This is a genomic window from Mycolicibacterium tokaiense (assembly GCF_010725885.1).
GTDB classification, from domain to species: Bacteria; Actinomycetota; Actinomycetes; order Mycobacteriales; family Mycobacteriaceae; genus Mycobacterium; species Mycobacterium tokaiense.
The window spans coordinates 856,248-913,154 of the sequence record NZ_AP022600.1; the positions used below are offsets into that span (position 1 = coordinate 856,248).

Annotated in this window: 57 protein-coding genes (2 of these 57 running past the window's edge); 22 read left to right on the plus strand and 35 right to left on the minus strand. The window is 67.5% G+C overall.

Features of this window, described 5'->3' with window-relative positions; genetic code table 11:
• The 4 genes in view from G6N58_RS04080 to ttfA are tightly spaced (at most 22 nt apart) and all read right to left on the minus strand, a layout consistent with a single transcriptional unit that may run on beyond the window.
• Window positions 1–764, minus strand: partial view of a hypothetical protein gene (locus tag G6N58_RS04080; protein WP_115279622.1) — the 5' portion only. 70 nt of this gene lie to the left of the window's left edge; only the first 764 of its 834 coding nucleotides appear in the window; it begins with the start codon at window positions 762–764; the stop codon falls past the left edge of the window.
• Window positions 761–1,300 (minus strand): orotate phosphoribosyltransferase, encoded by a 540-nt coding sequence (gene pyrE, locus G6N58_RS04085; protein ID WP_068918689.1) that lies wholly within the window; start codon window positions 1,298–1,300, stop codon window positions 761–763. The genes G6N58_RS04080 and pyrE overlap by 4 nt, the downstream gene beginning before the upstream one ends.
• A 22-nt stretch (window positions 1,301–1,322) precedes the next feature.
• Window positions 1,323–2,117, minus strand: coding sequence for an SDR family NAD(P)-dependent oxidoreductase (locus tag G6N58_RS04090; RefSeq protein WP_115279621.1), 795 nt, complete (start codon window positions 2,115–2,117; stop codon window positions 1,323–1,325).
• A 13-nt stretch (window positions 2,118–2,130) separates the two neighbouring features.
• The gene (ttfA, locus tag G6N58_RS04095) at window positions 2,131–2,958 is read right to left on the minus strand and encodes a trehalose monomycolate transport factor TtfA (RefSeq protein WP_115279620.1); all 828 of its coding nucleotides are present in this window, start codon (window positions 2,956–2,958) and stop codon (window positions 2,131–2,133) included.
• Window positions 2,959–3,082: 124 nt separating this feature from the next.
• Here ttfA and G6N58_RS04100 point away from each other — a divergent pair, with 124 nt between their 5' ends.
• Complete coding sequence (locus G6N58_RS04100) at window positions 3,083–3,436, plus strand: VOC family protein (RefSeq protein WP_115279619.1); 354 nt, start codon at window positions 3,083–3,085, stop codon at window positions 3,434–3,436.
• Between the two features lie 47 nt (window positions 3,437–3,483).
• Here the strand turns inward: G6N58_RS04100 and clpB are convergent, their stop codons facing one another.
• Window positions 3,484–6,030, minus strand: coding sequence for an ATP-dependent chaperone ClpB (clpB, locus tag G6N58_RS04105; RefSeq protein ID WP_115279618.1), 2,547 nt, complete (start codon window positions 6,028–6,030; stop codon window positions 3,484–3,486).
• 184 nt (window positions 6,031–6,214) lie between these two features.
• On the opposite strand from clpB, the gene G6N58_RS04110 reads away from it, so the two are divergent.
• Window positions 6,215–6,838, plus strand: a complete 624-nt coding sequence (locus G6N58_RS04110) for a CYTH domain-containing protein (RefSeq protein WP_115279617.1) — start codon at window positions 6,215–6,217, stop codon at window positions 6,836–6,838.
• Between the two features lie 84 nt (window positions 6,839–6,922).
• Here G6N58_RS04110 and G6N58_RS04115 read toward each other — a convergent pair whose 3' ends face one another.
• Window positions 6,923–7,849, minus strand: a complete 927-nt coding sequence (locus tag G6N58_RS04115) for a phosphatase PAP2 family protein (RefSeq protein WP_232067726.1) — start codon at window positions 7,847–7,849, stop codon at window positions 6,923–6,925.
• 124 nt (window positions 7,850–7,973) lie between these two features.
• Between G6N58_RS04115 and G6N58_RS04120 the strand changes: the two genes are divergently transcribed.
• Entirely contained in the window at window positions 7,974–8,288 is a 315-nt protein-coding gene (locus G6N58_RS04120) for a hypothetical protein (RefSeq protein WP_068918696.1), read from the plus strand.
• Here G6N58_RS04120 and G6N58_RS04125 read toward each other — a convergent pair.
• A complete protein-coding gene (locus tag G6N58_RS04125; protein ID WP_115279615.1) occupies window positions 8,263–9,423 on the minus strand; it encodes an MFS transporter in 1,161 nt (386 codons plus the stop codon). The two genes, G6N58_RS04120 and G6N58_RS04125, sit on opposite strands and share 26 nt — an antisense overlap.
• Before the next feature lie 98 nt (window positions 9,424–9,521).
• The gene (locus tag G6N58_RS04130) at window positions 9,522–12,335 is read right to left on the minus strand and encodes an FAD-binding and (Fe-S)-binding domain-containing protein (RefSeq protein ID WP_115279614.1); all 2,814 of its coding nucleotides are present in this window, start codon (window positions 12,333–12,335) and stop codon (window positions 9,522–9,524) included.
• 53 nt (window positions 12,336–12,388) lie between these two features.
• Between G6N58_RS04130 and G6N58_RS04135 the strand changes: the two genes are divergently transcribed.
• Window positions 12,389–13,129, plus strand: a complete 741-nt coding sequence (locus tag G6N58_RS04135; RefSeq protein WP_068918699.1) for a GntR family transcriptional regulator — start codon at window positions 12,389–12,391, stop codon at window positions 13,127–13,129.
• 9 nt (window positions 13,130–13,138) lie between these two features.
• On the opposite strand, the gene G6N58_RS04140 is transcribed toward G6N58_RS04135, so the two are convergent.
• A complete protein-coding gene (locus G6N58_RS04140; protein WP_115279613.1) occupies window positions 13,139–14,062 on the minus strand; it encodes a serine hydrolase in 924 nt (307 codons plus the stop codon).
• A 116-nt stretch (window positions 14,063–14,178) separates the two neighbouring features.
• A complete protein-coding gene (locus G6N58_RS04145; protein ID WP_163907893.1) occupies window positions 14,179–15,450 on the minus strand; it encodes an oxidoreductase in 1,272 nt (423 codons plus the stop codon).
• Between the two features lie 211 nt (window positions 15,451–15,661).
• Between G6N58_RS04145 and G6N58_RS04150 the strand changes: the two genes are divergently transcribed.
• Together G6N58_RS04150 and G6N58_RS04155 are read left to right on the plus strand one after the other, a co-directional pair.
• Window positions 15,662–17,056 carry a uracil-xanthine permease family protein gene (locus G6N58_RS04150; RefSeq protein WP_115279611.1) on the plus strand — a complete coding sequence of 465 codons (1,395 nt, stop codon included), beginning with the start codon at window positions 15,662–15,664 and terminating at the stop codon, window positions 17,054–17,056.
• 16 nt (window positions 17,057–17,072) lie between these two features.
• Window positions 17,073–17,780: a cysteine hydrolase family protein gene (locus tag G6N58_RS04155; protein WP_197746394.1), complete on the plus strand. Its 708-nt coding sequence runs from the start codon at window positions 17,073–17,075 to the stop codon at window positions 17,778–17,780.
• Window positions 17,781–17,792: 12 nt separating this feature from the next.
• Here the strand turns inward: G6N58_RS04155 and G6N58_RS04160 are convergent, their stop codons facing one another.
• From G6N58_RS04160 to G6N58_RS04215, 12 genes are all read right to left on the minus strand, one after another.
• Window positions 17,793–18,749: a zinc-binding dehydrogenase gene (locus G6N58_RS04160; protein WP_068918704.1), complete on the minus strand. Its 957-nt coding sequence runs from the start codon at window positions 18,747–18,749 to the stop codon at window positions 17,793–17,795.
• A 40-nt stretch (window positions 18,750–18,789) separates the two neighbouring features.
• On the minus strand, window positions 18,790–19,362 hold the full coding sequence (locus tag G6N58_RS04165) for a carboxymuconolactone decarboxylase family protein (protein ID WP_115279609.1): 573 nt from the start codon (window positions 19,360–19,362) through the stop codon (window positions 18,790–18,792).
• On the minus strand, window positions 19,347–20,075 hold the full coding sequence (locus tag G6N58_RS04170; RefSeq protein WP_115279608.1) for an SRPBCC family protein: 729 nt from the start codon (window positions 20,073–20,075) through the stop codon (window positions 19,347–19,349). The genes G6N58_RS04165 and G6N58_RS04170 overlap by 16 nt, the downstream gene beginning before the upstream one ends.
• A gap of 30 nt (window positions 20,076–20,105) precedes the next feature.
• Window positions 20,106–20,933 (minus strand): cyclase family protein, encoded by an 828-nt coding sequence (locus G6N58_RS04175; RefSeq protein ID WP_068918707.1) that lies wholly within the window; start codon window positions 20,931–20,933, stop codon window positions 20,106–20,108.
• Between the two features lie 36 nt (window positions 20,934–20,969).
• Entirely contained in the window at window positions 20,970–23,333 is a 2,364-nt protein-coding gene (locus G6N58_RS04180) for a xanthine dehydrogenase family protein molybdopterin-binding subunit (RefSeq protein WP_115279607.1), read from the minus strand.
• A complete protein-coding gene (locus G6N58_RS04185) occupies window positions 23,330–23,830 on the minus strand; it encodes a (2Fe-2S)-binding protein (RefSeq protein ID WP_068918709.1) in 501 nt (166 codons plus the stop codon). Before G6N58_RS04185 ends, G6N58_RS04180 begins: the two co-directional genes overlap by 4 nt.
• Window positions 23,827–26,280, minus strand: coding sequence for a xanthine dehydrogenase family protein molybdopterin-binding subunit (locus tag G6N58_RS04190; protein WP_115279606.1), 2,454 nt, complete (start codon window positions 26,278–26,280; stop codon window positions 23,827–23,829). Before G6N58_RS04190 ends, G6N58_RS04185 begins: the two co-directional genes overlap by 4 nt.
• Window positions 26,280–27,146, minus strand: a complete 867-nt coding sequence (locus tag G6N58_RS04195; protein WP_115279605.1) for an FAD binding domain-containing protein — start codon at window positions 27,144–27,146, stop codon at window positions 26,280–26,282. The genes G6N58_RS04190 and G6N58_RS04195 overlap by 1 nt, the downstream gene beginning before the upstream one ends.
• Window positions 27,143–28,000, minus strand: a complete 858-nt coding sequence (locus G6N58_RS04200; RefSeq protein WP_115279604.1) for a nitrilase-related carbon-nitrogen hydrolase — start codon at window positions 27,998–28,000, stop codon at window positions 27,143–27,145. The genes G6N58_RS04195 and G6N58_RS04200 overlap by 4 nt, the downstream gene beginning before the upstream one ends.
• Window positions 28,001–28,232: 232 nt before the next feature.
• Window positions 28,233–28,796, minus strand: coding sequence for a type II toxin-antitoxin system RelB family anti-toxin (locus tag G6N58_RS04205; RefSeq protein ID WP_068918713.1), 564 nt, complete (start codon window positions 28,794–28,796; stop codon window positions 28,233–28,235).
• Window positions 28,797–29,038: 242 nt separating this feature from the next.
• Complete coding sequence (locus G6N58_RS04210) at window positions 29,039–30,004, minus strand: PDR/VanB family oxidoreductase (protein WP_232067727.1); 966 nt, start codon at window positions 30,002–30,004, stop codon at window positions 29,039–29,041.
• 8 nt (window positions 30,005–30,012) lie between these two features.
• Complete coding sequence (locus G6N58_RS04215) at window positions 30,013–31,005, minus strand: aromatic ring-hydroxylating dioxygenase subunit alpha (protein WP_115279601.1); 993 nt, start codon at window positions 31,003–31,005, stop codon at window positions 30,013–30,015.
• Window positions 31,006–31,415: 410 nt separating this feature from the next.
• Between G6N58_RS04215 and G6N58_RS04220 the strand changes: the two genes are divergently transcribed.
• The 7 genes from G6N58_RS04220 to G6N58_RS04250 all read left to right on the plus strand — a co-directional run bounded on the left by G6N58_RS04220 (window position 31,416) and on the right by G6N58_RS04250 (window position 38,277).
• Window positions 31,416–32,270: a cupin domain-containing protein gene (locus G6N58_RS04220; RefSeq protein WP_147289365.1), complete on the plus strand. Its 855-nt coding sequence runs from the start codon at window positions 31,416–31,418 to the stop codon at window positions 32,268–32,270.
• Window positions 32,271–32,867: 597 nt separating this feature from the next.
• Window positions 32,868–34,133 carry an ABC transporter substrate-binding protein gene (locus G6N58_RS04225; protein ID WP_083230921.1) on the plus strand — a complete coding sequence of 422 codons (1,266 nt, stop codon included), beginning with the start codon at window positions 32,868–32,870 and terminating at the stop codon, window positions 34,131–34,133.
• A 73-nt stretch (window positions 34,134–34,206) separates the two neighbouring features.
• On the plus strand, window positions 34,207–35,067 hold the full coding sequence (locus G6N58_RS04230) for a branched-chain amino acid ABC transporter permease (RefSeq protein WP_068918717.1): 861 nt from the start codon (window positions 34,207–34,209) through the stop codon (window positions 35,065–35,067).
• The gene (locus tag G6N58_RS04235; RefSeq protein ID WP_115279599.1) at window positions 35,064–36,083 is read left to right on the plus strand and encodes a branched-chain amino acid ABC transporter permease; all 1,020 of its coding nucleotides are present in this window, start codon (window positions 35,064–35,066) and stop codon (window positions 36,081–36,083) included. The genes G6N58_RS04230 and G6N58_RS04235 overlap by 4 nt, the downstream gene beginning before the upstream one ends.
• A complete protein-coding gene (locus tag G6N58_RS04240) occupies window positions 36,080–36,868 on the plus strand; it encodes an ABC transporter ATP-binding protein (RefSeq protein ID WP_068918719.1) in 789 nt (262 codons plus the stop codon). The genes G6N58_RS04235 and G6N58_RS04240 overlap by 4 nt, the downstream gene beginning before the upstream one ends.
• Entirely contained in the window at window positions 36,858–37,568 is a 711-nt protein-coding gene (locus G6N58_RS04245) for an ABC transporter ATP-binding protein (protein ID WP_115279598.1), read from the plus strand. Before G6N58_RS04240 ends, G6N58_RS04245 begins: the two co-directional genes overlap by 11 nt.
• A 94-nt stretch (window positions 37,569–37,662) precedes the next feature.
• On the plus strand, window positions 37,663–38,277 hold the full coding sequence (locus G6N58_RS04250) for a helix-turn-helix domain-containing protein (protein ID WP_068918721.1): 615 nt from the start codon (window positions 37,663–37,665) through the stop codon (window positions 38,275–38,277).
• 15 nt (window positions 38,278–38,292) lie between these two features.
• On the opposite strand, the gene G6N58_RS04255 is transcribed toward G6N58_RS04250, so the two are convergent.
• Together G6N58_RS04255 and G6N58_RS04260 are read right to left on the minus strand one after the other, a co-directional pair.
• Entirely contained in the window at window positions 38,293–39,246 is a 954-nt protein-coding gene (locus G6N58_RS04255) for an antibiotic biosynthesis monooxygenase (RefSeq protein WP_232067728.1), read from the minus strand.
• 8 nt (window positions 39,247–39,254) lie between these two features.
• A complete protein-coding gene (locus tag G6N58_RS04260) occupies window positions 39,255–40,658 on the minus strand; it encodes an amidohydrolase family protein (protein ID WP_115281823.1) in 1,404 nt (467 codons plus the stop codon).
• 101 nt (window positions 40,659–40,759) lie between these two features.
• Here G6N58_RS04260 and G6N58_RS04265 point away from each other — a divergent pair, with 101 nt between their 5' ends.
• Complete coding sequence (locus G6N58_RS04265; RefSeq protein WP_115279597.1) at window positions 40,760–41,428, plus strand: GAP family protein; 669 nt, start codon at window positions 40,760–40,762, stop codon at window positions 41,426–41,428.
• Window positions 41,429–41,496: 68 nt separating this feature from the next.
• Window positions 41,497–42,603, plus strand: coding sequence for a GGDEF domain-containing protein (locus G6N58_RS04270; RefSeq protein WP_115281822.1), 1,107 nt, complete (start codon window positions 41,497–41,499; stop codon window positions 42,601–42,603).
• Between the two features lie 42 nt (window positions 42,604–42,645).
• On the opposite strand, the gene G6N58_RS04275 is transcribed toward G6N58_RS04270, so the two are convergent.
• Window positions 42,646–42,909 carry a hypothetical protein gene (locus G6N58_RS04275; protein WP_115279596.1) on the minus strand — a complete coding sequence of 88 codons (264 nt, stop codon included), beginning with the start codon at window positions 42,907–42,909 and terminating at the stop codon, window positions 42,646–42,648.
• A gap of 57 nt (window positions 42,910–42,966) precedes the next feature.
• Here G6N58_RS04275 and G6N58_RS04280 point away from each other — a divergent pair, with 57 nt between their 5' ends.
• A complete protein-coding gene (locus G6N58_RS04280) occupies window positions 42,967–44,133 on the plus strand; it encodes an FAD-binding oxidoreductase (protein WP_115279595.1) in 1,167 nt (388 codons plus the stop codon).
• Between the two features lie 10 nt (window positions 44,134–44,143).
• Window positions 44,144–45,001, plus strand: coding sequence for an aldose 1-epimerase (locus G6N58_RS04285; protein ID WP_115279594.1), 858 nt, complete (start codon window positions 44,144–44,146; stop codon window positions 44,999–45,001).
• On the opposite strand, the gene G6N58_RS04290 is transcribed toward G6N58_RS04285, so the two are convergent.
• From G6N58_RS04290 to nthB, 6 genes are all read right to left on the minus strand, one after another.
• Complete coding sequence (locus G6N58_RS04290; protein ID WP_115279593.1) at window positions 45,002–46,060, minus strand: substrate-binding domain-containing protein; 1,059 nt, start codon at window positions 46,058–46,060, stop codon at window positions 45,002–45,004.
• 123 nt (window positions 46,061–46,183) lie between these two features.
• Window positions 46,184–46,624: a MarR family winged helix-turn-helix transcriptional regulator gene (locus G6N58_RS04295; protein ID WP_232067729.1), complete on the minus strand. Its 441-nt coding sequence runs from the start codon at window positions 46,622–46,624 to the stop codon at window positions 46,184–46,186.
• A 78-nt stretch (window positions 46,625–46,702) separates the two neighbouring features.
• On the minus strand, window positions 46,703–47,221 hold the full coding sequence (locus G6N58_RS04300) for a DUF1097 domain-containing protein (protein WP_115281821.1): 519 nt from the start codon (window positions 47,219–47,221) through the stop codon (window positions 46,703–46,705).
• Between the two features lie 12 nt (window positions 47,222–47,233).
• The gene (locus G6N58_RS04305) at window positions 47,234–47,620 is read right to left on the minus strand and encodes a nitrile hydratase accessory protein (RefSeq protein ID WP_068918728.1); all 387 of its coding nucleotides are present in this window, start codon (window positions 47,618–47,620) and stop codon (window positions 47,234–47,236) included.
• The gene (gene nthA, locus G6N58_RS04310; protein ID WP_068918729.1) at window positions 47,621–48,217 is read right to left on the minus strand and encodes a nitrile hydratase subunit alpha; all 597 of its coding nucleotides are present in this window, start codon (window positions 48,215–48,217) and stop codon (window positions 47,621–47,623) included.
• A gap of 24 nt (window positions 48,218–48,241) precedes the next feature.
• Complete coding sequence (gene nthB / locus G6N58_RS04315; RefSeq protein ID WP_115279592.1) at window positions 48,242–48,940, minus strand: nitrile hydratase subunit beta; 699 nt, start codon at window positions 48,938–48,940, stop codon at window positions 48,242–48,244.
• Between the two features lie 269 nt (window positions 48,941–49,209).
• On the opposite strand from nthB, the gene G6N58_RS04320 reads away from it, so the two are divergent.
• From G6N58_RS04320 to G6N58_RS04330, 3 genes are read left to right on the plus strand one after another with little or no spacing between them, the layout of a single operon-like run.
• Window positions 49,210–49,440: a CbtB domain-containing protein gene (locus G6N58_RS04320; RefSeq protein WP_068918731.1), complete on the plus strand. Its 231-nt coding sequence runs from the start codon at window positions 49,210–49,212 to the stop codon at window positions 49,438–49,440.
• Between the two features lie 14 nt (window positions 49,441–49,454).
• On the plus strand, window positions 49,455–50,267 hold the full coding sequence (locus tag G6N58_RS04325) for a CbtA family protein (RefSeq protein WP_115279591.1): 813 nt from the start codon (window positions 49,455–49,457) through the stop codon (window positions 50,265–50,267).
• Window positions 50,254–51,255 (plus strand): acetamidase/formamidase family protein, encoded by a 1,002-nt coding sequence (locus tag G6N58_RS04330; RefSeq protein ID WP_068918732.1) that lies wholly within the window; start codon window positions 50,254–50,256, stop codon window positions 51,253–51,255. The genes G6N58_RS04325 and G6N58_RS04330 overlap by 14 nt, the downstream gene beginning before the upstream one ends.
• Window positions 51,256–51,369: 114 nt before the next feature.
• Here the strand turns inward: G6N58_RS04330 and G6N58_RS04335 are convergent, their stop codons facing one another.
• The 4 genes from G6N58_RS04335 to dnaK are packed head-to-tail and all read right to left on the minus strand — an operon-like array spanning window position 51,370 to window position 55,458.
• A complete protein-coding gene (locus tag G6N58_RS04335; RefSeq protein ID WP_115279590.1) occupies window positions 51,370–51,747 on the minus strand; it encodes a heat shock protein transcriptional repressor HspR in 378 nt (125 codons plus the stop codon).
• Window positions 51,744–52,934: a molecular chaperone DnaJ gene (gene dnaJ, locus G6N58_RS04340; RefSeq protein WP_068918734.1), complete on the minus strand. Its 1,191-nt coding sequence runs from the start codon at window positions 52,932–52,934 to the stop codon at window positions 51,744–51,746. The genes G6N58_RS04335 and dnaJ overlap by 4 nt, the downstream gene beginning before the upstream one ends.
• Window positions 52,935–52,978: 44 nt before the next feature.
• Window positions 52,979–53,602 carry a nucleotide exchange factor GrpE gene (gene grpE / locus G6N58_RS04345; protein ID WP_115279589.1) on the minus strand — a complete coding sequence of 208 codons (624 nt, stop codon included), beginning with the start codon at window positions 53,600–53,602 and terminating at the stop codon, window positions 52,979–52,981.
• Entirely contained in the window at window positions 53,599–55,458 is a 1,860-nt protein-coding gene (dnaK, locus tag G6N58_RS04350) for a molecular chaperone DnaK (RefSeq protein WP_068918736.1), read from the minus strand. The genes grpE and dnaK overlap by 4 nt, the downstream gene beginning before the upstream one ends.
• A gap of 335 nt (window positions 55,459–55,793) precedes the next feature.
• On the opposite strand from dnaK, the gene G6N58_RS04355 reads away from it, so the two are divergent.
• Together G6N58_RS04355 and G6N58_RS04360 are read left to right on the plus strand one after the other, a co-directional pair.
• Entirely contained in the window at window positions 55,794–56,117 is a 324-nt protein-coding gene (locus G6N58_RS04355) for a hypothetical protein (RefSeq protein ID WP_174904649.1), read from the plus strand.
• Window positions 56,118–56,276: 159 nt separating this feature from the next.
• On the plus strand, window positions 56,277–56,907 hold the start of the coding sequence (locus tag G6N58_RS04360; RefSeq protein ID WP_147289364.1) for a hypothetical protein. It continues 1,058 nt past the right edge of the window; 631 of the gene's 1,689 nt are visible here — the first part of the coding sequence; it begins with the start codon at window positions 56,277–56,279; the stop codon falls past the right edge of the window.

Sequence of the window (56,907 nt, forward strand, 5' to 3'; positions counted from 1 at the left end):
GTCGTATCGGACTCCAGATCCTCTGCGCTGCTGTCGGTTTCAGCGGCCAGCGGGGAGAGCATCACGCCGTGCCGCGTCCGCACCAGGCGCACACCGTCTTCGGTCGAGAGGGCCGCACCGACCACCGCACCGCTGTCGAAGACCAGATGCTGCAGAGTGCCGTGGGACTCCCCTTCCTCGTCGACGAGGCCGGCCAACCAGTTCGCCACACTGGCGCCGGGCCGGTCGGAGTCCAGCTCGATGGTCGCCAGCACGGTGACCTCCACCGTGCCGTCGGGACCGGTGTAGGTCGCCGACAGCCGGGGGTCGTACACCCGCGTGTAGAGCAGGCCATACCGGGCGGCCACACACGACGATCCCCAATCACGCAGCGCGGCACCGTGAAAAGTAGGTAGGCGGGTGCGTCTGGACTCAGCGGGCGACGGGCCGTCGACCACCCGGACGGGCACATCGGGTGCCGTCACGTCCACCGGATCGAACTCCTCGGTGAGAGCGCTCAGGTAGTGCTCGGAGTCGGCGTGGGCGCTGCCGAGTAGTCCGGCCAAGCCGGACCCGGTTGTCGGCGACCCGCCGGCTTCGACCAGCAAGACGTCGAGTCCGGCCGCACGCGCGGCCCCCGCCATGGCGACACCGAGGCCCCCGCCGACACAGATGACGTCCGCGACGTCATCCCAGTCGATGTCGTCGGCGTGCCGGCCGCCGAAGGCATCCGGGGTCCGATCGTCGTCGTGGGGCTCGCCCGGGATGGACGCAGGTGGGGTCACCCCAGCCCCAGGTCCTCGAGGCCCAGCGCGCTGCGGTAGGGCACACCTTCGGCCTCGATGATCTCTGCGGCTCCGGTGGCCCGGTCCACCACAGTCGCGACCCCCACCACGTGGCCCCCGGCGTCGCGCACCGCGCGGACAGCGGTCAGCGGAGAGGCACCCGTGGTGCTGGTGTCCTCGACCACCAGGACCCGCTGGCCGGCGACGTCGAAGCCCTCGATGAGTTTCTGCATACCGTGTGTCTTGGCGGATTTGCGCACCACGAACGCGTCGACCGGTCGGCCGTCGGCGTGCATGATCGCGGTGGCGACCGGGTCGGCCCCGAGCGTCAGGCCACCCACGCCGGCGTAGTCCCAGTCGCTGGTGAGCTCGCGCATCAGCGAGCCGATCAACCGGGAGGCCCTGTGGTGCAGGGTGGCTCGGCGCAGGTCGACGTAGTAGTCCGATTCCTTGCCCGAGGACAGGATGACGCGGCCGCGCACCACGGCCAGCTCGCGCACCAGGGCGGCCAGCTCAGCACGGTCGGTGTGGGTCATCTCGGGTGCGCTCACGGGTTCCTCACGTTCTGTTGCGGCCTTTTCCGAAAGTGGTGGCGAGTGCGCGGACCAGCGTGCGCGGCGTCAGCCGGCTCGCCGTGGTCAGGACCTTGTACTGCCAGCCGGGGACAATGACGACACGCCCTCTGGCCACCGCCGCCATGCTGTCGCGCACCACGTCCTCGACGGTCAGCCAGAGTGCCTCTCGCGTGCCCGCCATCTCGATGCCGGCCCGCCGGTGGAACTCGGTGCGGACGAATCCCGGGCACACCGCGTGCACGCTGACGCCGGTGCCCGCCAGTGCGCCGGACAGGCCCTCGGTGAACGACACCACCCAGGCCTTGGACGCCGAGTACGTCGAACCCCGGCCGGGCACCAGGCCTGCGACGCTGGCGATGTTGATGACGGTCCCGGAACCCGCGGCCAGCATGCCGGGCAGCGCGGCGCGAGTCAGGTGCAACACGGCCGTCACGTTCACGTCCAGCTGAGCCTGCAGCAGCGCAGGCTCCGCGCTCCAGAATTCACCTGCAGTGCCGAACCCGGCGTTGTTGACCAGAATGTCCACTCCGGCGGCCACCCGTTCGACCACCGCGGCGCGGTCCTCGGCCACCGACAGGTCGGCGGGGAGAATTTCGACCCGGCGGCCGTGCCGCGCTCGCAGGTCGTCGGCCAGTCCGGTCAGGCGGTCCACATCACGGGCCACCAGCACCAGGTCGTAGCCATCGAAGGCGAGTCGGCGTGCGTAACCCTCCCCCAGCCCGGACGTGGGCCCGGTGATCAGTGCCGTGGGCGGATACGAGTGTGTTCCGGTGACCACCCCGCAAGCCTAGCTAGCGCTGCAGATGCGGTGCCTGGCGCCCGATCGGCGGTGTGCGCCGGACCGGTTCCCGCTGGTCGGGCTCACGCCGCGCCATGTCGGGGGACACACCGGGAACCGGGGGCAGTTCGCCCGCCCGGGCCGGCGGCAACTCGCCGGCACGCCCGGCGGGGGCCAGCGGGCGGCCCGGCGACGCGTTGCGACGCGGGGACCCCGCCAGTGCGGCCTGCTGTGGGATGGGCGGCAGCACACGTAGCAGATCGTTGAACTGCCGGACGGTGCGCAGTCCCTCGTCCCACTGGGCGCGGGTGCTGCTGATCGGCATCGAGACGAGCGTCCAGTTCTGCTCGTTCCACATGACTTCGGCGCAGTCCGGTGCGGTGTGCGCGAACGTCACCATGCGGCGGTCGCAAGCGCGGCGTGCGGCGTCCAGATTGGTGGAGTACACCATCCGGGGCCCGATGGCGCCCAGCAGCCACATGTCGTTCTCGCGCGGTTCCTTGATGCCCTTGAGTCGCAGATCCATCACCACGTTGGTGCCGACCTTGCGGTGCAACGCGATGACGGTGGCCACGTCCTCGAGATCGAAGATGAAGACCGCTTCCCCACGGATCTGTCCCAGCACGACGTTGCGCGCGGAGACGTCGCCGACCGTGGACATCACGCCGCGCTTCCAGCGCTCGAGGATGTCCGCGGACTCCGGCTCGAAGTCGAAACCGTGGGAACGTGCCCACGACTTGCGGCGACGGCCGAGCCCACGACGTCGATCGTGATCGACGTACAGCAAAACACCCGCACCCACGAAACAGAGTGCGGACAGTGTGAACCAGAGCGGGACCATTGCCACCAGAGTATCCGGTGGGCGTCGCGGGGGAAGAATCCGAGGGATTACAAGCTGGTATCGATGACTTTCCGCCCGGAGCCCGGTCTACCCCCATACGCATGGGAAACAGGGAAGGAGTCACGTGGAGATCCAGCATGTCCTGGCTGTGGCCCCGGTCACCGATCTGGCGGCCGCGCGCTCCTGGTACGAGCGGTTGTTCGGCGCCGAGGCCACCAACACCCCGATGCCGACGTTGGTCGAGTGGCGGGTCACCGACTCCGGCTGGGTGCAGGTGTTTACCGACGCCGAGCGCGCCGGCACCGCGGCGGTGAATCTGGCCGTTGCCGACCTGGACGCCGCGGTGGCAGAACTCGGCGGACGCGGGCTGGCGCCCGGCGAGATCGTCACCGCCTCCAAGGGCGTCCGGTTGTGCTCGCTCACCGATCCCGACGGCAACACTGTGACGCTGATCGGCGGGTTCCGGGTCGCCTACTGACCAGTGAGCAGTCCCCCGCGCGCGAGGGACTGCTCACTGGTGCGATGTCAGCCGAGGATGAGGTGTTCGCCGTCGGCGCTGAGGTTCACCGGCACGACGTCGCCGTCGTGCACCTCACCGGCCAGCAGCATCTTGGCCAGCTGGTCACCGATGGCCTGCTGCACCAGCCGGCGCAGCGGCCGGGCACCGTAGAGCGGGTCGAAGCCGCGCTCCCCCAGCCACTTCTTGGCCGGCAGCGACACCTCGAGCGTGAGGCGGCGCTGCGCCAGCCGCTTCTGCAGCTGCGCCAGCTGGATGTCGACGATGGAGACCAACTCCTCGGGGTTGAGCCCGTCGAAGATGATCACGTCGTCCAGCCGGTTGATGAACTCCGGCTTGAACGCCGAGCGCACCGCGGCCATCACCATCTCCTCGGTGCCGCCGGCACCCAGGTTCGACGTCAGGATCAAGATGGTGTTGCGGAAGTCGACCGTGCGGCCTTGGCCGTCGGTCAGCCTGCCCTCGTCGAGCACCTGCAACAGGACGTCGAACACATCGGGGTGTGCCTTCTCGATCTCGTCGAACAGGATCACCGTGTACGGACGCCGCCGCACCGCCTCGGTCAATTGACCGCCCTGGTCGTAGCCGATGTAGCCCGGAGGCGCTCCGACCAGCCGTGCGACCGAGTGCTTCTCGCCGTATTCGCTCATGTCGATGCGCACCATGGCGCGCTCGTCGTCGAACAGGAATTCCGCCAGTGCCTTGGCCAGCTCGGTTTTACCGACGCCGGTGGGGCCCAGGAACATGAACGACCCGGTCGGCCGGTTGGGGTCGGCGACGCCGGCCCGTGAGCGGCGCACCGCGTCGGACACGGCCGTCACTGCCTTGCGCTGGCCGATCACCCGTTTGCCGAGTTCGGACTCCATGCGCAGCAGCTTGGCGGTCTCGCCCTCGAGCATGCGCCCGGCCGGGATGCCGGTCCAGGCCGACACCACGTCGGCGATGTCGTCGGGACCCACCTCCTCCTTGAGCATGACGTTCTCGCGGGCCTCGGCCGCCGGCAGCAGCGCGTCCAGCTTCTTCTCCACCTCGGGGATGCGGCCGTAGCGCAGCTCGGCAGCCTTGGCCAGGTCGCCGTCGCGTTCGGCGCGTTCGGATTCCCCGCGCAGGCTGTCCAGCTGTTCCTTGAGCTCACGCACCACGTCGATGGCGCCCTTTTCGTTCTGCCACCTGGTGGTCAGTTCCGAGAGCTTCTCTTTGTGGTCGGCCAGTTCGGCGCGCAGCTTCTCCAGCCGGTCGACCGATGCTGCGTCGGTTTCCTTGGCCAGGGCCATCTCTTCGATCTCGAGACGACGGACCAGACGTTCCACCTCGTCGATTTCGACTGGGCGGGAATCGATTTCCATCCGTAGCCGCGACGCCGCCTCATCCACCAGGTCGATGGCCTTGTCGGGCAGGAAGCGGCTGGTGATGTACCGGTCACTCAGCGTGGCGGCAGCCACCAGCGCGGAATCGGTGATCCGCACACCGTGGTGCACCTCGTAGCGGTCCTTGAGGCCACGCAGGATGCCCACGGTGTCCTCCACCGACGGCTCCCCCACCAGCACCTGCTGGAAGCGCCGCTCCAGTGCGGCGTCTTTCTCGATGTACTTGCGGTACTCGTCGAGGGTGGTGGCACCGACCAGGCGCAGCTCGCCACGGGCCAGCATGGGCTTGATCATGTTGCCCGCGTCCATCGCGGACTCCCCGGTGGCTCCGGCGCCCACGATGGTGTGCAGCTCGTCGATGAAGGTGATGACCTGACCAGCCGAGTTCTTGATGTCGTCGAGGACGGCCTTGAGCCGCTCCTCGAATTCACCGCGGTACTTGGCGCCGGCCACCATGGACCCCAGGTCGAGTGAGACAACGGTCTTGTCGCGCAGGGATTCCGGCACGTCGCCGGCGATGATGCGCTGGGCCAGACCCTCGACGATCGCGGTCTTGCCGACGCCGGGCTCGCCGATCAGCACCGGGTTGTTCTTGGTGCGGCGGCTCAACACCTGGACGACACGGCGAATCTCGTTGTCGCGTCCGATGACCGGGTCCAGCTTGCCTTCCCGGGCCGCGGCCGTGAGGTCGGTGGAGTACTTCTCCAGCGCCTGGTAGGTGCCCTCGGGGTCGGGACTGGTGACGCGGGCGCTGCCGCGGACCTTCACGAAGGCGTCCCGCAGCGCCTGCGGTGAGGCGCCGTGCCCGGTGAGCAGCTTGGCCACTTCGGAGTCGCCGGTGGCGAGCCCGAACAGCAGGTGTTCGGTGGAGACGTACTCGTCGTCCATTTCGGTGGCGAGTTGCTGGGCGGCGGTGATGGCGGCCAGCGACTCCCGGGACAGCTGCGGCGTCGAGTTGGCACCGCTGGCACTGGGCATCCGCGCGATCTGGCGCTCCGCCTCGGTCCGAATGGTCGCTGGGTCAACTCCGACCGCCTCGAGCAGCGGCGCGGCGATGCCGTCGTTCTGCGTCAGCAATGCCATCAACAGATGGGCGGGCCTGATCTCGGGGTTGCCGGCAGCGGTGGCCGCCTGCAGTGCCGACGTCAGCGCCGCCTGGGTTTTCGTGGTCGGGTTGAACGAGTCCACGGCACCTCCATTTCCATGTACGTGAGGACCGCACGATGGGCCCTTCGAATGCTTGTCGCCTTGAACAACGCAGTCAAGGTTGAGTCTGTTCCGCTCAACTCTACAAAGTTTCCGCAGAATTTCCACCCCCGGACACGACCGGCCGAACCCGCCACCCCGGCTGCGGGCGGGCTACCGTCGGCTGATGTCCGACAGCGACCCCGGCGACTTCGAGTTCGAGCGGAAGTTCTTCGTCCGTGAGATGCCCGCCGTGGCGGCCTCCGATCCCCGCCCCATGGTCATCGCGCAGGCCTACCTGTTCGTCTCGGACGGATATGCAGTGCGGGTGCGGGTGCAAGCACCGGCCCCGGCCGACCTGCCCGCCGATCCCGCCGCGTTGATCAACGCGCTGGGCCCTGATGCCATCGGCACCATGACCGCCAAGGGCCCCGCTGCCGGCGGCACCCGCTACGAGGCCGAGCGGGAACTCGATCCGCTGGTCGCCGGGCAGATCGTCGCGCGAGCCACCCACCTGGTGGTGAAGGTCAGGTCGTCGGTGTGGCTCGGCGAGGACGGCTGGGTCATCGACCGTTTCCTGGGTGACAACGCGCCGTTGCTGGTCGCCGAGGTGGAACGCAACTCACCCGTCGTCGACCTCACCATCCCCTCGTTCTGCACCACCGAGGTGTCCGAGGACGACCGGTTCCGCAACGAGTATCTAGCGCATCAGCCTTACGGGTCCTGGGCCGCGGACTACGGTCGCGAACTGGACCTGCTCGGCCCGAAGTTCCTCGACAGCCTGGGACACAACCACTTCGAAGGCACCTGACCAACTCCTGCCGAGCGCCCGTGTTTGTACCCAGACACGCCGCGGTACGCGTACACAACACGCACGCTCGGCGGGCGCCGACCGCTAGCGAACCGTCACCGGGTCGCGGCGCTGTTTGGTCTCCAACCGGCGCCAGGTCCACCAGAACAGCAGGGCCGCGGTGATGGACCCCGCGGCGGCCAGCCACTGTGAGCCCAGGAAGAGGTCCCATTCGACGGGGCGGTCATCGAGGTGGGCCGCCGCGGCCTGCAGCACCTGCACCGAGCCCCACAGCAGACTGAAGGTGCCGACCACGGCGACGGCCACCACGAACACCGTCCGCAGGGTGAAGCGCGCCGCACTCGGCGAGGCGACCGCCCGGATGCGGCCGGTACGGGCCAGGAAATACGATGCCGCACAGGCGACCACGAGTGCCACCGCGTCGGCGGCGAGGGTGTCGGAGAGCCGGTGTGCACGGATGATGACGGTGTAGGCGCCGATACCCACCGCCCAGGTGAGGGTGAAGAACATCGCGATGCCGCGAAAGCGGTAGGGCATCACGATCAGCGTCGCGAACAACAGCGACATCGCCGCCGTGGTGTGCCCACTCGGCAGGGTGTTGTCGACCCAGCCACTGTGCACCACGCCGAGGTCCGGCCGCGGCAGCGCGTAGTACTTCAGGACCTGGGTGACGGCCTGCCCCGCAAGGATCACCGACACTCCGGCCACCGCCAGCCACAGCTGCCGCCGCAGCAGCCCGATGATGCCGACGATCAGCGCCGCGGCCAGCTGCGAGGTCACCGAGATGGTGTGGAACTGGTGCAGCGCCGCCCGCCGCAGCTCCGGGTCCACCTGGCTGGCGCCGCGCAGTGCTGCGTTCTCCAGCGCCTGCCCGGTGCGGGTCTGGACCGCCAGCAGATAGACCGCCACACCGAACAGCAGAGCTGCGACCAGGACGACCGCCCACCGGCGCCGCGCGGTGACCAGCATGCGGTCCCCATTGAGCGCACCCCGCGCCTCCAAGACAGCCACTGAGCACGCCTTTCGACTTCCGGTCCTATCCACCCGGGAGGAACACCAGCGGCCGCCCCGAGCCGACAGGATATCAACGCGGGGTGCTCTGGCCGCCTCCGTCATTCGAACATATGATCGAACAGTGGGTAAGCTGCCGTCGATCGGTTACAACGGTCAGCCGCTACGCGAGCCGTTCCGGCTGGTGCGTCCGCCCATCACGGTGCTCGTCGACCTGACCGTGCTGTTTCCCCGCCAGCCGCACCGGGACGGGCGCTACCACCCGCACGGCCTGCAGATGCACAAGGTGGTCGAAGGGCAGCTCAGCTGCTGGGGTTTGTGCGAGCAGGGCGACTGGTGGGGCCTGGTGACCTATCAGGTGGCGTACGGAGGCCGCCACAAACCCGTCACCCACTGGGTGCCGGCGTGGACCCTCAAGCCGAAGGGCGGGAGCGCCTAGACGCGGGGATCGCGACCGCCACCTGCAACGTCGCGGCCGTGGCGAACAGGATCAGGGCCGGGGTCCACGATCCGGTCCATTCGTGGGTCAGGCCCGCGGTGAAGGGGCCGGTGGCGGCCAGCAGGTAGCCGCCGCAGTTGGCCATGGCCGACAGGCCGGCCGCCTCGCGGGAATCGGCGGCGTGGTAGGCCATCAGCAACAGCGCGATCGACAGCGCACCGGCACTGCCGGGCGCGGCGATCACCAGCCACGGCAGCGCGCTGCCGTCGGTGCTCAGCACTCCGACCGCACCGATCAGCACCGGCAGGCTGGTCAGCACCGTGATCAGCACGTAGCGGCCGGTGCGCTGCAGGAACCAACTGACCACCAGGCCGAACGGGGCACCGAACAGCTGGTAGATCAGCAGATGCAGGGCTGCGTCGTCAGCGCTGACGCCCCGGCTCATCTCGATGCTGGGCATCCAGTTGATCACCAGGTAGAAGCTCAGGGACTGCAATCCCATGAAGGCGGTGACGGCCCAGGCGACGGGTCGCCGAAGCTGGCTGGCGCGCTGGGTGGCGGCCCCGATGAACTGCTGCTCGGGCCGGTCGTGGCGGCGCAGCCACCAGATGGCGGCCACCGCCACCGCCGGGATCGCCCACAGCGCCAGCGCCGAACGCCAGTCCCCCGTCCACTCCGTGAACACGATCGCGAGTCCCGAACCCACCGCGGCGAAGGCGCTCATGATCAACGCGCTGCCGCCGGAGGCAATGGCCGCGCGCTCCGGGTAGTCGCGGCGCACCAGCACCGGAACCAGCACGTTGCCGATCGCGATGGCGCCGGCCAGCAGCATCGTGCCCAGCCAGAGCCCCGGCACCCCGGCGAGCGAACGCACCAGGATGCCGAGGACCAGGATCAGGGCCACCCAGCGGGCCACCACGGCGGGCGTCCCGTAGCGCAGCGCCACCGCCCCGAACGGTGCGACGGCGGCGAACAGCAACAGGGGCAGCGAACCGAGGAAGCCGAGAGTGCCGTAGCTGAGTCCGGTGCTGGCGCTGATGTCGGGCAGCAGCGGGCCCACGGCGGTGAGCGCGGGACGCAGGCATGCGGCCAGACCGAAGATCGACATCGCGACCAGCACCCGCCCGCCGAACATCCGGCGCACCTGACCTCCTACCACGCGGTCCGCAGAAGACCCGCGATGCGCGGCGCCGGCGACCTCGAGACCGCTGAGACGTTAGCAGCCAGGTGAATTCATCTGGTGGTGAGGCGTTCGGCGAGCAGCTGAGCCAGATGCACGCCTTGGCGGTCAGCCAGGTCATCGAGCTGGGTGCGGCAGGAGAACCCGTCAGCCAGGACCACCGCATCCGGTGCCGCCGTCCGCACGGCGGGCAGCAGCTGTTGCTCGGCAACTGCCACCGACACCTCGTAATGACCTTTTTCCACCCCGAAGTTGCCAGCCAGCCCGCAGCAACCGCCGAGTCGAGTCACGTCGGCCCCTGCAGTGCGCAGCAGTTCGGCATCGGGGCTCCAACTCATCACCGAGTGGTGGTGGCAATGCGGCTGCGCGATCACGGTGGTGCCCGTCATCGCGGGCGGCTCCCATCCGCGGGCGGTGAGCAACTCGGCCAGCGTATGAGTGGCCGCGCTGACAGCTTCCGCGCGTGCGCCGCCCACCAGTTCCACCGCCTCCGAACGCAGCGTCGCCGTGCAGGACGGTTCCAGGCCCACCACGGGCACGCCCCGCTCGACGCTTCCGGCCATGGAGTCCAGGGTGCGGCCCAGCTTGCGTCGAGCGGCGTCGAGCTGGCCGGTGGAGATCCAGGTCAACCCGCAGCACTGCTGCCGGTCGGTGAGTCGCGGCCTGTATCCCGCGTTCTGCAATACCGCCACGGCCGCCCGGCCCGCTTCCGGGGAGAAGTAGTTGGTGAAGGTGTCGACGAACAACAGCACTTCGTCACCGTCGGCGTCGAAGTGCTGCCGCTGGAACCAGGCCCGGAAGGTCTCCGGGGCAAAGGCCGGGATGGTTCGGCGCCCATCCACCCCCGCGGCAGCCAGGGCAGCCCGGCCCACGCCAGGAAGCCGCAGCGCCGCGTTGGCCAATCTGGGTGCCACCGATGCCATGGTGGCCCAGCGCGGCAGCCAGCCCAGCGAGTAGTGCGAGGCGGGCCGGATGCGGCCTCGATAACTCTGGTGCAGCACCTCGGCTTTGTACGCCGCCATGTCCACGCCGGTGGGGCAATCAGACGCACATCCCTTGCAGGACAGGCACAGATCGAGTGCCTCGTGCACTTCCGGGGAACGCCAGCCGCCGCGCACGTCGGTGCCGTTGATCATCTCCTGCAGCACCCGGGCCCGGCCGCGCGTGCTGTCCTTCTCCTCGCGCGTGGCCTGGTACGACGGACACATCACCTCACCGATGCCGGTGTTGTCGGCGCGGCATTTGCCGACGCCGGTGCAGCGGTGCACCGCCTGGGTGAAGTCGCCGCCGTCATGCCGGTAGGCCAGCGCGAGGTCGCGGCGCAGCACCGGTGCGGCGGGGATGCGCAGGTCGGCATCCAGCGGCGCCGGGTCCACCACCACGCCGGGGTTCAGCAGGTTGTCCGGATCGAAGGTGTGCTTGACGGCTTTCAGTAGAGCCAGCGCATCAGGTGAGTACATCAGCGGCAACAGCTCGCCCCGGGCGCGCCCGTCGCCGTGTTCGCCGGACAGTGATCCGCCGTAGCCCGCCACCAATTGCGCTGCGGCGAACATGAAGTCGCGGAACACCTGGGTGCCGCCGGGCCGGTCCAGCGGGAGGTCGATGCGCACGTGCATGCACCCCTCGCCGAAGTGGCCGTAGGGCATGCCGGTGACACCGAAATCGGCCATCAGCGCATCGAAGTCACGCAGGTAGGCACCGAGTCGCTCCGGCGGCACCGCGGCGTCTTCCCAGCCCGCGTGCGCAGGACGGCCCCGGGGGCTGCGGGCGGCCAGGCCGGCGCCGTCGGCGCGGATCCGCCACAGCGCGGCTGCGCGTGCGGTGTCCTCCACCACCAGTGAATCGATTGCGCCGCAACTGTTCGCGACGTCGTGTGCGCGCTGCAGGGCGTGCTCTGCGGTCTCACCGACCACCTCGATGAACACCCAGGCGGCGCCGTCGGGCAGCGGCGGCACTGCGTGCTCACCCTTGCGTTCGCGGACGACGTCGACGATGCGCGAGTCGATGCCCTCGCACGCGGTCGGCCGATGCGCCAGCACGGCCGGGGTGGCGTCACCGGCCGCGGCGATGTCGGGGAATCCGAGGACCACCAGGATTCGGTGCGCCGGCTCGTGCACCAGATTGACCGTGGCCTCGGTGCACACCGCGAGGCTGCCCTCGCTGCCCACCAACAGCTTGGTGACATCGAATCCGTGCTCTGGCAACAGGTGTTCCAGCGAGTAGCCGGACACCTGCCTGCCGAACCGGCCGAACTCGGTCCGGATGGTGGCCAGCCCCGCCCGGGTGGCCGCGGCCAGCGCGTCCAGGGTGGGCGAGGCCGCCCCCGGCAGCCGCAACTCTTCCCCACGGGCGGTCAGCACCCGCATGGCCGTCACATTGTCGGAGGTGCGGCCATAGCCCAAAGCTCTTGAGCCACAGGCATTGTTACCGATCATGCCGCCGATGGTGCAGCGCGACAGCGATGACGGGTCCGGTCCGAACCGCAGCCCGAACGGCGCTGACGCCTTCTGCAGCACGGCCTGCACCAGTCCCGGTTGCACCACGGCGGTGCGGGCGTCGGGATCGATGGACAGCACACGGTTCATGTGGCGACTGAAATCCAGCACCACCCCGGCGCCCACCGCATTCCCGGCGATCGACGTTCCCCCGCCGCGGGCGGTGACCGGCACGCCCTCGCGCCGGCAGACCTCGAGCACTGCGGCCACCTCGTCGTGGTCGGCCGGACAGACCACCGCCGCCGGAGTGACGCGATACAGCGAGGCATCGGATGAGTACGCGGCGCGACTGGTGGCGTCCACCCGCACGTCCGAGATCCCGGCGGCACGCAGGGCATCGGCGAAGGAATCCGTCTGGATCATTCCTAGCATGCTACAACAGCCGTAGCATGCTAGGAACCCACAGTTTTTGATACTGTGCGCCCATGGCCGACGCCGACCTCGAACTGGCACCCCTGCCGGCTGCGGGCGGCAGACGGGCCGAACAGGTGATGGAGGCGGTGCGCGCCGCATTGGACGGCGGTGTCATGCGTCCCGGGGTCAAGTATTCGGTGTACCAACTGGCCGACGCCCTGGGCGTCTCCCGAACCCCCGTGCGCGACGCCCTCCTACGGCTCGAAGAGGTGGGGTTGATCCGATTCGAGGCCCGACAGGGCTTTCGGGTGCTGCTGCCGGACCCGCGCGAGATCGCCGACATCTTCGCCATCCGCCTGGCGCTCGAAGTCCCCGCCGTCGGGCGCGCCGCCGCGGTGTGCGATGCCGGGCTGGCCGCCCGGCTGCGAGACCGCATGCAGTTGCTGCAGGCCGCCGCGGCCGACGGTGACGAGCGCACCTTCGCCCACCACGACCAGTTGCTGCACGATCACATCATGGAGGCCGCGGGAAACACCCGGGCTGCGGCGATCGTGCGGTCGTTGCGGGAATCGATCCGGCTGCTCGGGGCCATCACCACCGACCGCGCCCGCACCGTGTTCGACATCGATGCCGAGCACCAACCTTTCATCGCCGCCGTCATCGCCAACGACCCGGACACGGCCATGGCGGCCATGCGCGATCACCTCACGTCGACAGCCAGGATCCTGGTGTCGCAGGCCATTCGCGATCAGGACTCGCCACTGGACGCAGAGACCGTGTGGGCCGAGGCAGCACAGGGTCACAGCCACTGACGCACCCCGTCACAGCTCGATGCGCCCCTCCGGGAACAACACCGCGACGGCCTCGGTCATCGTGTCGCGGGCATGGTCGGCACCGCCCGCACCACGCCCGTAGCGGGCTGTGCTCTCCCGCGCGCCGATAGCCACCACGTAGCGGTGATCGGCGCCGACCAGTCCCGTCGACAGGTGAACCCAGCTGCCCTCGACGCAACACATCCACCCCTGCTTCACCGCGATGTCCGGTTCCTCCGGAAGTCCATCCGGCAGCCCGAATCTCTGGTAGTAGCCGTCGGTTCCGGTAACCGTGAACTCGGAGATATCACCCAGGATGGTCGTCGACGGGCCGCGCGGCAGTCCGCCGCGACCATCGAGCAGCGCAGCGTAGTACGTGGCCACATCGCGCATCGTGGTCTGGGTGCGCCACCAGGGCACACCGTCGGCGATCGTGGTCTGCGACAGCGCGTAGCGCGCGCGAACCCGGTGCACCATGTCGGATCGCCCGAAGCGGCTCCACAGCGACTGCGCCGCGGTGTCATCGGAGGACCGCAGCATCACGTCGATGAGCGCGCGGTCGTCTCGGCCAAGGCTGAGCTCGCCCGCATCGGCGCGGAACAGCACATCGTCGGCGATGAACAATTTTGCCACCGAGGCGGTTTCGATTCGCAGGTCGCTGCCGTTGGAGAACTCGGCCCCGGTGGCCCGGTCCAGGACCGCCACCGTCAGATCGGCGTCCCGATCGCGAGCAAGGCGGGTGGCCAGCGCCAGCCGCTCCCGGATGGGGGCTTGCGAGACAACCGCGAAGACCTCGGCAGGTCCCGGACGGCTGCCCGACCGTGTGTGCTCGGCCGACCCGTCGCTCACCACCCCCGGCGTCGACGCCAGAAGAGCCAGCGCCACCACGGCAGTCTGAACGGCCCGGCGTAATGGCCGCCCGGAAAGTGTCATGCGCGCACCTTTCCCGCGGGGCTCAGCTGACGACGTCCACGACCCAGGCTGGCACTGCGACAACGGGACATGCGCGCGTTCACACCGAACTCATACATTCACCGGGACACCGAGGGTCAATCGGCGGCGCCCCCGGCCGACGGCTTACGGCCCGACCCTTTCCCGGCGAAACCGCCGGCGAGGCGGTACCTTGCGTGCTCCAACAGATTGGCCCGCGGCGTGCGCCAACACTTGAGCGGATGGTGCTCGTCGTGCATTAGGCAGATGTTGCACGAGACGCAGGCCGCGCCCACCTGCCCGCCATCGGCCAACCGCAACGCCAGGTCCGGCTCGCGGATGAACGGCCGCGCCATCGACACGAAATCCGCGCGCCGCGCCGAGATCACCGCGTCGATGGTCTCCGCAGTACGCAGGCCGCCCACCACGATGACATTGGTGTCGACGGCACCCCCCACGGCGTCGGCGAACGGCAGGAAATACCCCTCCGGTTCGGGCGGTTTGTGCAGCCGGTGCAGCAGCAGGTCCTCCAGTGCGCGCTTGCGCGTCACCGCGATGTACCCGCGGATCGACGCCGACACGTAATCGCTCATCAGATTCGAGGAGACCTCGACACCGTCCAGGCCGGCGGCAACAAAACCCGCAACGCCGAGCACCGACTCTCCGACCGCCAGGCCGCCGTCCTGGTCGACGAGATCGGCGAGACCCACCTTCATCGTCAATCCCTTGTCGGTCGGAATCTGTTCTCGCACAGCACGGATGACCTCCAGCGGGAACCTGTCGCGCCGCTGTTGATCTCCACCCCAGTCATCCTGGCGCCGGTTGGTCAACGGCGACCGGAATTGACTGATCAGATACCCGTTGGCGCCGTGCAGGTGCACACCGTCGAAGCCGGCCTCCATCGCCCGTCGGGCAGCCTGCCCGAACGCCGTTATCACTTCCTGGATCTCGTCGTCGTGAGCAGCCCGAACATGCCGGCCGGTCATCACGTTGTCCACCTGCGACGGCGCCAACGCTTCGGAGTCGAACATCATCGACTGGCTCCCGGCGTGGGCGATCTGCGCGAAGATCCGACCACCCCGGTGGTGCACGGCATCGGTCACCCGACGCAATCCTGCGATGGCGTCGTCGGAGTCGATTCCGGCTTGCAGCTCGCCGTACCGGCCGCGCGGGTGGACGAACATGTGCCCGGTGAAGGACAGACCGACCCCGCCGGCGGCCAGCGCCGCGTGCAGTGCAACGTAGTCGTCGCCGATGCGTCCTGCCGCATCAGCCATCGACTCACCGGTGCCGGCGCGGATCAGCCGGTTGCGGACAGCGACGGGTCCCAGGTGGGCGGGCGCGAACGCGGATCCCGACGGCCTGGCCGGCAGTGCATGGAGTCGCCCCATCGTGGGCTCCGTTCGACAAGGCAGCGGACAGACGGCCCGCTGTTCAATATGAGTAAAACATGGCTCAGTGCCGCCCACAGCGAATCGGATCGCCATGAGCGTGCGATTTGGCATGTTTCGCAGCCAATCTTCAACTGCTGCGGCATCAACGGACAAAGAGTCACCCAACTTTGTCTTGACGTAGCTCAACAACGGGGTGATGCTTTTCTGTATGGCTGAAATCGAATCGGACGAGCCGAGTGTCCTCGATGTCGGCATCCAGGACCGCGTGCCCTTGCCGAAGATGGGCCTCTTCGGGCTGCAGCACCTCCTCGCGCTGACGGGCATCTGGATCTTCCCGGTGCTGCTGGGCTCCGCGCTGGAACTGAGCAACCTCGAGGTCAGCCACATCGTGCAGGCGTGCTTCCTGCTCACCGGCATCGTGACGATCCTGCAGTCCAGCCGGATCGTCCGGCTGCCGATCGTGCAGGGGCCCACTGCCGCCTTCTTCGCCGCACTGCTGGTCGCCGGGGCCACCTACGGACTGGGTACCGCCTTCGGTTCCATGCTGGTGGCCGGCGTCGTCTTCATGCTGCTGAGCATCCCGATCGGCCGGCTGGGGCTGCTCGGCCACGTCCGTAAATTCGCCGCGGACCCCATCGTGTTCGGGACCCTGTTCATCATCATCGGCGCACAGCTGGCGAGCATCGGGCTGCCGGGCTGGTTCGGCGTGCAGGGCACTCCAGGCTACGGCTGGTCCAGCTTCTGGGTGGGCGCGGTCGTGGTCCTGGTCATCCTGGCCTGCATGGTGTTCGGGGGCAACACCCTGTTCAAACGGGGCGCCATCGTCTGGGGCATCATCGCCGGCTCGGTCCTGGCGCTGGCTTTCGGCCTCTGGTCGCCGCCCGACCTGAGCGACGCAGCCTTCGTGGGCGTACCGACACTGTTTCCGTTCGGATTCGGGATCGCTTGGCCCGTAGTGGTTCTCATGTTGCTGGCGTTCCTGCAGGCCGGCGCCGAGGCGATGGGCATGTACACCTTGGTGGCCGGGTGGGGCGGCGAGAAGCTCAGTCTGAACCGGATCAACCGCGGCCTGTTCACCGAGTTCCTCGGCACCTCCATCGGTTCCCTGTTCGGCGGTATCGGCACCACGTCCTACCCGGAGAATGTCGGCATCATCCGGGTGACGCGAATCGGCAGTCGGTTCGTCACCATGGCTGCCGGCGTGTTCGCGCTGGCTCTGGCGTTCCTGCCGCAGCTGAGCCTCTTCATCGCCGGGCTGTCCGGCGCGGTACTCGCCGCCGCCAGCACCGTGCTGTTCGGCATCATCGCGTTCAGCGGGGTGCAGATGTTGCGCCGGGTCGTCTGGGACGACCTCAACATCACCGTGGCCGCCACGTCGTTCATCGTCGCTCTGGGCGGTCAGTGGATTCCCGAAGACATCGTGGCCACCATGTCGCCGGCGGTCCAGAGTGTGCTGACGACGCCGATGATGCTCGGCGTCGTGATGCTGATCGGGCTGAACATCATCGTCAACTTCGGCATCCGGCCCATGCTGGCGAGGCGTCGTACCGACGACCCGCAGCCTGCGGTTGCCCCCACGCCACCGGAAGCCGTCGCTGAATGAGAGGACACCCTCGCACGTGAAGTCACCACACCACTACGTCAACAGCGAGCGCCGCGATCTCGACACCGGTGGGGCATTCGCCGCGTTCCTCGATCCCGCGCACACCGCCGTCGTCTCGATCGACATGCACGCCGGTCACCTGTCCGAGCGCGCGGACTGCCCGTGTCCGGCACCGCGCGGGCGGGAGATCATCGCCGCTGTCAACGCCTTTCACACACAGGCCCGGCGCGCGGGCGTCCCGGTGATCCACGTCCGTTCCGAGCTGCGGGGCTCCGGCCGCGACGACGTCGGCGGATCCAGTCCCAGCGCGTGGCGGATCACCTTTCCCCAGCTGGTGGGCGACATCCCCGGGGCGTCGCAGCACGCGCTGGCGGGATCAGAGTGGACGGAGTTCGTCACCGAGGTCCTCCCCGGTGACGAGGTGGTCACCGGGAAGAAACGGTTGTCGGCCTTCTACCCGACCGATCTGGATTTCTTGCTGCGGCAGATGGGAACGCGGGCAGTGGTCCTCGACGGCATCATGGCCGACTGCTGTGTTCTCAACAGCGCGTTCGAGGCGTCGAATCTCGGCTACCGCGTGGCAGTGCCGGCTGATCTGGTGCGCGGCACCAACAAAGAGCTCGAAGAGGCTGCCCTGGCGATGATTTCCCTGCACATCGGTCTGGTCACCGATGCCGACGTCATCGCCGCGGCGTGGGCCGCGGCCGATCGAACCTCTGGCTGACCGGGATCCCGCTCAGGGCACCAGCAGCAGTTTGCCCACCGTGGCCCGCGACTCCAGGGCGTCCAGCGCTGCGCCGGCCTCGGCCAGCGGGTACTCCGCTCCCAGTTCCGGGCGCAACACCCCCCTGGCTGCCAGGTCGAGGAGCAGGGCCGCACGCTCGGCGGCAGCGTGGGCGTCACCGGCGTAGTGCCGACCGGCAGCACGGGTCAGGAACAGGGATCCACCACCGAGGTCCTTGGCGCAGATGTCAGCATCCTGGCCCGAGGCCGAGCCGTAGAGCACCATTGCCCCGCGCGGGCGCAGCACGCCCAGAAGCGGTTCGGCCACACCGGCACCCACCGCGTCGTAGACCACCGCCACGCCCTGCGGCGCGACGCCGCGGATCGCGTCGACCAGATCCTCGCCATAGGTGAAGACCTGGGCGGCACCGGCACGCTGCGCCACCTCGGCTTTGGCCGGGCTCGAGACCACCCCGACCACCTGCACGCCGGCGGAGGTGAGCAGCTGGGTCAGCAACACCCCCACACCGCCCGCGGCGGCCGTCACCACGGCAACATCGCCGACGGTCAGGTGCCAGGCGTCGTGGGCCAGATAGTAGGCGGTGGCACCCTGAAAGAGCACCGCGGCGGCCACCTCGTCGGCCACGCCGTCAGGTACCCGGGCGAAGGCATCTGCCGGGCCCACCACCGTCTGGGCATAGCTGCCTGGGACCTTCGACCACGCAACCCGTTGGCCCACAGAGAGTCTGGCGACATCCTCGCCCACCGCGTCGATGACGCCGACGCCTTCAGAGCCCGGGATGCGATGCTCAGGCAAGGGCACCCGGCCACGACGTTGCATGACCTCCCAGAAGTTGATACCGGCGCGGATGACGCGGACTCGGACCTGACCGGGGCCCGGCTGCGCAACCTCCGCGGCGTCTCGCAGGAGCGGCGACAGGCTGTCGTCCAGCACGATCTGCAATGTCATGACATCAACCTCTGTTCGGGACGGGCGGAACGGGACACGCTCAGGCGTCGGTCGGGATGCCGATGTCGAACACCGCCATCAGCTGGGCCAGAGTCCGGTAATAGCCCACCAGGCTGGTGAGTTCGACGACGGCCTGCACTCCGAGGACGTCGCGGTACCGGGCGAACTGTTCGTCGGTCACCGCGGTGTTGTCCAGCAGGGCCACACTCAGATCGGCCGCGGCCTGCTCGGCGGGGTCGGTCGAGCTGAAGGCCCCCTGCTTCAGCTGGGCGAGTTCGACGTCATCGAGTCCGACGGCGCGGGCCACCCGCTCGTGGGCCCACCATTCGAATTCCGAGGCCAATTTTGTTGCCACCAGCAGGATGCCGATCTCGCGCACCCGGGCGGTGAGGCTGGTCCGGTACCGGATCGCAGCGCCCAGTTCTTGCAGCGCACCGCCGACGCCGGGGACGTGGGCCATGATGGCGAACGGCCCGTTCAGGGAGCCGTCCGGCGCCACCACCGGGAAGTGTTGGGTGCCTTTGAGTCGGTCGCCGCCGGTGATGCCGTCGTAGACCGCTCGCTGGTCCGTCGAGAGCTGATCCGGTGGCAGCGGGGTCAGTCGCTGGGCCACCGCGGCGCCTCCGGGAAGGGGAAGTAACGGTATTGCGGCTGTTGCTGTTTGCCGACGCGGCGGCCGAACACCACCCAGCTGAGCAGGAACCCGAGCAGCCCACCTATGAGAGCCTGCCCGTAGCGTTCCTTGATCATGGGCAGGACGAACGACACCACGTCCAGCCCGGCATCAGCAGGTGCCGCCGGTGCACCGGTGGCGGCCGGCGACGTGGTGTTCGATTCTGCTGCAACGCCATTGGTGCTGGGTGCTGCGCCGGCGGGTGCGGTCAGCAGACCGGACAGGTTGGTCACGAACTGCCCGATCAGCCGATTGCTCACATCGGCGATGGCGCCGCGGCCGAACTGCGCCATCCGTCCGCTGATCTCCAGGTCGGTGTCGATGAGCACTCGGGTGCGGTTGGCCGTGACGGGTTCGAGGCGGGCGTGGATCTTCGCGTTGGCCGCTGCCTGCCCCTTGGGGTCCTTGCCGGAGGCCGAGATGACGGCGCTGTGCGTGGCGTCGTCCTTCTGGGTGAAACGGGCCCTGCCCCGGAAATGCGCTCCGATGGGGCCGACTTTGATCTTGACGTTGCCGAGGTAATCGTCACCGTCGACTCCGTCGAGGGCGGCACCCGGCATACACGGCATGATCCGCGGGATGTCGGTCAGCAGTGCCCAGGTGTGTTCGAGGTCGGTGTCGATCTCGAACTCGTTCTTCAATTGCATTGGCATCGAGTGCCGCCCTTCTCGGTCGGTCAGAGACTAGCGTCCGGCAAGGCCTTCGATGACCTCGTCGGCGCCGCAGTCGAAGAAGGCCATGATGCGGCACGGGCAGGCCTCGCCCCCCTCGATCTTCCACGGGAAGGCGCCGATGATCGCGCGCTGGTTGAGCACCGTCTTCAGATCGCCACCGACGTTCTCGGCGTGGATGCAGCCGTCCTGGAAGGCCAGGTGGTGCATCGGGAAGATGTCCGAGGTGATCTCGCGGCCGGACATGTGGTGGGTGTAGGTGTACTCCCCCAGGAACTCCTGGTAGGTCATCCCGACGTGCTCTTCGAACTTCTTCAGCAGATCCGGGCGCATGTTGCGGATGGTGGTGTTCATCGGGTGATCACCCGAGCCGGCATCGATTCCCCACCAACGGATTTCCATCTCGGCCATCCAGCGGGCCAGACGGATGCTGCCACCGGGGTGCATGGTGAAGTAGCGCACCAGGTCCTGGCGCGGCATGCCCTGGTAGTAGTCGATGAAGCCGGTGTGGATGATCAGGATGTCACCCTTTTTCACCTCGACCTTGGAGGTGATGTGCTCGGGCTCGATCAGGTCCCAGTCGCTGACCACATCGGAGACGTCGACGATGGCGCCGGGGTGGATCAGCTTGTCCAGAGGCAACGAGGCCATGTCCAGCCCGCCGTCGGTTCCGTGCATCGGACCGTCCAGGTGGGTGCCCGAGTGCAGTGAGCTCTCGATGCGCTGGGAGACAATCTGATTCGTCTGGAGGTTCTGGGTGTAGTACATCTTCCCACCCGGATAGCCCACCCAGCCGGGCGTGTGGATACCCCAGGGATGGGTGAGGTCGACAATCCGCATTTCTGCCTCCAGAGATCAGTTGAATTGAAGAATATTCTATGTCACTGAAATTGATTTGACCAGACGGCGGACCATATCCGGACGGATCGGCACCGAGGTGATGCTGCCGGGTACCCGGATGGCGTCGTCCACGGCCGAGGCGACGGCCGCAGCCACCGCGGTGGTGCCGCCCTCGCCGGCACCCTTGACGCCCAGCGGATTGATCGGGCTCGGTGCGTCTTCGGTGACCAGCATCTCCACATCCGGGACTTCGAGCACCGTCGGAATCAGATAGTCCATGAACGTCGTGCTCGTCGGGGTGCCGTCCTCGGCGTAGCGGAACTCCTCGTACATCGCCCCGCCGATGCCCTGGGCCACCCCGCCGGCGATCTGCCCCTCCACCAGCATGGGATTCAGCGCGCGTCCCACGTCGTAACCGACGATGAAACGCTCGATGGTCACGTTGCCGGTGCCACGGTCGATCGACACCAACGCGGCGTGCAGCCCGTAGGGGTAGGTCATGTGGTCGGAGCGGAACCAGCCGTCGGCCGACAGTCCCGGCTCCTCCTTCATCTCCCCCGCGCGCATCGGCTCCAGCAGGTGGGCGATCTCCCCCAGGCTCAGCACTTTCTGCTGGTCCTCGATGACCGCGACCGCTCCCTCGACCATCTGTGTCTCTTCGACGCTGACCTTGAAGTGGTGAGCCGCCACCCGGCGGGCCTTGTCCGCCAGGGCTTCCGCGGCATGGGCTGCCGCAGAGCCGGCCATCACCGCCAGCCGGGTGGCGAAAGCCCCACGGCCGTACTCGAACTGGTCAGTGCGCCCACGCACCACCCGGATCGAATCGTGTGGCACGGACAGGGTGTCGGCCACGATCTGGGCGAGCACGGTGTCCACCCCCTGCCCCACCGACGACGCTCCGCAGCTGATCGTGACCAGCCCGGTTCCGTCGACCGACACCCGGGCACCCTCGTACGGCCCGATTCCGCTCTTCTCCACGAAGTAGCCGAATCCGAAACCGACGAGCTCACCGGCCGCCCGTCTGGCCTCCACGCCGGCGCGGATCTCGGCGAAACCGAACTTCTGCGACACCTTGTCCAGCAGCAGTTCGTAATCCCCGGAATCGTGCACCAGGTGCGTGCCCATGGCCTGGATGGGCCGCTCGTACGGCATCTTCGACACCGGGATGAAGTTGATCCGCCGCACTTCGACCGGGTCCAGGCTCAGCTCTCGAGCGATCTTGTCCACCAGGCGCTCCCGCGCGAACGTGCCTTCGTACCGGCCCGGTGAGCGGTAGGTCCCGGCTGGGGTCTTGTGGGTGAGACGAACGTGGGCGGTGGCCCGGAAATGCGGGATCACATACGGCCCCGGCAACATCGACGCCGTCAGCGAGGCCACGGTGGCGCCGTGCGTGCGCACGTAGGCGCCCTGGTCGAGGATGAAGTCCGCGTCCAGCGCCTCGATCCAGCCGTCCGCGACGCGCACCAGCGCCCTCAACCGGTGATGCTGACCGCGAGAATGGTTGGTGGCCAGCAGATGTTCCTGCCGATCCTCGATCCACTTGATCGGCCGACGCAGCCGCATGGCGGCGACAGTGACCAGGACGTCCTCGGGGTAGAGCTCACCGCGCGGACCGAAACCACCCCCGACGTGCGTCTCGCGCACCAGGACTCGGTGCGGCGGCAGCCCGGAGATGGCCGCGATGGCCTCCCGGTTCCAGAACGGCACCTTCGCTGCGCCGTCCACCACCAGTTGCTGTTCGGATTCGTCGTAGGCCGCCACCAGACCCCGGCACTCCATCGGAACCCCGGAATGCCTGCCGATCCGGGCGTCCATCTCGAAGATGCGGTGAGTGCCCGCCGCTACCAGAGCCTCGGCTCCGGCGAACGCCGCATCCACGTCTCCGTACTCCTCGACGAAAGAGGTTGCTTCCGAATCCTGTTCGGCGACACGGACGCCCGTTCCGGCGGCCCAGGTGGCCTGCTCCGCGTCGATCCAGGCGCACGGCTCGGCGTCGGCGTCGATGCGCGGGGGCAGCGCTTCGATGTCCATCTCGACCAACTCGGCGGCGTCCTCGGCGATGTAGGCCGAGGTGGCGAACACCACCGCGACCGGTTCACCGACGTAGCGGACGTAGCGTCGGGCCAGCGCCGGCTGGCGGTACGGCAGCAGTTCCGGTCTCGGGGTCAGGCGAAAGGCGATGGCCGGCAGCGTGTCGATGTCGGCATGGCTCCACGCCGCCACCACCCCATCGACCAGTAGTGCCGCCGACAGATTTACCGAGACCAGCCGGCCGTGGGCGACGGGTGAGCGCACCACCCGCATGTGCAGTTCGCCTGCATAGTCGTTGTCCGCGGCGAATCGGCCCGCGCCGCGGAGCAGCACGGGATCCTCGATGCGCTTGGCGCGGGCCCCGATCATGCGGGCGTCTCGTCGGCGACGGCGTCCTCTCCGCGCATCACGCGCTGAGCGCTGAGCGTGGCCTTGATGATGTTCTGATATCCGGTGCAGCGGCAGAGATTCGAGGAGAGCATCTCTTTGACCTCGCCCTCCTCGGCGTCCGGGTTCTCCTCCAGGAAGCCGGCGATGAGAGTCAAGAAACCTGGAGTACAGAATCCGCACTGCAGGCCGTGGTTGTCCCAGAAGGCCTGCTGTACCGGGTGCAGCGTGCTCTCGTCCGGCGCCAGCCCCTCGACGGTTCGGATCGAGGCGCCCTGCGCCTGCACCGCGAACATCAGGCAGGCCCGAATCGGTTGGCCATCCATCAGGACGGTGCAGGCACCACACACCCCGTGCTCGCAGCCCAGGTGGGTGCCGGTCAGTCCGCAGTCCTCCCGGAGCGCGTCCGCCAGGGTGCGGCGTGGCTCGACGTCGATGTCGTACCGATCGCCGTTGACGTACAGGCGAAGTGGGCTCATGATGCGTTCTCCTGCGGATGTGCGGGGGTGGTGCCGTCGGCGGGGTGACTGGCGGGGCGGACATCGCGACCCTCGCGGATCGCGCTGCGGATACGGTGCGGCGTGGCGGGCAGATGGAACACCTCGACACCCAGCGGACTCAGCGCATCGCTGATGGCATTGGCGATCGCGGCGGGTGCGCCGATGGTCCCGCCTTCGCCCACCCCCTTGGCGCCGGTCAGCGATGCGGGCGACATCGTGTAGATGTGCGCGATCTCGATGTCGGGCACCTCGGCGATGGTGGGTGGCAGGAAGTCCATCAGCGACGTCGTCACCAGAACCCCTCTGTCGTCGTAGATCAGCTCCTCGAACAGTGCGTTCGCGATGCCCTGCACCACACCGCCGTGGATCTGCCCGTCCACGATGGCCGGGTTGATCAGCCTGCCGGCGTCCTCGGCCACCAGAAAACGGGTGATCTCGACATGTCCGGTCAGTGGATTCACCTCCACCTCGGCGACGTGACAGGCGTTGGCGAAGGTGCCCGACGGGTCGTAGGTGCCGATGCTCTCCAACGCCGCCTCGCCCTTGTCCGGGATCAGGTGGCTGGAGTGATAGGTGTCGCGCGCGATCACCGCGAGATCGACGGCCCGGTCGGAGCCGGAAAGCCGTGCCTTGCCGTTGTCGAGCACGATGTCGTCGGGCAGCCCGCCCAGTCGATCGGCAGCCAGTCCGCGGATCCGTTCGGCCAGATCTCTGGCTGCGATCAGGGAGGCGCCTCCGGCGATCACCATGGCGCGGCTGGCGAAACTACCCCAACCGTAGGGGGTGGCGTCGGTGTCGCTGGCGATCACCCGCACCTGCTCCGGCCGCATCCCGAGTTCGTCGCACACCACTTGCGCCAGCGACGTTTTCAAGCCCTGGCCGTGCGGGGAGGCACCGATGCGCAGGGTCAGACCGCCGGACGGGTCCATGGTCAGGATCACCCGCTCGAAGCCGGGGGTGATCACCGGAGCCGACCGGCTGGAGTCCAGACCGAACGGCCGGGACCGCGCTGCGAACGCCGGCGTGCCGTACCCGGTGCGTTCGGCAAAACAGGAGAACCCGATCCCCAGATAGCGGCCCTGTTCACGAGCTCGGGCCTGCCGTAGCGCGAAGTCTTCGAGATCGGCCAACTGCGCTGCTGTGGAGAGGGTTTCGCGGTGTGATGCCAGGTCGAGCACCAGGCCGGTGGGCGCGCGGTGCGGGAACTCCGAGACCAGGTTCCTGTCCCGGATCTCCACCTTGCCGAAATCCAACTGCGCGGCGGCACGGTCCATCAGCCGCTCCATCGCCAGCACCTGCATGGGTCGTGACACTCCGCGGTAGGGCGCGATCGGGCACTTGTTGGTGACCACCGCCCGTGAGCGCACGTCGTACTCGCCCACCTTGTACGGCCCGGGCAACTCGGCCAGCGCCATCAGCGGTTCGACCGCCCACGTCACCGGGTAACAGCAGTAGGCGCCCACATCGCAGATCAGATCACCACGCAGAGCAAGCAATACGCCGTCGGCGGTGAATGCGCCTTCGATGTCGTAGACCTGTTCGCGGCTGTGCCACGAGGCCAGGAAGTTCTCTTCGCGGGTCTCGATCCAGGCCAGGTCGCGGCGCAGGTGTCGTGACGCCCACACCAGTGCGACGTCCTCTCGGGCCAGCGTCATCTTGGCCCCGAAACCGCCGCCGACGTCCGGCGCGACCACTCGCAGGTCGTCCTCGGCCATCCCCAGGCAGTCCGCGATACCGGTACGCGTGACGTGCGGCATCTGCAGGGTCGCGTGCAGCGTGGAACGTCCGGTGCCCGGATCGTAGGCAGCGTGCGCCGCTCTGGCCTCCAGCGGCATGGCGCTCTGGCGCCCGGAGCTGACCCGGACCCCGACGATGGCATCCGCGGCGGCGAACGCCTCCTCGGCGCCCGGGGTGGTGATCCGGCCGTCCACCACGGTGTTCGGCGCGTTCGGGTGGTCCTCGGGCACCGAATTGTGCACCACGGGTGCACCCTCGGTCAGTGCCTGCACCGCCGAGAGGACCGGCGGCAACGGCTCGATCTCCACGTCCACCAACTCGGCTGCGTCCTCTGCGGCGGCCTCCGATTCGGCCACCACGAAGGCGATGGGATCGCCGACGAAGCGAACCACGTCCGTGGCCAGGATCGGGGTGCCCACGGCCACGAAATCGGGGCGCTGCAGCGCGGCGCGGATGGGTGCCACCCCGGTCAGGTCGGCGGCGGTGAACAGCTGCACACCCGCAGCAGCAGTGACCGAGACGATGCGGCCCGACGCCACCGTGCTGCGGATGAAACGTACGTGCGCACAACGCTGGTTGAGCGCGGCGATGTCACCGACATAGCGCCCCCAGCCGCGCACGATCGCGGGATCCTCCAGCCGGGGCAGCGCCCGCCCGGTCCATGTCCCGGGTTCGGTGGGTGCTGCGGCCATCAGGCGCCGACCAGGCCGGCGCGGTTCAGGGCGCGCGGCAGCAGCGCCCGGACCAGATCCCGGCGGTATTCGGCATCACCGTGGGTGTCGCTGGGCGGGTCCACCTCGTCGGCGGTGGCCTCGGCGGCCGCCGTCGCCACCTCGTCGGTGAGTTGCTGACCGATCAGCAGTGTTTCGGCTGCGGCACTGCGGAAAGGCACCTCACTGACACCGCCCACGCTCACGCGGGCCTGCTGCACGATCCCGTCCACCACCTGTACGGCGGCGGTGGCGGTGACGATTCCGAAATCACCGGCGCGACGGGCGAATTCCGCAATACCGGCACTCCAGGTGTCGTCGAGCACGGGCAGCGACACCTTCACCAGTATCTCGTCGGGGGCCAGGGCCGTGGTGAAGATCGACTGGAAGAAGTCTGCCGCGGCGATGCTGCGCTCCCCGCGCGCCCTGCTGACAGCGGTCATCTCGGCGTCGAGCAGGGAAGCCACCAGGCACCACTCCGAGGCGGCGTCGCAGTGGGCGATGGACCCGCCGAACGTGCCCCGGGTACGGATGGGCAGATGTCCGACGTAGGCGGCCGCCTTACGCAACAGCAGTCCGAGCGGTCCGTCGATGGTGTTGTGCTGCACCTCGATGTGCCGGGTCCGGGTGGCGATGTCGACGCGGTCTTCGACGATCTGCACTCCTGACAGCCCCGGGATCCGGTTGATGTCGATCAGGTTGGCGGGACTGGCCAGCCGGAAGTTCATCATCGGCACCAGGCTCTGTCCGCCGGCGATGATCTTGGAGTCGTCCGGTTCGGCGGCCAGCATGTCCAGAGCCTCATCGAGACTGGCCGGCACGTGGTAGTCGAACGGCCGCGGCTTCACCAGGTGATCCCTTCGTATGTCACTGCGTACACGTCGGTACGCCTGTCGTCGCGTGGTCTGATGCGCTCACCGCGCACACGTGCTGCCCGGATGGCGTCGAGGTCCAGCTGCACCTTCGCCGAATCAGCGGCCGTGCGGGACAACGGACCGGCCAGCACCTCGCCGAATGCGTCGCAGGCCACCGAACCACCCAGCGTCGCCGGGCCGCCCCGCGCCGCTCCGGCGACCTGGCTCACCGCCACAACTGCCACCTGGTCCAGATTCGCCTGCGCCAGTACGGAATCGACGTGCCGGGTACCGCCGGTCACCGGTACCGTGCGATCGAACCCGCCGACCCAGGCGGCTGGGGCGAGGACGATCTCGGCACCACGCAAAGACATGGTACGGAGGACTTCGACGAAGCGCAGGTCGTAGCAGATGCAGACGCCGATGCGCCCGAACATCGTGTCGGCCACCGGAAGTCCGAGATCTCCCGGGGTGTACACGCCCTTCTCCAGGTCGAACAGATGCAGCTTGCGATAGTGCAGGACCGGGCCGCTGCCATCGACGATCACCACCGTGTTGAACAGGTCGCTGCCGTCGCGTTCACAGAAGCCGTAGGTCACCAGACCCCCGAATTCGGCGGCCAGCGCCACAAAAGCCGCCGAGGTGGGACCGTCGAGCGGTTCGGCGATCTGCCCCGCCAACTCGGGGTCCACCACGTATCCGCTGATGGCGAGTTCCGGCAGCACCACCAGATCAGCTCCGCCGGACAGGGCCGCCCTGCTGCGCGCGAGCGCGGTGTCGCGGTTGGCATCGACCTCGCCCACCTGGACGTCGATCTGCTCGAGAGCCACGGTGACCGAAGTTGTCATCGGGCTGCCCCGCTCCGAGGCGAAGTTAAGGCTGACCGAAGTCGGTAGTCCTGGGCGATTCCGAGGAAACGTTTCGCGGTTGCGCCTCGGCGGTGGTCAGCGACGTGTCCCGCACGGGGGTTGCCTTCCGGTTTTGTGCAGCTCGGAGGGTGTACCGCGCGATCAAGACTGGCCGTCACCCATCGAGCGTAGCATTCAACAAGAGCGAAGTCATTAAGTGTGCTTGAAACAATTATGAGTCGTCGAGGTTAACCCACACTGCGACCGCACGCTCCTCGCCGGTGTTGGCGATGCGATGGGGGCGATCCGAGGAATAGGCGATGGCGTCACCCGGCTCGAGCGTGTGGCTCTGTCCGTCCACTTCGATGGTCAGCCGGCCGGAAATCAGGACACCGAACTCCCGACCGTCGTGATGGGTCGCCGAAGGACCACTGGCTCCACCAGGCTCGTACTCGTTGACGGCCAGTTCCACACCTGCCGCCGAATCATGGTGGGCGACACGGCGTGTGGTGCCCTCGCCCATCCGTACCACGGTCTGCTCGTCGAGCCGGGTCACCGGCGAGCCGTCGGCCGAGTCCCGGTGGGCGAACAGGTCGTACATGTGCACACCCAAAGCCGACGCCACCGCCACCAGTGTGCCCACCGACGCGGTGGAGACACCGCGTTCGAGCATGCTGAGCATCGAGACGCTCACCCCGGTGCGCTCGGCCACATCGCGCAGGGTCAGCTGCTGTCGGGAGCGGATGGCGCGGATACGGGCACCCACCACCAGCATGGTCTGTTCGGCGTTGGTCACGCCCCGAGCGCCCGGGCCGTCGTCTTCGGCGGCACCGTTTTTCTGCGCTCCTCGGGACCGCCGGGACGGGGACTTGCCACCAGCTGAACCTGCGGTCGCTTTCCGCGTACCGGCGGGCACTGCGGAAGGAGAAGGCGCCATGAAAACTCCGTTGAGGCCGAGTGAAAAATGCCGTTTCAGCGTACGTGAATCACAGCGGTCTCACGCCACCCGCCACGACATGATCGGCCTGGACCCGCCGCCTACGGCGCGGGAATGTCGAGAACGAGCCTGTCGCCGGCACATCTGGACACGCAGATCAGCATCTGCCGATCGGCACGCTCGGCGTCACTGAGCAGGTCATCCCGGTGGTCCACCACGCCGTCGAGCACCGTGGTCTGGCAGCTGCCGCACGTCCCCTCTTCGCAGGAGTACAGCACATCAGCACCGGCATCGAGCACCGCCTGCAGTACCGATTGCTTCTCACCCACTGCCAACACCGGGCCGTCGACTCCCAGCTGAACCTCGAAACCACTCGTCCCCTGGGGCACAGTTGGATTCATTTCCGGCGCGGCAGTGAACCGTTCGAATCGCAGCGGAGCCGCCCCCGCAGCGCAGACCGCGGCCTTCATGGCGTCGATCAGGGGGCCCGGTCCGCAGGTGTAGATCGCGACGTCCGGCCGGGCGGCAACCGCAGCTCGCACGATGCCCGGCACGTCCACCACGCCGCGCTCGTCATCCGGCCACAGCCGCACCCGGTCGGAATACATCTCCAGTTCGTCGCGGAACGGCATGCTCGCCCGGGTGCGCCCGCAGTACACCAGCTGCCAGTCCAGACCCAGAGCATCCACCGCCTCGACCATGGGAAGCAGCGGTGTGATGCCGATGCCGCCGGCCACAAAAAGGTAGGACTGTGCTCGCTCCAGCGCGAACCTGTTGCGCGGCTCGCTGATCGTCACCGTGGTGTCGGGCCGCAACGCCTCGTGGACCTCTCGTGATCCGCCGCGCCCGTTCGGATCGACGCGTACCGCGATCTCGTAGTCGCGGGACGTCACAGGCCCGCACAGCGAATACTGCCGGCACTGCCCGGACGGCAACAGCACGTCGATGTGCGCGCCCGGTGTCCATGACGGCAGCGCGCCGTCCACTCCACTCAATGTCAGGCCGATGACGCCCTCGGCGCGCCTGATCCGGCGGGTGACGCGCGCCGACCGCAAACCTGTTGTCACCGTTGGCCTCAGGCGCCGTAGGGGCCGAACACCTCGACCTTTGCCAGCGCCGCGAGGCGCTGACGGTAGAGCAGGCTGGCCGCGTCCGGGACCTTGATGTGCAGCTCCTCGCGCAGCGACTCGGGCAGTTGCTCCGGACGCTGGCTCTCCACCACCGAGCGGTCCTGCTCCATGATGGTATTGGTGAAATCGCCGAACGTGCTGTCGGGTTCGTCCTGCGAGTGGTTTCGCACGATGAACACGAACAATTCGGTGGTGTTCGACGTGCGCGGCAGGGTGAACTGCGTGATGATCGTTTCGCGACCGGTGCCGATCTCGATCTTCTTCAGGTGGATGGTGAACGGGACCACCAGGGTGTACTCGTAGCGCACCTTCTGCGATCCGCCTGCGCCGTAGAGGTCGCTGGGCTCCTCCTGTTCGAGCCAGTAGTGCAGGCCGTTGTCGAGCTTCTCCACTGTGTACGGGGCGATCTCGGCATTGTCCTCGGTTCCGAGCAGCCCGTTGTGCACGTACGGGAAATGGGAGAAATCCATGAAGTTCTCCACCGCGCGGGCAGCGGATGTCTTCCACACCTCCCGGTAGGAGATGAACGACTTCCACCCCGGTCGATCGTAGATGTCACCGGGAAACAGGGGTATCTCATCACGCGGCTCGTCTGCAGCCACCCACACCAGTCCGTACTTCTCCTGCACCTGGTAGGCCGTCGCCCGAGCGGCATTCGGGATGGGTGCGTCGGCCGGCCGAGACGGAATGCGCACGCAGGCACCGCTGCGGCCGTACTGCCAACCGTGATAGGGACACACGAGGTTTCCGTTGCGGACCCACCCGAGAGACAGGGCCGCGCCGCGGTGGATGCACAGGTCGCGGAAGGCGGCCACACCGTTCTCGTCGCGGAACGCCACCACGAAGTCGTCGAGAAGGGTGAATCGGCGCGGCTGGTCGTCGATTTCGCCAACAGTGGCGATCGGGTGCCAAAAGCCCGCAAGGGCAGGTGCAGACATGGGAACTCCGTTCAGAGGAGGTGGATGGGGAGGAATGCCGAGGACGTCGCATCCCCTGCTATCAACCTCCAGTCACCGCCGTCCACCAGGCCGCGACGGAACAGCACGACAGCCGACACCGCTGTCTGTCGCATTGTTCCCACCTCCTACGAAGGCGGCGGCCGCCGACCTCCAGACGTACTTCAATGGCTCTGAATCCTAGGACGCTGTGATCCGCGCCGCAACGGAACCACGTATGTGCCACTCGTTCGGCAGCTTTGACCAATACGTGACTGCCACCGCCGATGACTCTGGACCCGCGTTGGTTCAACTAAGGTGAAGCACACACGATCTCTCACCGCACCACCAACCATGTTCAAACCGTTAGAAATTTGTTTGACTGAGCTGAAGTCAGTGCTAACCTTCCGTGCGTGACTGAGCAGCGGACGACGATGGCGGGGATGCGGGTCATCACCCGCGACGAGTGGGGACCCGACGCCGGCTTGATCCAGGGCGGATCCTGGCGCGAGATCGTCGGACCGGACGTCGGGGCCAAGTGCCGGGGGCTCTACGATCTGCAATTCACCGACGACGGCATCTCAGTGCCCCTCACCCACACGGTGGAGGCCGCCTATTACGTTGTCGCAGGCTCCGGTTCGGTCTACGCCGAGGGCGGTGACGACGATGCGCATCAGCTGACCGAAGGCTCGATGGTGCACGTCCGGCCGAACACGACGTACCGGTTGCGCGCCTCCGCGGGGACCCGGCTGGTGGGCGGCCCGTGCCCCGGTGACGCCCCGGTCAACGGCGCGACTGCGGTTCCTTCACCGGCATCGGACACCTGGCCGGAGATCTCGGTGCACCACCGCGACAACCCGGGCCTGCTGGTCCCGTTCATTTCCAACGACGCGCGCCTGGTGGTGTGGCTCGGTGTCGGTGCGGTGGCCGCCAACATGAACTACGTCGTCCTCGAGCCCGGCGAGCGCAATCGCGAACACGTCCACGCTTATTCCGAGGACACCATCCACATTCTCGAGGGCCGCGGAACAGCCGAGAACGTCACCACCGGCGAAAAATTCACCTTCGGCCCCGGCGACACCATCCACATCCAGATCGGTTTCTGGCACGCTGTCGCCGCCGACCTGGGCGAACGCGTCGTCAGCGTGGGCGGGCCCTGCCCGGCGGACGTCGACATGCTGCGTGCTGCCGGTGTGGACGTCGACGCCATCGTCCTGCCACCCGACGCGGCACTGCCGATCCATCCGGGCAGCCCGGCCCGGCCCTGACGGGCCCCACGACGCGCCCCGGTCGTCTTCTCACCGCCGGCGAAACAGTCGCTCCGCGGGGATTCTGGCTACCGGAGCACCACCGGTGCCAACTACAGTGCCATCGAATCAGCGACGCGATTCGCTACCGGCGACTCCCACAGGTCGATTCAGGCGCATTGCATCGGGCCGCCGAACACCGCCGCCGTAACGGCACAGCACCACGCGCAGCCGCCGACGATGACCCGAGCACGCGCGATACGTCGGCTCAGGCGGCAGACACCGGCATTTGGCGCACTCGGTCATCGTTTGTGCAGGTTCGCTTCAGCGTGGATGAATGAAAGTACGTTGCCACTGAGCCACAGGGCCGTCGACGGGCTTTCTTTTTCCGCTCCGGGGCCTCCGAACCGGGCCTCAACAGAGTATTGCGATCTGGATCACAGTGGCCTAGTCTTTCAACACGTTTGAATTCTGGTGCAGTTCCACTTCGGAAGATTAACGCCGCTGTAACGCTTTCGTCCCCGCAATTTTCAATCACATTGTAGCCTCGGCCACAGCAACTGCGTCTGGAATCCCTCGGACAGCAAGTCCAGCCCCATCCCGTCACGGAGGTCATTGATGAAGCTGAAATCTGCCACCAAGGTCTTGGCGGCCGGAGCCGCCCTCGCTCTTGCACTGACCTCCTGCGCCGAGAACGGCGACCGCAGCGGCGGTGGCGACAGCGGCGGCGGCGATCAGGCCGGCGGAGAGATTGTTTTCGGCCAGCTGATCGGTGTCACCGGCAGCTACGCCCCGTTCACGCCCCCTGCCATCGCAGCAGCCAACATCGCCATCGAGGAGATCAACGCCGCGGGTGGGGTCATGGGCCGCGATGTGCGCCTGGTCACCGAGGACAACCGCTCCACCGTGGACGGCGCCATCGCCGGCTTCTCGAAGCTCACCTCCGTCAGCAACGTATCGGTCCTCGGCAGCCTCGAATCCGACGGCCAGGTGGCACTTTTCGACCAGATCGAGCAACGGCAGCTGCCCAACATCTGCTCGTCGTGCGGCACCACGTTCCTTGACAGCAAGGGCGGGAAGTTCTCCTTCCGCGTGGCCGCGTCGGACAGTGATGCCGGCATCATCGTCGCCCAGGTGGCCCGGGACGCCGGCGTGAAGAACCTCGCGATGATCGTGCAGAACACCGAAGGCGCCTCCGGGCCCGCCGAGGTCGCCACCGAGGCATTCGAGAAGACCGGTGGCTCGATCAACCGGGTCTCCATCGAACCCGGCGCCTCGTCGTACAACAGCGAGGTGGCCAAGGCGTTCGAGGGCAACCCGGACGCCCTCTACGTCGGCACGGGTGTGGAGGCGGGCATCCCGATCCTGCGGGAGATCGAGCGCCGCGGCTACGACAAGCCCATCTATGTGTCCCCCGACCTGATCACCCACGAGGTCGCCGCCCTGTCCAACGCCGACCAGCTGTCCGCGGCGCTCACGGCTTTCGACACCGCCAGCCCGGCCTACAAGTCCTACGCCGAACGCTTCACCGCGGCCACCGGTGACCAGCCCGAGCCCGGTATGTACGACGCCAACAACTACGACCAGTACATCCTGTTCGCGCTCGCGATGGAGGCCGCGCAGAGCACCAGCGGTGCCGACGTCGCGGGCAAGATCATCGAGGTCGCCAGCGGGCCGGGTAAAGAGGTGTACTCCTTCCAAGAGGGCAAGGACGCCCTGGCCGCCGGCGAGGACATCAATTTCCAGGGTGCGTCGAGCACGTTGGACATGAACGAGTTCGGCAACCTCGAGTCGCCCCTGCTGGCCGTCCTCACCGTGCAGAACGGGGAGTGGACCCCGGGCGAGCAGATCGAGGTGGATCCGTCCCTGCGCTCCGAGGGGTGACACGTCGGGACGGGGCGGCCGCAGCTGCCGCCCCACCCCTTCGGCTCTGCCCCCTTTCTGAAAGGCAACGTCTGTGAACAACCTGCTGTTCGGTCTCCTGACGGGCTGCATGCTGGCAGTCGCGACGTCGGGATTTGCCCTGCTGCGCAACACCGAACGCTTCCTGCACATCGCCCACGGCCAGTTCATGGCGCTGGGCGCTCTACTGGCCCTGGCCCTCGGCGAGATGGTCGGGGTGGTGGCCGGCATTGCCGGCGCCATCGTGCTCACGTCTGTGATCGCGGCGGCGTGCGGGCGGCTGCTCTTCGACCCGGTCAAGCACCGCGGCGGCAACGTCCTGCTGTTCACCTCGGTGGGTCTGGCCTTTGTGACGTACGCGGTCATGATCGCCGTCTTCGGCACCGAACTGCGCGTCTTCGACATCAACCTGGGCGCAGCTCGGCGCATCGGCCCCTTCGACGTGGCGCCGGGTGAGATCGTGCTGCTGCTGGTGGCCGCCGTGGTGATCGGCGGGCTGTGGCTGCTGCTGGGGCGTACCGGCGTCGGGCGAGACATCCGCGCGGTGGCATCGAACCGTGAACTGGCCCAGATCCGCGGCGTGGCCATCGGCCGGGTCAGCACGACAGTGTGGCTGATCTCAGGTGCGCTGGCGGCAGTCGCCGGCATCATGACCGGCATCCTGGGATCGGTGTCCATCGAATCCGGCTGGGGCTACATTCTTCTCGTCCTGGCGGCAGCTGTGCTGGGTGGAACCGGCAACATCCTCGGCGTCATCGCCGCCGCCCTCGTGCTGGGCGTGGTGATGGACATGAGCGCGTTGGTCATCGACACCACCTACCGGCCGGTGGTCGCGTTCGCCATCCTGATCATCGTGCTGCTGATCCGCCCCCAGGGCCTCTTTTCCTTCCAGTCCCGTAAGGAGGCGGCAGCATGATCTCCATAGAATTCGTGGTCACCATCGCCACATTGGCGTTTGTGTTCGTCATGGCCGGCCAGCTGCTGAACCTGGAGGCCGGCTGGGGTGGCATGTGGGACCTGGGCATCGCCGGACTGATCGCCGTGGGTGCCTACTCCTACGTATTGCTCACCACCTCACCGGATTCCGCGGTGCCGGGGCTCGGCCTCCCGTTCTGGGCGGGCATGCTGGGATCTGCGGTCATCACTGCGCTGGTGGCGGTGTTGATCGGCTGGCCGGCACTGCGGTTGCGCGGTGAGTACTTCCTCATCACCACGTTCGCGTTCGCGGAGATCATCCGTCAGGTCATCATCATCCAGAAAGACCTGACCGGCGGAACCTTCGGTCTCACCTCGGTGGTCAAACCGTTCGAGATGCAGTTCACCTATTCGGGCTACCCGTACGTCCGGCTGTTGATCGTCATCGCGATGGCAGCCGCGCTGTGGATGATCTGCTCGCGGATCGCCACCTCGTCCTACGGAGCCAGCCTGCGAGCCGCACGTGACAACGAACCACTGGCCATGGCGATGGGCAAGTCGATCAAGAGCCTGCGGCTGACCACCTACGGCACCGTCGGCCTGCTGTGTGGGTTCCTCGTCGGACCCGCCTACGCATGGATCCTGGAAGCGCTTGTGCCATCGGCGTTCCGCTCCAATCTGACGTTCACCATCTGGGCCGGTCTGGTGATCGGCGGGCTGGGCAGCCGCTTCGGCCCGATCGTCGGCGCCTTGCTGCTCACTGCGGTGAGCGAGATGGTGCGCCTGGTGGACGTGCCGCACGAGTACGCCAATCTGCACGCCGCGGCGCATCCCTTCCTGGTCGGAGTGCTCTTGATCGCGCTGCTGCGGTGGCGGCCCGACGGGCTGCTGTCCGAGAGCGGCACCTTCGCCCGGTTGCGTAGGCGCTACACCAGACCCACTCCTGCGGATACCGGCGCCGCCACACCCGCCCAGGAACGGGCCAAGGAAACGATTCTGAACGGGGACCGTGCATGAGCGCCACGCCCGCCGATCTCCAGGTGATCGGCGTCAACAAGACATTCGGCGGTGTGCGCGCCCTGCGCGATGTCAACATCACCGTCTCGGGACACGAGATCACCGCGCTGATCGGCCCCAACGGCGCCGGCAAGACCACACTGTTCAACGTGATCTCGGGTTTCGGCACCCCGTACACCGGCAAGGTCACCTTCGGCGGGCGCGATCTCACCGGTCTCCCTGCGCACAAGGTGGCCCGGGCCGGACTGGTCCGGACCTTCCAGACCCCCATCGGGTTCACGTCGATGACCGTGGTGGAGAACATCGCGCTGGCCACCGGCGGGTCCGAACTCGATTACCCCTGGACGCCATTTCTGCGTTGGAAGCAGGACCGGCGCCGGCGGGCCGCGGCGTTCGACGCCGCGTGGGCACAACTGGAGCAGGCAGATGCCGCCGACCTCGGCGACCGCGCCATGGCCGACCTGTCGCCGGGCGACGCCAAGCTCGTCGAGATCCTGCGCCAACTCGCACTCGCACCGCAGATGCTGCTGCTCGACGAGCCGGCGGCCGCGATGACGGTCAACCAGATCGAGACCCTGGCCGCCATCATCCGCGACATCTCGGCGCGGGGCATCGGCGTACTGGTCATCGACCACAACCTCAGCTTCGTGCTCGGCCTGGCCGCACAGGTGCACGTGCTGGAACACGGAGCGGTGATCGCCTCGGGTACGCCCGATCAGATCGGAACCGATCCCGACGTCAAACGCATCTACCTCGGAGGAGCTGAAGAGTCAGATGTTGCTTGAATCCAGCAGTCTCAGCACCGGTTACGGCCCACTGACGGTTGTCCGCGACGCCACCTTCACGGTGGCCGAGGGTGAGATCGTCGCCATCGTGGGCCCCAACGGAGCGGGCAAGTCCTCGCTGATGAAGGCCATCGCACGCTCGCTGCCCCTGCACGGCGGATCACTCACCTTCAAGGGCAGCGACCTGGCCGCGGTCCCCCAGAACGCCATCGCAAAGCTCGGTATCGGCTACGTCCCACAGCAGGGCAACGTCTTTCCCGAGTTGTCCGTCGGCGAGAACCTCCAGGTGTCCTGCCGCGGCAGCCTGGCCGAGGGCAGGGCCGTCACCAAACAGGTGCTCACCCAGTTCCCCCGTCTGGGTGAACGCATCACCCAGGCGGCAGCCACGCTGTCCGGCGGGGAACGTCAGATGCTGGCAATCGCCTGCGCGCTGGTGGGCTCGCCCGCGCTGCTGATGCTCGACGAGCCCACCACCGGCCTGGCGCCGCTGATCGTGCGGGAGCGCATCGCGGACATCCAGCGGCTGCGCGACCAGGGTGCCGGTGTGCTCTGGATCATCGAAGAACACCCCCGCATCTGCCTGCCCGCCGTCGACAAGGTGCACTTCATGTCCGACGGAACGCTCGGTCCCGCAACAGACGCCAAGGACCTGCTCGCCGAGGGAGCGCTGGAGGAACTCTTCTTCGGCGTCGCCCACTGATCCGCCCGCGGGCCGGCGCGCTCCCCCGCATCCGCCGACCCGCGGGCACCCCTTTTCTGTTGCAGTGCAGTGATTTCCGATCCCGGGGAGGGACATGAGTGTCGGCGGCGACAACGGCCTGCCAGGTGTGGAGACCGCGTCGGAGTTGGCCACCCGCCGGCTCGGCGCCGAGATCCGGCGGGTTCGGGCCGAGCGCGGGCTGACCCTGGTCGACATCGCGAACACCACCGGCCTGAGCGTCTCGATGCTGTCCATGTTGGAACGCGGCAAAACCGGTGTCTCCGTGGGATCGCTGGTGGCCATCGCCTCGGCGATGGGGGTGGCGGTGGGTGAGTTGTTCCAGTCGCCGCCCGCCCCACCGCTGTCACTGGTGCGTCGCGGTGAACAGCAGGAGCTGACCATCGGGCGCGGTGTCGTGCGCAGGCTGATCCAGCGCAGCACCGAGCACGGACTGGAGGTCGCCTCCCTGCATCTGGATCCCGGCGCCCACACCGGCTCGGAGATGGTGCGCCACGAGGGCCAGGAAGTGGTGGTGCTGCAGAGCGGCACGCTGACGGTGCACATCAACGACACGGTGACCGAACTCGATGCCGGGGATTCCATCCGCTTTGACGCCTCGGCACCTCACCGGTTCGCCAACACCGGCACCATCGCTGCCAGATCGCTTCTGGTGGTGCGTATTCCACTGCCTCATCACTACGGCCACTGACGTCGCACCGCATTTTCAGCTGTTGTAGTCCCAGAACTGCAACCAGTGCACGCCCGCGAACACCGCCAGCGTGGCCGCGTAACCGACCAGGATCACTGCGGCCCCGGTGAACCCGACGCGCCACCCCCGCCCCCGCACCGGATCCAGCCAGCGGGTGAACGGTTTGGTCGCCCACGGCATCAGATACCACTGCATGGCGACGATGCTGAGCACCTGGCTCAGCCACAGCGCCAGCCACGGCTGGGCGCCGTAACGGTCGAACACCGGGCCGACGAACCGCGACAGCAGCATCACCGTGGGGTACAGCACCAGCAGCACCATCATGGCCGACTTCCAGTTCGGCGTCAGCAGGGTGCGGCCGTTCTCGATGCGCACCGTGGTGGCGAACGGAGTGGTGGAGGTCAGCGCCGCGAAATCCTCGGTGAGCACCGAACGCAGTGGAGCCAGCGCAGTTGCGCGCTCGGGTGAGTCGATCCACTGCGAGAGTTGCTCTGCGGTACGGTATCTCACCAGCGAGAGCCAGGTCGGGGTGTCGCCGGGGCCGAACAGCGCCGCCCCCTGGAAGCCGGGGTACCTGGCGCTGGCCCGATTCAACGTGCGCTGGGCCTCGGCGAAGTCCTGCTCACGTCCGGCGGACACCTCGTGCCGGAACGCGTCGACGCCCGTGGGTCCGGGGCGGCCGTCGACCAGCACCAGATCGGTGGCGCGGTGATACACCCCGCGGTTGGTCCCGGCCTGCATCACCGTGGCGCGGTCGGCACCGTCCAGCCACGCGTCGGTGTGCGGCTGGTCCGCGAAGGTGATGGCGACCGCCCAATCCAGGTACGGCTCGTCGTGCAGCGACACCCGCCCGGAGAGGAAGCCCGGTGCCCGGCCCGCCGATGCCACGAGTTCCGCCGCCCAGGTGTCGAAGCTCGGGGCCGGATGGAAGACGCTCACCACGGTGGCGGCGCGGCCGGGATCGTCCACGAGCACCTCTAGCCTGGGCCGACTCGGCGGCCTTGGACGTACACCTCGGAGATCGCCGGTTCCCGGATCCCCATCAGCAGGGCGAACAGCGTCTGTTCGGCCGCCCGGCCGGGATCGTCAGACCGCACCCCGTGGGTCAGCGCCGCGTTGAGCGCCGGCACCCGGGATGCGTCGATCACCACGAAGTCGGCCTCCTTGCCCACGTCGAAGTTACCGAAGCGGTCCTCCATGTCCAGCGCCCTCGCTCCGGCGAGGGTACCGAGGAACAGCATCTCGCCCGGGTGCATCGACACCCCGTCATCCCCGGCTTCGCTGATGTGGACCTTGAAGGCGTCGCTGAGCACCCGCGGGATCAGCCACTCGTCCCCACCACCGAAATCGGTTCCCGCAGCGATGTTCACGCCCGAGGCCACGGTCGACTTCCACGGCATGGTGCCCGAACCGAGGAACTGCTGGGACACCGGGCAGTGGGCGATCGAGGTGCCGGTCTCGGCCATCCGGGCCAGTTCGACATCCTGGCAGTGCACACTGTGCGCCAGGATGGTCCTGCGGCCCAGCAGGCTTTTGCCGCCCACCGCGGACCCCGGCAGGAATCTGCCGTCGTAGGTGTCCAGATAGGTGTTCACCTGGTAGAGCTGCTTGGTCGAGTCCACCTCGCCGGTGCCCGCGCGGTTGTTCTCGTTGAGGTGACTGTGAACGTAGACACCGCGGTGGCGTACCGAGTCATACAGTTCGCCAAGGGCTTTCAAGGTTTCGACGGTGACCGACAGAGAGAACCGGGGCACGATCGCGACATGCAGCAGTGCGGTGTCGACGTTGCCGGTGTCAGCGGCGTGCCATCGGTCGATCTCTTCCCGTGTGAGCCGGATGGCGTCGGCCTCCGAGGTGAGCAGAGGGGAAGCCGAGGCCGGGCCCACCGTCTGGATGCCCCGCCCGCTCACGAGGCGCAATCCACGCCGGCGTGTCTCACCGAACAGCGCATCCTGGGCGTGCGGGAAGGCCGAGCCGAACACCATCGCCGCGGTGGTGCCCGCAGCGATCCGGCGATCGCAGAACTCCACGGCGGCCTGCGCGGCGAACTCAGGGTCGGCGAATCGGGCCTCGGAGGGGAAGATGCACTGCTCCAACCACTCCAGCAGTTGGCCGCCACCGTAGGAGTCGCCGGCGTAGGTTTGCGGAAAGTGGATGTGGGTGTCCACGAAGCCCGGCAGCAGAAAACCCGGCCGGTGGTCGTGCACCGCAGCCGTCCCGTCGTCGTCGGGCAGGGCCGAACGCGGCCCGCAGAAGACGATCCGGCCGCCGTCGTCCACCACCAGTGCCCCGTCGGGCACCGAGACCAGCGCGGCGGCGGCGTCGCCGAGGATGGGACCACCTCCGATGTGGAAAAGGTGTCCGAGGTGTATCTGTGTCACGGCCACACTCCTGGTCCGCCGGCAGTCATCGGAGACTACCGTTTCCCGGGCGTTTCGCCACGTCGTGCGCGAACGTCATCGTCATTCGCTAGTTTCATGGCGTGGCTAACAGCTGGGGCTCATCGCTGGCAGAACTGGTACCGCTGTCGATGGTGGTGGCACTGTCGCCGCTGTCGATCATCCCGGCCGTCCTGGTGCTGCACACCGCCCGGCCCAAACCCACGGGGTTGGCGTTCCTGGCCGGCTGGGTGGCGGGCCTGACAGCGCTGACGTCGCTGTTCGTGGGGATTTCCGGATTGCTGGGCGGGTTGGGGGGCCAGCCGCCGGCGTGGGCGTCCTGGGTTCGCGTCGCGGTGGGCGCCGCACTGATCGTGTTCGGCATCTTCCGGTGGGTGACGAGGCACAGCCGGCCGCACCAGATGCCCGGCACCCGCCACATCTCCGAAGCAGGCCCCACCAAAGCGCTCGTGATCGGTGCCCTGCTCACCGTGGTCAACCCGAAGGTGTTGTTCATCTGCGCCGCCGCGGGCCTGGCGATCGGCACCTCGGGTCTGGGGGCCGGTGTTCCCGCTGCCGAAGCAGTTTTCGTGGCACTGGCCGCCTGCACCGTGGCGCTGCCCATCGTGGCCTACGCGGTGTCGGGCGCGAAGCTGGACCCCACCCTGGCCCGGGTGAAGGCGTGGATGGAGAAGCACAACGCGGTGCTGGTGGCGGGCATTCTGGTGGTCATCGGGGTGATGGTGCTCTACAAGGGGATTCACGGTCTGTGATCGGGGCGCCCGGCTGACGCGCTGGTAAACTCCCCGGCCGGGGAGTGGGAGAAACGCGGGAGAACCACGTGGCCGGGACCGAAGTGCGCTGGTGGCAGCGTCCCGACCACTACGACTGGTACACCGCCTACCTCAAAGACCGTGGCCTGCAAGAGCAGTGGCGTGCGGCCATCGTCGCATTCACCTGTCTGCTGGCCGGCGTCCCGCTGATCTTGATCACCAGCCCCACCGGTCCCGACCATCGTCAGACCGTCGCCGTGTCGTTGATCGCGACGGGCCTCGGAGCGCTGGCCTCGGTGGTGTGGCTGCGGCGCTGGCCCACGCGCCGAGATTCGATGCTCTATTGCATGATCGCCTCGGTCTCCACCGCGCTGGCGTGCCTGGCGCAGTCGGCTCCCTACGCCACCGTGATGGGCTGCACGGCGTTCGCGATCATCGGTGGCTTCATCGCGCACTTCCACGCGCCGGCCCTGGTGGCGGGCAACGTTGCCCTCGCGCTGACCTGTGCCGGGATCGGCGCCTACCGGCTGGTGTCCGCCACCGGCGACCTGGCGCTGGCCGGGTCGGGTCTGCTCATCGTGGGGGCCCTGAACATCGGCGTCCCCTTCGGCATCCACTCGCTGTCCCACGCCCTGCGGACAGACCTGCGCAGGGCAGGTCACGACCCGCTGACCGGGCTGCTCAATCGCCGGGCGTTCCACCACGCCGTGCACGAGCTGCTGATGGCCGAGCACACCGGTCTGGACACACACCTGGTGGTGGCCTTGATCGACCTGGACGACTTCAAACGTCTCAACGACACCCGCGGGCACGCCGTCGGGGACCAGGCGCTGATCGCGGTCGCCGATGCGATCCGGGCGAACAGTGGCGCACGCGCGGTTGTCGGGCGGCTGGGCGGGGAGGAGTTCGTCGTGGCCCGGACCGCGCCGGACACCCATCCCTCGGACTGGGCGGAGGGCTTGCGACGTGGCATCGCCGACGTGCCGTATCAGGTGACCGCGAGCATCGGCACCGCAGGCGCACGGCTGGCGGACCTGATCACCTCAGACCTCGTGGACATACTGATCCACACCGCGGACGCGGCGATGTACGACGCGAAACGGGCGGGCGGCAACCGGGTGATGCACCGGAGCGGCCCGGCGCGCGGCGAGTCGAACCCTGTCCGTCCGGGTTAGCCTCCACCGCGGCGCAGCGCACACTGTGGCTGCCGCACAGCGTTATTCGGATCTGTTGCGCGCGAGCCGGGAGGCCAATTCGAGTCGCCGCCGCACGTCGTACCTGTCGGTCTGATCCTGGGTGCCTGTGAAGATCCACAGGGCCAGCAGTATGTCGCCGGCAGTGATGAACAGGCCCCACCAGTACATCCACTTCACCGTCGGGTCGGGCTGCACTGCGAAGTAGATCACCAGGAAGATCGGGCCGACGATCCCGAAGACGAACATCATCGCCTGGATGCGCACATACCGCCAGAATGCCTGCATGCACCCTCCAGGTCCTGGGTCCACTCGGCCGTCAGTGTACGGCCTACACTCGCCCGGGTGGGCCTGGAAGATCGAGAAGCACTCGCCGTGCTACAGGCCGCCGTCGATCCCCTGACCGCGGCCGACACCGTGGTCGGACGCTTCTACACCACCTGGTTCGCGATCGACCCGTCGGTGCGCGACATGTTCCCGCCCGACATGACCACCCAGCGTGCGGTCTTCACCCGCGCCCTGAACTGGCTGCTCGGTGAGTTCGTCGCCCAGCGGGCCGAGGAACCGGTGGCGTTCCTGGCCCAACTCGGTCGCGACCATCGCAAGTACGGGGTGGCGCCCCGTCACTACGAGTCGCTGGCCCACGCGCTCTACGCCACGTTGCGTCACGAGGTGGGGGCAGCCTGGACCCCTGCGGTCGAGGATGCCGCCCGACACGCCATCAACCTGATGGGCGGGGTGATGAGCGGTGCGGCGGCCGCCGAGGAGGGCCCGGCCTGGTGGGAGGGCACCGTGGTGGAGCACAATCGCGTCTCCCGCGACCTCGCTGTGGTGCGGCTCTACCTGGACCGGCCCATGGATTACCACCCGGGCCAATACGTGAATGTGGAAGTGCCGCAATGGCCTCGACGCTGGCGCTACCTGTCGCCGGCCATTCCCGCGCAGCCGGACGGGGGCATCGAGTTCCACGTGCGAACGGTCTCGGGGGGCATGGTCAGCACCGCCGTGGTGGAAGAGACCCGTCCGGGTGACCGGTGGAAGATGTCCAGTCCGCACGGCGCCCTCGAGGTGGATCGCGACGCCGGTGATGTGCTCATGGTGGCGGGCAGCACCGGGCTGGCTCCGCTGCGGGCCATCATCATGGATCTGTGCCGCTTCGGCGTGAATCCACGGGTGCACCTGTTCTTCGGCGCCCGTTACCCGTGCGAGTTGTACGACCTCAAGACGTTGTGGGAGATCGCGTCGACGAACCCGTGGTTGTCGGTCACCCCGGTCTCGGAGTACGCGGGCGATCCGCCGTGGGCCTCGGACTACCCGGATCCCCAGCCACCGCGCGGGCTGCACGTGCGACAGACCGGTCTGTTGCCCGACGTCGTGACGCGCTACGGCGGTTGGGGTGACCGGCAGATACTGATCGCCGGCGGACCCGCCATGGTGACCCGCGCGCGTGCCGCGTTGATCGCCAAAGGCGCTCCGGCCGAGCGCATTCAGCAGGATCCCATCAACGGATAGGCTCACCATCGTGGACATCGTGACTCTACAAGACGGACCCGTGATCGCGCGCTTTGTTCCCCACGCGGGCATGATCGGCATCTCGCTCAGCGACGACGGTACCGAACTGCTCGGTCAACGCCGCGGCCTGGACACCTACATCTCGGCGGGGAAGACAATGGGCCTGCCGCTGCTCCATCCCTGGGCGAACAGGTTGAGCGTCAACAATTTCGAGCCGGACGCTGCGGGTGTGCGCACCGATCCCAACGGTCTGCCCATCCACGGGCTGCTGGCCGCGCACCCGGACTGGGAGGTGGTGTCGCAGTCCGCGCAGACGCTGGTGGCCCACTTCGACTTCGCCGCGCACCCCGAGCTGCTGGCCAGCTTTCCGTATCCGCATCTGCTCGAGATCGCCGTCACGCTGTCGGGACGCACCCTGACGCTGCGCACCACCGTCACCGCCACCGGCGGCACTGCGGTGCCGTTGTGCTTCGGCTTCCATCCGTACCTGCAGATCCCGGGCGTTCCCCGCGGGCAGTGGTGGGTCGAGACGCCTGCCCTGCGCCATCTCCCGGTTGATGAGCGTGGTCTGCCCACCGGGGAGTCCACCACAGCGCCGGCAGCGCGGGAAGTGCTGGGTGACAGGGCTTTCGACGACGGTTATGACCAGGTGCCCCACGGCGCTGTGTTCGCGGTGTCCGCCGGCGACCGGCGTATCCAGGTGCAGTTCCTGGAGGGGTATCCGGCCGCCCAGATCTTCGCCCCGCCGGCCGAGGACGTGATCTGTTTCGAGCCGATGGCCGCGCCCACCGACGCCTTGACCCGGGGCGACTACCGGACTGCTGCCCCCGGCAACCCGGCGGTGGCCTCGTTCTCCATCACCGTGTAGCTAGGCAGCCGAGATCCGGTCCCGTATCTCGAAATCCAGGCCTACCGCCTCGGCCAGATAGATGTCCTGGGTCAGCTGGTTGCCCCGCATGGTCACCTCACCGCGCGGGCTGACGTAGGTCAGGTTCTGCGCCGCACTGGTCAACTCGGCGATGCCCAGGGAGCCGGCGCGCCCGGCGAGCATGATCAGCAGGGTCAGCGCCTCGTAGCAGGATTCGCCGATACTGTTCAACGCCGGCGCCGCCGGACCGAAGTGACCGTAGTAGTGTGCGGCGAAGTCCAGGCTCGCTGTGGTGTTCAGCGCTTCGAAATAGCCCGCTGCGGCAAAGAGTCCTGCGGTGCTCTCACTTCCGCTGGCCAGCAGCATGTTCTCCTCCACGTGGGGGCTCAGGCGCGGCACCGTGGCGTCCAACCCCGTGGCCGCGAATTGGCGATTGAACGCCACCCCGTCGCCGCCCACCAGCAGCAGCACCACCCCGGCCGCCCCGGTCTGCTCGACCTGCCTGATGGCTTCACCGAAATCCTGGGTGCCCAGGGGCACGTAGATCTCATCAAGCAGGGGCCTACCCGCGGCGCGGGCGTGCAGCCGCGCGGCCGCCCCCGTCTGCCGGGGCCAGATGTAATCGTTGCCGATCAGCACCCACCGGTCGATGCCGTACTGGGTGTGCATCCAGTCCATGGCCGGTAACAGCTGGCGGGACGGCGTTTCCCCGGTGAGGAACAGCCCGGGCGTGCGTTCTCCCCCCTCGTAGAGGGGGCCGTACACATAGGGCACCCGGTTGGCGGTCACCCGGGCGATTGCCTGCCGCACCGGAGAGATGTGCCAGCCGGTCACGGCGTCGACCAGGCCCCGGTCGATGAGCCGCGCGATGTCGCCTGCCACCACGTCCGGGGCCCGGCTTCCGTCAACCACCCGCAGGCGCACCTGCCTGCCGAACAGACCGGTGGTGGCGTTCAGATCGGCGATGGCCAGTTCCGCGGAGGCCTCACACGACGGGCCGTAGATCCCGGCCGAACCGGTGCGCGGGACCACCAGCGCGATGTCGACGTCTGCGTCCATCGTGTGCGCCCTCCTGCCGACTCGACCACGATCGCGATAGCGGAACGCTACGTGCCACCCGTTACCGAGACATTGCGCGATTGTTCTGTGCAAGAAAAGTTGCGCAGCGGTAGCGATATCGCGTCAACGACCCGGAATCGGCAGCTCGCTCGCCCGCGCCAGCGTGCGGATCAGATGGACTGCGGTGTCCTCGCCGAACTCCTCGATGAGCGCGGCCTTCATGGCGGCCTCCTGCTTGGCCAGCTTGCGGATCTTGGCCTTGCCCCTGGCCGACAGGTAGATCAGCACCCGCCTGCGATCGGTCGCGTCCACGCGGCGGAGGACGAATCCGCCGTCCACCAGTTTGTCGACGATGCGCGTCAGGGTGGGCGGGGGAATTCCCATGGCGGTGGACATCTCCGTCATGGTGAACCCGTCACCCCCGCGCAGCGCACCGAGAACACGCCATCCCTCGATGGTGGCCACTTCGCTGTCGAGCAGTCCCTGCGACAGCGCGTCCGTCCACCACCGGCCGGCCCGGAAGAAGACCTCGGACACGCTCTCGATACTGGTCGAGATCGCCACCCCTGCTCCTGACATGATCGCTTCCATTGCGAACTGTTGTTTCGCAAGCCTAACTTGATTGCGGCTCGAACGCACCGCTCACGCGGGTTGCGCGAGCGGTGCTGTCCGAGAACCGAATACCCGCGCGATGCCGGCGGCACCCCACTCCGAGAGCACGCCGAAGCCTGCACCCACCAGCGCCGTGACTGCCGCCACCAGAGCGGGATGGGAGATACCTGCGGTGGTGATGCCGTTCCCGGTGGCCGCAATGGTGCCCACGGTCATCGCGAAACCGAACACGATGGCCGGCGTTGCCGAGATCCAGGGCAGGCGTGACGCCTGCACCATGGCCAGACTGCCGATGCCCACCGCGATCGAGAGCAGCAGCGCACTGCTGCTGGCCTGTACGGACAGCAGTGTCACTGTGGCAATGACGATGCCGGTCCAGTTGCACGCCACCGACTTCAGCAGACCCTTCAGTCCCGAGCCCACGAAGAAGAACGACGCCCAGGCCAGGAACAGCACCCAGACCGGCAGGGGCCACACCGTCGCGGTGAGCAGAGTCGACAGCATGCCGAACACACCGACGCTGATCGACAATGCGGTAATCTTGGACATCACGACCCCCGCTCAGTGGTGGTGGTCATGATCGTGATCATGATCGTGGTCGGAATCGGCATGTGAAAGACGCTCGGACTCAGCGTGAGTGCGCTGCTCCAGCACCGCGGTGGTGGCAAAATCCTTCTCGGCGACCAACCTGCAGAATGCCTCCCCGAACTGCCGGTAGTAAACCGCCGGATCGCAGGTGTCGTCGATGCCGGACTCATCGATGACGGCGATGAGGTGCGTCTTGAACTCATCCCACTCGAAGGCACCGGACTGGCACATGTGCACCACCAGTCCGAAAAGACGTCCCTGCCAGGGCGCGTCGAACACCAATTCGCCATTCGAGCGGGGCAGAGCGGCGGCGGTACCCACCGCGTCCAGACGGGTCAGGTCGATGGTCGGCGCGCTCACCTAGGCCCCCTGCGGTGCGGACACCAGCGCGGTACCCACCATCGAGTCACGGCTGATCAGGGGGATCAACTCCTCGGCGGTCATGCCGTCCGTTCCCTCGGGACGCTGCGGGATCACCAGGTAGCGGATCTCGGCGCTGCTGTCCCACACATCGATCTTGACATCGTCCGGCAGGGTGACTCCGAATTCGCCGAGCACACTGCGCGGCTCCTTCACCACCCGTGCCCGGTACTGCGGGTACTTGAACCAGGCCGGCGGTATGCCCAGCAGGGTCCACGGGTAGCAGGAGCACAGCGTGCAGACCACCACGTTGTGCCGCTCTGCGGTGTTCTCCACCGCCACCATGTGCTCGGTCTGCAGACCGGTGAAGCCCATGTCGGCGATGGCGGCGGTGGCATCGCGCAACAGCCATTCCCGGTACTCGGGCTCGGTCCACGCGCGCGCCACCACTTTGGCACCGTTGATCGGCCCCATGTCGTTCTCGAACGACGCCACCACGGCGTCGACAGCCTCGTGTTCGGCGAGGCCCTTTTCGACCATCAGTGACTCGAGTGCGTTGATGCGCGCCTCGACCTGGGATTGTGACAGCCAGTCCATGTTCGTAATCGCTCCTTGTGCGGTTCAGTTGGTGACGGGTTCGAGGTAGCCCTCGAAAAGATCGGCGTACAGGTCGAATTCCTCGGAGACCGCTTCGCCCCAGAGCTCGGTGGAGGTGAACTTCACCATGTAGAGCTGGTGCGGCTCCTCCACCTGCTGGTGTGCGCTGAGCGCCGGATCGCGGAAGGCTCCGTACTGCTTGACCACCTCGCCGGTGGCGCGGTTGAGGTAGCCCGGAAGCCGGTTGTGGGTTGCGTCGTGGATGTTGCGCACCCGTACGGTGGCTCCGAGTTCGAAGATGGGCGGTGTGGTGGCAGGCAGGTCGTGCGGGGTGCCGTTCCACAGGAAATCCATCATGTTCTCGCCGAGCTTCGACAGTGTCTCCGGCTTTGCCGGGTGGGGCGTCATGGCGGGCTCACCCAGCTCGCTCATCCGCTGATCGACCTCTTCATGGGAGATCAGCCCCTTGTCGTTGAGCAGCTTCTCCACCGAGAACAGCCAGTGCGAATAGTAGGTGGAGTCGGTGTAGTCACTCCACTTCATCAACTCGATGCCGTGGCGCTGTTCATCGAGGTTGAACACCCCCTGCTGCAGGGCCATTGCGGTGACCGCGTGCATCCGGCCCTCGAACGGATACCGCCAGTTGGGGATACCCGGTTCCAGGAACTCTGTGGCGATGGGGCCGAGACCGTCGCGGCCTCCGACATCGTGCGGACCATGCATCGTGGATCCCGCCTCCAATCTCGTGGTTCGTGTTGTTTTGTTCTGCATCGGAATACTTCCAACAGAAAGGATGCGCATACCTGCGCCGCTCCGCAATCTGTCGACGCAGCTGTTACACGGCTTTAACGCGGGCTCGCTTGGGCGTAAATTTCATGTTTCCAGCGACCTTGATGAGCCCATTCAGGTTGACGACAGTGCGGCAGCATCCTGAGACTGTCGATCGCAAGCAATATTTGTCCAATGGAACTATCTACCAAGAAGGAAACCCGATGTCGACCTCCGAAACCGGTATCGCCACCTCGCGGACAACAGCCGTCGAACTGCCCGACAGCGCCACCACCAGCGCCGCACTGTGGCTCACCGTCACCACGGTTCTGGCGCTGATCGCCTACTACTTCCTGGCATTCGACCAGGGCGCGGTGTCGGTGTTCGGCTCCGACACCCACGTGCACGAGTTCCTCCACGATGCCCGCCACCTGCTGGGCTTCCCCTGCCACTGAGAATCCAGGACACCATGATGGAGAAACGACTGATCGGCCTCGGCCTCGGAGCCGGCCTGCTGGCGGGTGTGGCGTCCTTCGCCTATGCGCGCCTGCAGGCCGCTCCCCTGATCGCGGCCGCCATCGACTACGAGGGGGCGCGCTCCCACGCCGAAGAGGCTCTCGGAGGCGGGCATTCACACGAGCACGAGGTGTTCAGCAGGAGCGTGCAGGAGAATCTCGGAGCAGGTGTGGGCACCGTTGTGTTCGCCGTGATGACCGGCGCCCTGTTCGCCGTGGCGCTGTGCATCGCGCTGGCCACCCTGCGGCGCCACCGGATGCCGGCCGATCCCGGGGCCGTTGCCGCCGCACTGGCGGCACTGGCTTTTGTGGCGGTGTGTGTCATCCCGTGGATCGCCTACCCCGCCACCCTGCCCGGCGTCGGGCAACCCGACACCGCCGGCGCCCGCACCACGGCCTATCTGGCCCTCATGCTGTCGTCGATCGCCCTGGCCGCGCTCGCGGCATGGGGTGCCGTCCGCCTCACCGGGCGGGTCGGCGGCCCCACCGCCGCGGCACTGGGCACGGGTGCGTATCTGGCGGCGATCACGCTGGTGATCAGCCTGCTCCCGGCCTACCGCGAAACGCCCGAACCGATCACCACCGGCGATGGCGCTGTGGCATTCCCCGGTTTTCCCGCCGACCTGCTGGCCGACTTCCGCACCGTGACCATCGTCTGCCAGGGAATTCTCTGGCTGGTGCTGGCGGCAACCTTCGCTGTGCTGACACCGCGGGTGCTCGGTGGCCGGACTTCAACCAGGACAGAGGATTTGAGTGCGCATCGTTGAGTTCATCCCGACGCCCGACCAGTATGTGTGGACTTTCGGCGGCGCCGAACCGGTGATGGAGGTGGCACCGGGTACCGCTCTGCGGCTGTGGACCGAGGATGCCTTCGCCGGGCGGGTCACGTCATCGTCGGACAAGCCCAGCCAGGTGCTCAACCCGAAGGAACTCAACCCGCAGACCGGCCCGTTCTACGTCACCGGAGCGCAACCGGGCGACACCCTGGCCTTGCATGTCGTGTCTCTGGAGCCGGCCCGGGACTGGGCAGCCTCCACCACGATCCCCTTGTTCGGCGCGCTGACCGGCACGGACCGGACGGCGGGTCTGCAAGCCCCACTGCCGGAGCTGACCTGGATCTACCGTGTGGACGCCGCAGCGTCGACAGCGACGTTCACCGCGCACGAGAGTGACTTCTCACTCGAGGTCCCGTTGGCGCCGATGCTCGGCACCGTCGGCGTGGCCCCCGCACTGCGCGAGGTGCGCACCACTCTGGTGCCCGACTATTTCGGGGGCAACATGGACACCCCGGAACTGAGGGCGGGCACCACGATCTACCTCGGCGTCAACGTCGACGGTGCGGTGTTCTCCGTGGGCGATGGCCACTACCGTCAGGGCGAGGGCGAGACCTGCGGGACCGCACTGGAAGGCGCCATGAACGTGACCTTGATCGTGGACCTCATCAAAGGTCATGCTCCGGCGTGGCCGCGACTGGAACACGACGACGCGCTGCTGACAGTGGGATCGGCGCGCCCGCTCGAAGATGCCTGGCGCTGCAGTCAGGTCGAGATGGTGCGCTGGCTGCAGGAACTCTACGGGCTCGGTCCGATGGACGCCTACCAGTTGTGCAGCCAGCTGTGCCTGTCACCCCTGGCCAACGTGGTGGATGTCAACTACAGCGCCGTCACCAAGATCCACAAAGCTCTTCTGCCGCAGTCACTTCCCTACGCGGGTATGCACGCCACGATGCGGGCGGCAGCAGCGTCACTGGTCTGACAACGACAACTGCGCGACCGCAGTGTGCGGTCGCGCAGTTGTCGTTCGGTTCTCAGCGCCTACTTCGGGGCTCGATGTCTCGCCTCCTCAGAGGCTCTCCGCAAGCTCCGAGCCTCATCGTCGGCTTCGGGGTTGCCACACCACCAGCGCCGTGCTCGGCGACCTGGTCGCCACGTCGCGGCGCTGATTGGTCCGCAACGCCTCGACCTCGGAGGTCAACTCCTGCACCCGGGACTGCAGCGCTTCGACTTGATTGGTGAGTTCGATGATCCGCTTGATGCCGGCCAGATTGACGCCCTCGTCCTGCGAGAGGCGCTGTACCTCGCGCAGCAGGTCGACGTCACGCTGCGAATAGCGACGTCCCCCACCGGAGCTGCGTTGTGGGCTGACCAGTCCGAGCCGGTCATAGGTCCGTAGGGTCTGCGCGTGCATCCCGGCGAGCTCGGCCGCAACCGAGATCAGAAACGTTCTCGCGTTGTCGGCCTTGCTCATAACCGGTTACCCGCCCATCCCGAGCGCGGGTCGAAACCGCTGGCCCGCTCGGCGGCCGCGTAGGCCTCCAGCGCTTCCAGGGCTTCGCCCTCCAACTCCTTGGGCACCGCGACCTTCACGGTGACCAGGAGGTCACCATGGCCGCCGCTGCGCTTGGGCACACCTCGACCCCGCACCCGCAGAATCCGGCCGTCGGCCGTGCCCTTGGGCACCCGAACCCCGACCTTGCCTTCCAGGGTGGGCACCGACAGTGTTGTCCCCAGCGCCAACTCGTGGAAGCTCACCGGAACGGTGACCGTGAGGTCGTCGCCGTCGCGGCCGAATACCTTGTCCGGACGCACGTGCACGGTGACGTACAGGTCACCCGACGGGGCACCCCGCAACCCGGCTTCGCCTTGACCGGCCAGCCGGATCCGTTGCCCGTCTTCGACTCCCGGCGGGATACGGACGTTGATGGTCCGCGTCCGCGTGGTGACGCCGGTGCCTTTGCACTCATCGCAAGGATGCTCGATGATCGAGCCACTGCCGCGGCACTCGGTGCACGGCTCGGAGAATCCGAAGGCGCCCTGGTTGCGGTTGATCACACCCGCGCCGTTGCAGGTGGGACACACCTTGGGGCTGGTGCCCGGCCGAGCCCCGCTGCCGTGGCAGTTGGTGCACGGTGCCGGACTGGTGAGCCGCAACGGCATTGCGACACCCCTGGTGGCTTCCAGGAAGTCGAGTTCGGTCTCGGTTTCCAGGTCATTGCCCCGGCGGGGACGGGTGGGGCGCTGCTGTGTGCCGCGCCCGAACAAGCCGCCGAAGAGGTCGCCGATGTTCGCTCCACCGGTCTGCCCGGCGGCATCGAACAGGTCACCGAGGTTGAACTCCGCACCGTCGGAACCGAATCCGCCCGGGAATCCTCCGCCGGCAGGACCGCCGCCGTTGAACCGCCGACCGAACCCGCCGCCCGCGAACAGGCGGCGGGTCTCGTCGTACTCTTTGCGCTTGGCCGGATCGGTGAGCACCTCTTTGGCCTCGGACGCGGCCTTGTACCGGTCTTCCGCGGCGGAGTCACCGGGGTTCCGGTCCGGATGGTTCTCGGCGAGGATCTTGCGGGCAGCCCGCTTGATCTCGTCCTGGCTGGCATCAGAGGAGACGCCGAGTTCCTTGTAGAAGTCCTTCTCAACCCATTCGCGTTGGGCCATGCTGCGTCACCTCCTTACCTGTCTGCATCGTGGTAGTCGCTTTCCTATTCTGTAGCCTGCGCGGCTGCGGCGCCGGGATTCTCGCCCGTATCGGCGCCCGCGGCCCCCGGCTGCACGTCGGCAGGAGCGTCGACCACTCCCACGAGTGCATGCCGAAGCACCTGCTCACCGAGGCGATAACCCTGCCGCATCACGGTGCCGATCACGGGATTCGAGCCGTCGCCCTCGTGCTGCACGGCTTCGTGCAGAGACGGGTCGAACGGATCACCCTCGGCACCGAACGCTGCCAGACCGACGCTGTCGAGCGCGGTGGCCAACTTGTCGGCCACCGACTTCAACGGACCGGTCTCCAGGTCACCGTGACTGCGGGCCCGGTCCAGGTCATCGAGCACCGGCAGCAGCTGGTGGATCACACCGGCCTTGCCCCGCTCCAGCGCGGCCTGCTCCTGGCGCACCGAGCGCTTGCGGTAGTTGTCGTACTCCGCCTTCACCCGCTGCAACGTCGCCTTCAGATCAGCGACCTCGTCGGATTCCGGCGGGGCCGCAGCCTCCGGCTCCGGCGCACTGGGCGCCGGGCCGGAAGCCGGGTCACGAATCTCGCCGGTGGTCGGATCGATGCGCCGTTTGTCGGTGACAGTCACCGGCTCCTGCGAATCGTTCTGGCTCACTTGCGCTCCTGGTCGTCGTCGACGACCTCGGCATCCACCACGTCGTCGTCGCTGGACTGGGTACCCGCACCGTCGGCACCGCCGGCGGCCTGCTCAGCCTGGGTGGCTTCGTAGATCGCCTGCCCCAGAGCCTGGCTCTCGGTGCCGAGCTTCTCCATGGCCGACTTGATGGCGGCGATGTCGGTACCCGCGAGAGCGGTCTTGGCCTCGGAAATGGCGCCGTCGACCTTGGTCAACGTGTCCTCCGGAACCTTGGATCCACCTTCGGCCTCACGCTGCTCCTTGACGAACTTCTCCGTCTGGTAGACGAGCGACTCGGCCTGGTTGCGCACGTCGGCCTCTTCGCGACGCTTGCGGTCCTCGTCGGCGTGCGCCTCGGCGTCCTTGATCATCCGGTCGATCTCGTCCTTGGACAGGCCGGAGCCTTCCTGGATCTTGATCGTGTTCTCCTTGCCGGTGCCCTTGTCCTTGGCGGTGACGTGCACGATGCCGTTGGCGTCGATGTCGAAGGTGACCTCGATCTGCGGCACGCCGCGGGGGGCCGGCGGGATGCCGGTCAGCTCGAAGGAGCCGAGCAGCTTGTTGTGCGAGGCGATTTCGCGCTCACCCTGGAACACCTGGATCTGCACCGACGGCTGGTTGTCATCGGCCGTGGTGAAGGTCTCGCTGCGCTTGGTCGGGATGGTGGTGTTGCGTTCGATCAGCTTCGTCATCACGCCACCCTTGGTTTCGATACCAAGCGACAGCGGGGTGACGTCCAGCAGCAGAACGTCTTTCACCTCACCCTTGAGCACGCCGGCCTGCAGGGCGGCGCCGACGGCGACGACCTCGTCCGGGTTGACGCCCTTGTTGGGCTCCTGCCCACCGGTCATCTCCTTGACCAGTTCGGAGACCGCGGGCATACGGGTGGAGCCACCGACGAGAACCACATGGTCGATGTCGCCGACCGAGATGCCGGCATCCTTGATCACCGACTGGAACGGCTGACGGGTGCGGTCCAGCAGATCTTGGGTGATGCGCTGGAACTCCGAGCGGGTCAGCTGCTCATCGAGGAACAGCGGGTTCTTGTCCGCGTCGACAGTGATGTAGGGCAGGTTGATCGACGTGCTCTGGCTCGAGCTCAGCTCGATCTTCGCCTTCTCCGCGGCTTCACGCAGCCGCTGCATGGCCATCTTGTCCTTGGTCAGGTCGATGCCACTGGTGCTCTTGAACTTGTCGACCAGCCAGGTGACCACACGCTCGTCCCAGTCGTCACCACCGAGGTGGTTGTCGCCCGAGGTGGCGCGCACCTCGACCACACCGTCGCCGATCTCGAGCAGGGACACGTCGAACGTGCCGCCACCGAGATCGAACACCAGGATGGTCTGTTCCTTCTCACCCTTGTCCAGGCCGTAGGCCAACGCAGCCGCGGTGGGCTCGTTGACGATGCGCAGGACATTGAGGCCGGCGATCTGACCGGCTTCCTTGGTGGCCTGCCGCTGGGCGTCGTTGAAGTACGCGGGAACGGTGATCACCGCGTCGGTGATGTCCTCACCCAGGTAGCTCTCCGCGTCCCGCTTGAGCTTCTGCAGCACACGGGCGCTGATTTCCTGAGGGGTGTAGTTCTTGCCATCGATCTCCACGGACCAATCCGTGCCGATCTCACGCTTGACCGAACGGATGGTCCGGTCGACGTTGGTCACCGCCTGGTTCTTCGCGGGCTGGCCGACCAGCACCTCACCGTTGCGCGCGAACGCGACGACGGACGGGGTGGTGCGGGAGCCCTCAGAGTTCGCGACGACGACGGGGTCGCCACCTTCGAGAACCGATACGACGGAGTTGGTGGTCCCGAGGTCGATACCGACCGCACGAGCCATAGTGATGCCTCCTGAATAGCTTTTCGTTGGGGTCTGAGCGGACCGGACTCAAGATTGCTCCCGCCGACCGTCTGCTGTCAAGCCAGAGTTGAGTCTGTTCCGCTCAAGTTAGTGTCGAATGGGTCAACGGAGCACCGGCGAGATTCATTCCCGGCTCCGCGAAATTCGTGTCTGTTTCGCGGAGCTACGCATAGATCCTGCCACGCGCCGTTCAATGACTGCCACCCGGAATGTAGCGCTGACCTGCGCAGTTACAGCCATCAGACCGGAACGAGAAACCCCTCCCGCCCCGATCCGAACACCACACAAGACCTACCCAGAAAGAAGCAGAGATCATGACCAAGTTCGGATTCGCCACCACCATCGCCACCGCCGCCACCGCCGCCCTCATCGGTTTGGCTGCCCCGGCCATGGCCGCCCCGACCGGTGCCGGCAACGCCCAGGACACCATCAGCAGCTTGCAGGACCAGGGCTACAAGGTGATCGTCAACCGCCTCTCGACCGCCCCGCTCGCCGAGGCCAGCGTCGTCTCCGTCGGCGAAGGCCCCACCTTCAGCCACACCAACTCCAACAACCGCGCCGAAGGTGGCTACGCCCCCAACTCGGACAACCAGTTCGCCCCGGTGAACACCAAGACCGTCTACGTCAACGTCCGCTGACCCACGGCCCTGATCTGAAGCGCCCCGCCGTCCCCGGCGGGGCGCTTCTGCGTTCACACTGCACCCACCGCGACCCCCACTCGCACTTCCTCGCGGTGGCCGCAGTGTCAACGGCGTGCGGCCAAGTCATCGCCAAGTGAGCCCGTCCACACTGCCCCGGTGAGACCGAGCCCCGTCACCGCGCGCCGCCTGTGGAGCCCGTTATGGGAACAGGCCAGGCAACGGCCTGCCCGGCTGCACCCTGCGACCCTGGCCGGGCCCACGCGGGCCCTCGCGCTTTTGGCGTGGGTGGGCGCGGCCATCATGCTGACCTTCGGCTTCCTGCCCGGAGTTTTCGAACCGCAGGAGCTTTCGCTGTACGGCGGCGCGCTGCGTTTCGGGTACGCACCCATCTGGCCGCTGCTCTGCGGGTTGGCCATCGGCTCGGGCGTGGCCGCCGCGGGCTACCTGAACACCGCCATGCACCCGGGGGCGCCGCGCCACCACGGCGCGCTCGCGTGGTGCGCCGGCATCGCCACCCCGCTGATCCCGGTGCTGATCCTGGCGGTCGATCGGGTCTGGCAGACCGTGCCCGCCTTTCTCGCGTGGCTCACCGGCACCGTGGGGGTCGTCGTGTGTCTGCACCTCAGACGTCGCGCACCCGCGCCGTGGGTGGGCGTGCTGCTGGCCGCGGTGGTGGCAGCGCCGTGGATTCCCGCCATCGTCGCCAACATCCGGTTCGGCCGGGGTCTGGATGCGGCGGCCCGCGATGAGAGCCATCTGTTGCATCTGCTGGTCGCCGACGTGCCCG

Excerpts from the sequence above, each read along its gene's own strand:
- pyrE (WP_068918689.1), bottom strand. The coding sequence starts at position 1,300 with ATGACCCACACCGACCGTGCTGAGCTGGCCGCCCTGGTGCGCGAGCTG.
- ttfA (WP_115279620.1), bottom strand. The coding sequence starts at position 2,958 with ATGGTCCCGCTCTGGTTCACACTGTCCGCACTCTGTTTCGTGGGTGCG.
- G6N58_RS04110 (WP_115279617.1), top strand. The coding sequence starts at position 6,215 with ATGTCCGACAGCGACCCCGGCGACTTCGAGTTCGAGCGGAAGTTCTTC.
- G6N58_RS04125 (WP_115279615.1), bottom strand. The coding sequence starts at position 9,423 with ATGTTCGGCGGGCGGGTGCTGGTCGCGATGTCGATCTTCGGTCTGGCC.
- G6N58_RS04130 (WP_115279614.1), bottom strand. The coding sequence starts at position 12,335 with ATGCTAGGAATGATCCAGACGGATTCCTTCGCCGATGCCCTGCGTGCC.
- G6N58_RS04135 (WP_068918699.1), top strand. The coding sequence starts at position 12,389 with ATGGCCGACGCCGACCTCGAACTGGCACCCCTGCCGGCTGCGGGCGGC.
- G6N58_RS04140 (WP_115279613.1), bottom strand. The coding sequence starts at position 14,062 with ATGACACTTTCCGGGCGGCCATTACGCCGGGCCGTTCAGACTGCCGTG.
- G6N58_RS04145 (WP_163907893.1), bottom strand. The coding sequence starts at position 15,450 with ATGGGGCGACTCCATGCACTGCCGGCCAGGCCGTCGGGATCCGCGTTC.
- G6N58_RS04150 (WP_115279611.1), top strand. The coding sequence starts at position 15,662 with ATGGCTGAAATCGAATCGGACGAGCCGAGTGTCCTCGATGTCGGCATC.
- G6N58_RS04160 (WP_068918704.1), bottom strand. The coding sequence starts at position 18,749 with ATGACATTGCAGATCGTGCTGGACGACAGCCTGTCGCCGCTCCTGCGA.
- G6N58_RS04170 (WP_115279608.1), bottom strand. The coding sequence starts at position 20,075 with ATGCCAATGCAATTGAAGAACGAGTTCGAGATCGACACCGACCTCGAA.
- G6N58_RS04175 (WP_068918707.1), bottom strand. The coding sequence starts at position 20,933 with ATGCGGATTGTCGACCTCACCCATCCCTGGGGTATCCACACGCCCGGC.
- G6N58_RS04180 (WP_115279607.1), bottom strand. The coding sequence starts at position 23,333 with ATGATCGGGGCCCGCGCCAAGCGCATCGAGGATCCCGTGCTGCTCCGC.
- G6N58_RS04185 (WP_068918709.1), bottom strand. The coding sequence starts at position 23,830 with ATGAGCCCACTTCGCCTGTACGTCAACGGCGATCGGTACGACATCGAC.
- G6N58_RS04190 (WP_115279606.1), bottom strand. The coding sequence starts at position 26,280 with ATGGCCGCAGCACCCACCGAACCCGGGACATGGACCGGGCGGGCGCTG.
- G6N58_RS04200 (WP_115279604.1), bottom strand. The coding sequence starts at position 28,000 with ATGACAACTTCGGTCACCGTGGCTCTCGAGCAGATCGACGTCCAGGTG.
- G6N58_RS04215 (WP_115279601.1), bottom strand. The coding sequence starts at position 31,005 with ATGTCTGCACCTGCCCTTGCGGGCTTTTGGCACCCGATCGCCACTGTT.
- G6N58_RS04225 (WP_083230921.1), top strand. The coding sequence starts at position 32,868 with ATGAAGCTGAAATCTGCCACCAAGGTCTTGGCGGCCGGAGCCGCCCTC.
- G6N58_RS04235 (WP_115279599.1), top strand. The coding sequence starts at position 35,064 with ATGATCTCCATAGAATTCGTGGTCACCATCGCCACATTGGCGTTTGTG.
- G6N58_RS04240 (WP_068918719.1), top strand. The coding sequence starts at position 36,080 with ATGAGCGCCACGCCCGCCGATCTCCAGGTGATCGGCGTCAACAAGACA.
- G6N58_RS04245 (WP_115279598.1), top strand. The coding sequence starts at position 36,858 with ATGTTGCTTGAATCCAGCAGTCTCAGCACCGGTTACGGCCCACTGACG.
- G6N58_RS04250 (WP_068918721.1), top strand. The coding sequence starts at position 37,663 with ATGAGTGTCGGCGGCGACAACGGCCTGCCAGGTGTGGAGACCGCGTCG.
- G6N58_RS04275 (WP_115279596.1), bottom strand. The coding sequence starts at position 42,909 with ATGCAGGCATTCTGGCGGTATGTGCGCATCCAGGCGATGATGTTCGTC.
- G6N58_RS04290 (WP_115279593.1), bottom strand. The coding sequence starts at position 46,060 with ATGGACGCAGACGTCGACATCGCGCTGGTGGTCCCGCGCACCGGTTCG.
- G6N58_RS04300 (WP_115281821.1), bottom strand. The coding sequence starts at position 47,221 with ATGTCCAAGATTACCGCATTGTCGATCAGCGTCGGTGTGTTCGGCATG.
- nthA (WP_068918729.1), bottom strand. The coding sequence starts at position 48,217 with ATGGACTGGCTGTCACAATCCCAGGTCGAGGCGCGCATCAACGCACTC.
- nthB (WP_115279592.1), bottom strand. The coding sequence starts at position 48,940 with ATGCATGGTCCGCACGATGTCGGAGGCCGCGACGGTCTCGGCCCCATC.
- G6N58_RS04320 (WP_068918731.1), top strand. The coding sequence starts at position 49,210 with ATGTCGACCTCCGAAACCGGTATCGCCACCTCGCGGACAACAGCCGTC.
- G6N58_RS04325 (WP_115279591.1), top strand. The coding sequence starts at position 49,455 with ATGATGGAGAAACGACTGATCGGCCTCGGCCTCGGAGCCGGCCTGCTG.
- G6N58_RS04335 (WP_115279590.1), bottom strand. The coding sequence starts at position 51,747 with ATGAGCAAGGCCGACAACGCGAGAACGTTTCTGATCTCGGTTGCGGCC.
- dnaJ (WP_068918734.1), bottom strand. The coding sequence starts at position 52,934 with ATGGCCCAACGCGAATGGGTTGAGAAGGACTTCTACAAGGAACTCGGC.
- dnaK (WP_068918736.1), bottom strand. The coding sequence starts at position 55,458 with ATGGCTCGTGCGGTCGGTATCGACCTCGGGACCACCAACTCCGTCGTA.
- G6N58_RS04355 (WP_174904649.1), top strand. The coding sequence starts at position 55,794 with ATGACCAAGTTCGGATTCGCCACCACCATCGCCACCGCCGCCACCGCC.